At 57.5% G+C, this 56,549-nt stretch carries 54 protein-coding genes and 7 pseudogenes (1 of these 61 running past the window's edge); 31 read left to right on the forward strand and 30 right to left on the reverse strand.

All coding sequences use genetic code 11. The features are described from left to right. Window positions 1-499 (forward strand): permease (locus tag ACFQEU_RS00005; RefSeq protein ID WP_379778041.1); only part of this gene is annotated, 499 nt, incomplete at its 5' end. A 16-nt stretch (window positions 500-515) separates the two neighbouring features. Here ACFQEU_RS00005 and ACFQEU_RS00010 read toward each other — a convergent pair. Continuing rightward, window positions 516-908: an ArsR/SmtB family transcription factor gene (locus ACFQEU_RS00010; RefSeq protein ID WP_379778043.1), complete on the reverse strand. Its 393-nt coding sequence runs from the start codon at window positions 906-908 to the stop codon at window positions 516-518. Window positions 909-1,179: 271 nt separating this feature from the next. Here ACFQEU_RS00010 and ACFQEU_RS00015 point away from each other — a divergent pair, with 271 nt between their 5' ends. From ACFQEU_RS00015 to hcsS, 5 genes are all read left to right on the forward strand, one after another. Then, a complete protein-coding gene (locus tag ACFQEU_RS00015; protein ID WP_379778118.1) occupies window positions 1,180-1,518 on the forward strand; it encodes a cupin domain-containing protein in 339 nt (112 codons plus the stop codon). Between the two features lie 201 nt (window positions 1,519-1,719). Further along, window positions 1,720-2,049 carry an arsenite efflux transporter metallochaperone ArsD gene (arsD, locus tag ACFQEU_RS00020; RefSeq protein WP_209486799.1) on the forward strand — a complete coding sequence of 110 codons (330 nt, stop codon included), beginning with the start codon at window positions 1,720-1,722 and terminating at the stop codon, window positions 2,047-2,049. 3 nt (window positions 2,050-2,052) lie between these two features. Further along, complete coding sequence (gene arsA / locus ACFQEU_RS00025) at window positions 2,053-4,005, forward strand: arsenical pump-driving ATPase (protein WP_379778046.1); 1,953 nt, start codon at window positions 2,053-2,055, stop codon at window positions 4,003-4,005. After that, the gene (gene hcsL, locus ACFQEU_RS00030) at window positions 4,002-4,418 is read left to right on the forward strand and encodes a halo-CC-star protein HcsL (RefSeq protein WP_209486795.1); all 417 of its coding nucleotides are present in this window, start codon (window positions 4,002-4,004) and stop codon (window positions 4,416-4,418) included. The genes arsA and hcsL overlap by 4 nt, the downstream gene beginning before the upstream one ends. Next, window positions 4,409-4,630 (forward strand): halo-CC-star protein HcsS, encoded by a 222-nt coding sequence (gene hcsS, locus ACFQEU_RS00035; protein WP_209486793.1) that lies wholly within the window; start codon window positions 4,409-4,411, stop codon window positions 4,628-4,630. Before hcsL ends, hcsS begins: the two co-directional genes overlap by 10 nt. A 46-nt stretch (window positions 4,631-4,676) precedes the next feature. Here hcsS and ACFQEU_RS00040 read toward each other — a convergent pair whose 3' ends face one another. After that, on the reverse strand, window positions 4,677-5,099 hold the full coding sequence (locus ACFQEU_RS00040; protein WP_379778120.1) for an arsenate-mycothiol transferase ArsC: 423 nt from the start codon (window positions 5,097-5,099) through the stop codon (window positions 4,677-4,679). Window positions 5,100-5,288: 189 nt separating this feature from the next. Here ACFQEU_RS00040 and ACFQEU_RS00045 point away from each other — a divergent pair. The 8 genes and pseudogenes from ACFQEU_RS00045 (at window position 5,289) to ACFQEU_RS00080 (ending at window position 11,494) form a co-directional block, all read left to right on the forward strand. Next, a pseudogene (locus tag ACFQEU_RS00045) lies at window positions 5,289-5,724 on the forward strand (low molecular weight phosphatase family protein). A gap of 479 nt (window positions 5,725-6,203) precedes the next feature. Further along, window positions 6,204-6,500 (forward strand): hypothetical protein, encoded by a 297-nt coding sequence (locus ACFQEU_RS00055; protein WP_379778049.1) that lies wholly within the window; start codon window positions 6,204-6,206, stop codon window positions 6,498-6,500. A gap of 174 nt (window positions 6,501-6,674) precedes the next feature. Beyond that, entirely contained in the window at window positions 6,675-8,105 is a 1,431-nt protein-coding gene (sufB, locus tag ACFQEU_RS00060; RefSeq protein WP_379778051.1) for a Fe-S cluster assembly protein SufB, read from the forward strand. Window positions 8,106-8,145: 40 nt separating this feature from the next. Beyond that, on the forward strand, window positions 8,146-8,475 hold the full coding sequence (locus tag ACFQEU_RS00065; RefSeq protein WP_008847006.1) for a 4Fe-4S dicluster domain-containing protein: 330 nt from the start codon (window positions 8,146-8,148) through the stop codon (window positions 8,473-8,475). A gap of 204 nt (window positions 8,476-8,679) precedes the next feature. After that, a complete protein-coding gene (locus tag ACFQEU_RS00070; protein ID WP_239638879.1) occupies window positions 8,680-8,886 on the forward strand; it encodes a hypothetical protein in 207 nt (68 codons plus the stop codon). Window positions 8,887-8,976: 90 nt separating this feature from the next. Continuing rightward, window positions 8,977-9,840: a 2-oxoacid:ferredoxin oxidoreductase subunit beta gene (locus tag ACFQEU_RS00075; protein ID WP_008847004.1), complete on the forward strand. Its 864-nt coding sequence runs from the start codon at window positions 8,977-8,979 to the stop codon at window positions 9,838-9,840. A 5-nt stretch (window positions 9,841-9,845) separates the two neighbouring features. Next, window positions 9,846-9,995 (forward strand): DUF7563 family protein, encoded by a 150-nt coding sequence (locus ACFQEU_RS18205; protein ID WP_464383909.1) that lies wholly within the window; start codon window positions 9,846-9,848, stop codon window positions 9,993-9,995. Window positions 9,996-10,099: 104 nt separating this feature from the next. Continuing rightward, window positions 10,100-11,494: a protein adenylyltransferase SelO gene (locus ACFQEU_RS00080; RefSeq protein ID WP_379778054.1), complete on the forward strand. Its 1,395-nt coding sequence runs from the start codon at window positions 10,100-10,102 to the stop codon at window positions 11,492-11,494. A gap of 783 nt (window positions 11,495-12,277) precedes the next feature. Here ACFQEU_RS00080 and ACFQEU_RS00085 read toward each other — a convergent pair. Then, on the reverse strand, window positions 12,278-13,543 hold the full coding sequence (locus ACFQEU_RS00085) for an orc1/cdc6 family replication initiation protein (RefSeq protein ID WP_379778056.1): 1,266 nt from the start codon (window positions 13,541-13,543) through the stop codon (window positions 12,278-12,280). A 669-nt stretch (window positions 13,544-14,212) separates the two neighbouring features. Here ACFQEU_RS00085 and ACFQEU_RS00090 point away from each other — a divergent pair. The 6 genes from ACFQEU_RS00090 to ACFQEU_RS00115 all read left to right on the forward strand — a co-directional run bounded on the left by ACFQEU_RS00090 (window position 14,213) and on the right by ACFQEU_RS00115 (window position 18,679). Continuing rightward, a complete protein-coding gene (locus tag ACFQEU_RS00090) occupies window positions 14,213-14,506 on the forward strand; it encodes a hypothetical protein (RefSeq protein WP_379778058.1) in 294 nt (97 codons plus the stop codon). Between the two features lie 278 nt (window positions 14,507-14,784). Then, complete coding sequence (locus tag ACFQEU_RS00095; RefSeq protein WP_379778060.1) at window positions 14,785-15,813, forward strand: Cdc6/Cdc18 family protein; 1,029 nt, start codon at window positions 14,785-14,787, stop codon at window positions 15,811-15,813. An 84-nt stretch (window positions 15,814-15,897) separates the two neighbouring features. Then, the gene (locus tag ACFQEU_RS00100) at window positions 15,898-16,518 is read left to right on the forward strand and encodes a class I SAM-dependent methyltransferase (protein WP_379778062.1); all 621 of its coding nucleotides are present in this window, start codon (window positions 15,898-15,900) and stop codon (window positions 16,516-16,518) included. Window positions 16,519-16,770: 252 nt separating this feature from the next. After that, window positions 16,771-17,712 carry a hypothetical protein gene (locus ACFQEU_RS00105; RefSeq protein ID WP_379778064.1) on the forward strand — a complete coding sequence of 314 codons (942 nt, stop codon included), beginning with the start codon at window positions 16,771-16,773 and terminating at the stop codon, window positions 17,710-17,712. 2 nt (window positions 17,713-17,714) lie between these two features. Continuing rightward, window positions 17,715-18,035, forward strand: coding sequence for a DUF8156 family protein (locus tag ACFQEU_RS00110; protein WP_379778066.1), 321 nt, complete (start codon window positions 17,715-17,717; stop codon window positions 18,033-18,035). Further along, window positions 18,032-18,679, forward strand: coding sequence for a ribonuclease H-like domain-containing protein (locus tag ACFQEU_RS00115; protein WP_379778068.1), 648 nt, complete (start codon window positions 18,032-18,034; stop codon window positions 18,677-18,679). Before ACFQEU_RS00110 ends, ACFQEU_RS00115 begins: the two co-directional genes overlap by 4 nt. 51 nt (window positions 18,680-18,730) lie before the next feature. Here the strand turns inward: ACFQEU_RS00115 and ACFQEU_RS00120 are convergent, their stop codons facing one another. After that, complete coding sequence (locus tag ACFQEU_RS00120; protein ID WP_379778069.1) at window positions 18,731-19,213, reverse strand: toxin-antitoxin system TumE family protein; 483 nt, start codon at window positions 19,211-19,213, stop codon at window positions 18,731-18,733. A 3-nt stretch (window positions 19,214-19,216) separates the two neighbouring features. Beyond that, complete coding sequence (locus tag ACFQEU_RS00125; protein ID WP_379778071.1) at window positions 19,217-19,807, reverse strand: DUF7342 family protein; 591 nt, start codon at window positions 19,805-19,807, stop codon at window positions 19,217-19,219. Window positions 19,808-20,039: 232 nt separating this feature from the next. Here ACFQEU_RS00125 and ACFQEU_RS00130 point away from each other — a divergent pair, with 232 nt between their 5' ends. Next, window positions 20,040-22,205, forward strand: a complete 2,166-nt coding sequence (locus ACFQEU_RS00130; RefSeq protein ID WP_379778073.1) for a type B DNA-directed DNA polymerase — start codon at window positions 20,040-20,042, stop codon at window positions 22,203-22,205. Between the two features lie 767 nt (window positions 22,206-22,972). Next, window positions 22,973-24,319, forward strand: coding sequence for an orc1/cdc6 family replication initiation protein (locus tag ACFQEU_RS00135; RefSeq protein WP_379778075.1), 1,347 nt, complete (start codon window positions 22,973-22,975; stop codon window positions 24,317-24,319). A 286-nt stretch (window positions 24,320-24,605) separates the two neighbouring features. On the opposite strand, the gene ACFQEU_RS00140 is transcribed toward ACFQEU_RS00135, so the two are convergent. Both ACFQEU_RS00140 and ACFQEU_RS00145 read right to left on the reverse strand, forming a co-directional pair. Next, entirely contained in the window at window positions 24,606-24,929 is a 324-nt protein-coding gene (locus tag ACFQEU_RS00140) for a DUF6788 family protein (protein WP_379778077.1), read from the reverse strand. Between the two features lie 121 nt (window positions 24,930-25,050). Continuing rightward, window positions 25,051-25,464 (reverse strand): transcriptional repressor, encoded by a 414-nt coding sequence (locus ACFQEU_RS00145; RefSeq protein ID WP_379778079.1) that lies wholly within the window; start codon window positions 25,462-25,464, stop codon window positions 25,051-25,053. A 128-nt stretch (window positions 25,465-25,592) separates the two neighbouring features. Here ACFQEU_RS00145 and ACFQEU_RS00150 point away from each other — a divergent pair, with 128 nt between their 5' ends. Continuing rightward, window positions 25,593-26,141, forward strand: coding sequence for a DUF8170 family protein (locus tag ACFQEU_RS00150; RefSeq protein WP_209486842.1), 549 nt, complete (start codon window positions 25,593-25,595; stop codon window positions 26,139-26,141). Between the two features lie 262 nt (window positions 26,142-26,403). Further along, a complete protein-coding gene (locus ACFQEU_RS00155) occupies window positions 26,404-27,240 on the forward strand; it encodes an alpha/beta fold hydrolase (RefSeq protein ID WP_209486843.1) in 837 nt (278 codons plus the stop codon). A gap of 290 nt (window positions 27,241-27,530) precedes the next feature. Here the strand turns inward: ACFQEU_RS00155 and ACFQEU_RS00160 are convergent. The 14 genes and pseudogenes from ACFQEU_RS00160 to ACFQEU_RS00220 all read right to left on the reverse strand — a co-directional run. Beyond that, window positions 27,531-28,131: pseudogene (locus ACFQEU_RS00160) on the reverse strand (TenA family protein); the annotation flags it as partial. 25 nt (window positions 28,132-28,156) lie between these two features. After that, on the reverse strand, window positions 28,157-28,816 hold the full coding sequence (gene tenA / locus ACFQEU_RS00165) for a thiaminase II (protein ID WP_209486844.1): 660 nt from the start codon (window positions 28,814-28,816) through the stop codon (window positions 28,157-28,159). A 144-nt stretch (window positions 28,817-28,960) separates the two neighbouring features. Beyond that, window positions 28,961-29,512, reverse strand: coding sequence for a hypothetical protein (locus tag ACFQEU_RS00170; RefSeq protein WP_379778082.1), 552 nt, complete (start codon window positions 29,510-29,512; stop codon window positions 28,961-28,963). Continuing rightward, entirely contained in the window at window positions 29,509-30,822 is a 1,314-nt protein-coding gene (locus ACFQEU_RS00175) for a divalent metal cation transporter (protein WP_379778084.1), read from the reverse strand. Before ACFQEU_RS00175 ends, ACFQEU_RS00170 begins: the two co-directional genes overlap by 4 nt. Window positions 30,823-31,000: 178 nt before the next feature. Next, window positions 31,001-31,312, reverse strand: a complete 312-nt coding sequence (locus ACFQEU_RS18210; protein WP_465261108.1) for a Rieske 2Fe-2S domain-containing protein — start codon at window positions 31,310-31,312, stop codon at window positions 31,001-31,003. 108 nt (window positions 31,313-31,420) lie between these two features. After that, window positions 31,421-31,549 (reverse strand): annotated as a pseudogene (locus ACFQEU_RS18215) (hypothetical protein); the annotation flags it as partial. A 315-nt stretch (window positions 31,550-31,864) separates the two neighbouring features. Then, window positions 31,865-33,093 (reverse strand): annotated as a pseudogene (locus tag ACFQEU_RS00185) (phage integrase SAM-like domain-containing protein). Beyond that, the gene (locus ACFQEU_RS00190) at window positions 33,090-33,548 is read right to left on the reverse strand and encodes a hypothetical protein (protein ID WP_209486854.1); all 459 of its coding nucleotides are present in this window, start codon (window positions 33,546-33,548) and stop codon (window positions 33,090-33,092) included. Before ACFQEU_RS00190 ends, ACFQEU_RS00185 begins: the two are co-directional and overlap by 4 nt. Window positions 33,549-33,551: 3 nt before the next feature. Continuing rightward, on the reverse strand, window positions 33,552-34,091 hold the full coding sequence (locus ACFQEU_RS00195) for a DUF7342 family protein (protein ID WP_209486856.1): 540 nt from the start codon (window positions 34,089-34,091) through the stop codon (window positions 33,552-33,554). A gap of 70 nt (window positions 34,092-34,161) precedes the next feature. Then, window positions 34,162-34,689, reverse strand: coding sequence for a hypothetical protein (locus tag ACFQEU_RS00200; protein WP_209486858.1), 528 nt, complete (start codon window positions 34,687-34,689; stop codon window positions 34,162-34,164). Further along, window positions 34,686-35,222: a DUF7437 domain-containing protein gene (locus ACFQEU_RS00205; RefSeq protein ID WP_379778087.1), complete on the reverse strand. Its 537-nt coding sequence runs from the start codon at window positions 35,220-35,222 to the stop codon at window positions 34,686-34,688. The genes ACFQEU_RS00200 and ACFQEU_RS00205 overlap by 4 nt, the downstream gene beginning before the upstream one ends. A 511-nt stretch (window positions 35,223-35,733) precedes the next feature. After that, entirely contained in the window at window positions 35,734-37,410 is a 1,677-nt protein-coding gene (locus tag ACFQEU_RS00210; RefSeq protein ID WP_379778089.1) for a transposase, read from the reverse strand. Between the two features lie 65 nt (window positions 37,411-37,475). Then, window positions 37,476-38,360 (reverse strand): DUF7964 domain-containing protein, encoded by an 885-nt coding sequence (locus ACFQEU_RS00215; RefSeq protein WP_209486864.1) that lies wholly within the window; start codon window positions 38,358-38,360, stop codon window positions 37,476-37,478. Then, window positions 38,357-39,328, reverse strand: coding sequence for a DUF7983 family protein (locus tag ACFQEU_RS00220; RefSeq protein ID WP_379778091.1), 972 nt, complete (start codon window positions 39,326-39,328; stop codon window positions 38,357-38,359). Before ACFQEU_RS00220 ends, ACFQEU_RS00215 begins: the two co-directional genes overlap by 4 nt. A 107-nt stretch (window positions 39,329-39,435) precedes the next feature. On the opposite strand from ACFQEU_RS00220, the gene ACFQEU_RS00225 reads away from it, so the two are divergent. Continuing rightward, window positions 39,436-39,795, forward strand: coding sequence for a hypothetical protein (locus tag ACFQEU_RS00225; RefSeq protein WP_209486868.1), 360 nt, complete (start codon window positions 39,436-39,438; stop codon window positions 39,793-39,795). 15 nt (window positions 39,796-39,810) lie between these two features. Here ACFQEU_RS00225 and ACFQEU_RS00230 read toward each other — a convergent pair whose 3' ends face one another. The 4 genes and pseudogenes from ACFQEU_RS00230 to ACFQEU_RS00245 form a co-directional block, all read right to left on the reverse strand. After that, a complete protein-coding gene (locus ACFQEU_RS00230; RefSeq protein ID WP_209486870.1) occupies window positions 39,811-40,719 on the reverse strand; it encodes a hypothetical protein in 909 nt (302 codons plus the stop codon). 59 nt (window positions 40,720-40,778) lie between these two features. Continuing rightward, window positions 40,779-41,285 carry a PIN domain-containing protein gene (locus ACFQEU_RS00235; RefSeq protein ID WP_379778094.1) on the reverse strand — a complete coding sequence of 169 codons (507 nt, stop codon included), beginning with the start codon at window positions 41,283-41,285 and terminating at the stop codon, window positions 40,779-40,781. After that, complete coding sequence (locus ACFQEU_RS00240; RefSeq protein WP_007992717.1) at window positions 41,282-41,650, reverse strand: UPF0175 family protein; 369 nt, start codon at window positions 41,648-41,650, stop codon at window positions 41,282-41,284. Before ACFQEU_RS00240 ends, ACFQEU_RS00235 begins: the two co-directional genes overlap by 4 nt. A 284-nt stretch (window positions 41,651-41,934) precedes the next feature. Then, a pseudogene (locus ACFQEU_RS00245) lies at window positions 41,935-43,611 on the reverse strand (transposase). A 412-nt stretch (window positions 43,612-44,023) separates the two neighbouring features. On the opposite strand from ACFQEU_RS00245, the gene ACFQEU_RS00250 reads away from it, so the two are divergent. Both ACFQEU_RS00250 and ACFQEU_RS00255 read left to right on the forward strand, forming a co-directional pair. Next, on the forward strand, window positions 44,024-44,173 hold the full coding sequence (locus tag ACFQEU_RS00250) for a DUF2080 family transposase-associated protein (RefSeq protein ID WP_209486872.1): 150 nt from the start codon (window positions 44,024-44,026) through the stop codon (window positions 44,171-44,173). Window positions 44,174-44,176: 3 nt separating this feature from the next. Beyond that, a pseudogene (locus ACFQEU_RS00255) lies at window positions 44,177-45,405 on the forward strand (RNA-guided endonuclease InsQ/TnpB family protein). A 50-nt stretch (window positions 45,406-45,455) separates the two neighbouring features. On the opposite strand, the gene ACFQEU_RS00260 reads toward ACFQEU_RS00255, so the two are convergent. From ACFQEU_RS00260 to nrdR, 3 genes are all read right to left on the reverse strand, one after another. Further along, window positions 45,456-47,150 (reverse strand): ribonucleoside-diphosphate reductase subunit alpha, encoded by a 1,695-nt coding sequence (locus ACFQEU_RS00260; protein ID WP_128904688.1) that lies wholly within the window; start codon window positions 47,148-47,150, stop codon window positions 45,456-45,458. A 2-nt stretch (window positions 47,151-47,152) separates the two neighbouring features. Beyond that, complete coding sequence (locus tag ACFQEU_RS00265; RefSeq protein ID WP_379778096.1) at window positions 47,153-48,163, reverse strand: ribonucleotide-diphosphate reductase subunit beta; 1,011 nt, start codon at window positions 48,161-48,163, stop codon at window positions 47,153-47,155. Window positions 48,164-48,296: 133 nt separating this feature from the next. Further along, the gene (gene nrdR / locus ACFQEU_RS00270; protein WP_128904686.1) at window positions 48,297-48,785 is read right to left on the reverse strand and encodes a transcriptional regulator NrdR; all 489 of its coding nucleotides are present in this window, start codon (window positions 48,783-48,785) and stop codon (window positions 48,297-48,299) included. A gap of 989 nt (window positions 48,786-49,774) precedes the next feature. Here nrdR and ACFQEU_RS00275 point away from each other — a divergent pair. Both ACFQEU_RS00275 and ACFQEU_RS00280 read left to right on the forward strand, forming a co-directional pair. Next, entirely contained in the window at window positions 49,775-50,767 is a 993-nt protein-coding gene (locus ACFQEU_RS00275) for a ParA family protein (protein ID WP_379778098.1), read from the forward strand. Then, complete coding sequence (locus tag ACFQEU_RS00280; RefSeq protein ID WP_379778100.1) at window positions 50,767-51,273, forward strand: DUF7970 domain-containing protein; 507 nt, start codon at window positions 50,767-50,769, stop codon at window positions 51,271-51,273. Before ACFQEU_RS00275 ends, ACFQEU_RS00280 begins: the two co-directional genes overlap by 1 nt. 21 nt (window positions 51,274-51,294) lie before the next feature. On the opposite strand, the pseudogene ACFQEU_RS00285 reads toward ACFQEU_RS00280, so the two are convergent. After that, a pseudogene (locus ACFQEU_RS00285) lies at window positions 51,295-52,567 on the reverse strand (IS4 family transposase). Window positions 52,568-52,787: 220 nt separating this feature from the next. Next, the gene (locus ACFQEU_RS00290) at window positions 52,788-53,363 is read right to left on the reverse strand and encodes a DUF8170 family protein (protein ID WP_379778102.1); all 576 of its coding nucleotides are present in this window, start codon (window positions 53,361-53,363) and stop codon (window positions 52,788-52,790) included. Window positions 53,364-53,495: 132 nt separating this feature from the next. Between ACFQEU_RS00290 and ACFQEU_RS00295 the strand changes: the two genes are divergently transcribed. Both ACFQEU_RS00295 and ACFQEU_RS00300 read left to right on the forward strand, forming a co-directional pair. Next, window positions 53,496-53,927: a helix-turn-helix domain-containing protein gene (locus ACFQEU_RS00295; protein ID WP_050022831.1), complete on the forward strand. Its 432-nt coding sequence runs from the start codon at window positions 53,496-53,498 to the stop codon at window positions 53,925-53,927. 608 nt (window positions 53,928-54,535) lie between these two features. Next, window positions 54,536-56,549, forward strand: the 5' portion of a protein-coding gene (locus ACFQEU_RS00300) for an ATP-binding protein (protein WP_379778104.1). Its footprint extends 1,559 nt past the window's final position; the window shows 2,014 of its 3,573 coding nt (coding positions 1-2,014); its start codon is at window positions 54,536-54,538; its stop codon lies beyond the right edge, outside the window.

The raw sequence follows: 56,549 nt of genomic DNA on the forward strand, positions 1-56,549 counted from the left end.
GACGGACGCCGCCGGCGCGGACGACGCCGCGTCCGGCTGTAGCGAGTGCGGGACGACGGCGACACGTCGGAGTCACAAAGAGCGCGTGACCGCCGCGGGAGAGGGCGCGCTCTCTTTCTTCCGCGACACGCTCCCGGACCTCGCCGTCGGGATCGCGATCGGCGCGCTGATCCACGGGGCGGTGCCCGCGGAGTTCCTCCAGCGGATCGCGGGACCGGAGAATCCGCTCGCGACGCCGCTCGCGGCCCTCGCCGGCGCACCGGTGTACGTGAGCATCAGCGGTATGTTACCGATCGCGCACTCGCTCACCGAGGCGGGGATCCCGATCGGCACGGTGATCGCGTTCGTCATCGGCGGTGCCGGAATCAGCATTCCGAACCTCATCCTGTTGAACAAGCTGTTCGAGCGGCGGCTGCTCGCGATCTACGCGACGACGGTCGTGACGATCGGAATCACGGTCGGCGTACTGTTTAACACCGTTTTCGCCGGACTGATCTGAGCCGCCGCGCCGCTTTTTATAGCGAGCGAGAGCCGTCGAGCGCGACGAGGACGGCGTTCGCGCGCGGCGTGGCGCGGTACATTCGCCACTTCCCGTCTTTCCGGCGGGTGACGAGACCGGCGTCGGTGAGCTTCGAGAGGGCGTGGCTGATCGCGCTGTCGCTCACGTCTAACAGCGGCGAGAGCTCACACACACACAGTTCACCCTCGGCCGCGTGTAGCATACGGACGATTTTGTATCGCGTCTCGTTGCCAAGCGCCGACAGCAGTTCGACGTCGCTCTCTACGTCCGATCCGCCGGCGGCCTCGTTTAACGCTTCCAGCTCCGCCATCCGCTCGGACAGGTCTTCGTCGGTACAGGACCCGCACTCGTCGGTGACGTACCGTCGCAGTCGATCGGTCGATGACATACGGAACGGTTGAACTGATGTGAGATTAAGCGTTATGGACTGCCGTCTCGACGTGGGCGGCGACCAGCGAAAACGATATAGTAATCATTCATCTATACACTCGCATGCGAGACAAAGACATTTCGGCGAACACCCGTCGATCGCTGGCGACTCCAACGGTAACCGAGAGCGCCGTCGTACCCGAGTCTGCCTCCCGGCGGTCGGGGTGTTCGGCGTGACAGAGTCCTACAAGCGAGTCAACTACACCGATATCGAGCCCGTTTCGGGCGCGATGCGACCGCTCACCGACTCACTCGATAGCCAGCAGGTCGGCGTGTCGATCGCCCGCTGTGAGCCCGGGTGGCGGAGCAAACCGCACGACCACGCCGCGGACGACCACGAGGAGATATACGTGCTCTTGGAGGGGGAAGCCACGGTCGTTATCGACGACGAGTCCGTCGAACTCGAGACCGGTGACGCCGTCTGGATCTCGCCGACGGCGACGCGTCAGATACGAAACGGCGATGCGGAGAGTGCGTTCGTCCTCGTCAGCGCACCGGCGTCACAGTGTCGAACGGCGACGTGTGCCGACGAACCGGGATCGTGGGCGACGAACGGCTTTATTGGGTGACGCCGGCTGTCGAGTCCGCCGGGCTCCCGATCGCGCGGGCGACGCGGAGACAGCCGATCGACGTGGAGGGGCTTCACCCGATCGAAGGGCTTATAATCGTATGAGAATTTGTTCAATTGAATCGATCGCAAGGGGACACGTCGGCGTCACGTCCCGCTGCGAACGATAGTTCAGACGACCATAGCCGACCAACTCCACACGATGACCGAACTCACCCTGTACGAAGAAGCGATGTGTTGCTCCACCGGCGTCTGCGGTCCCGATCCCGACGACGAACTCGTCGAGGTCAGCGCGGCGCTCGACCAGCTCGAAGACGCGTTCGACGACCTCGAGGTCAGCCGGGCGAACATGCAGCACAACATCGACCAGTTCCTCGAAACGCAGCGGATCTACGACCGCGTTCAGGAGAACGGCCCCTCGATCCTCCCGATCACGGTCGTCGACGACGAGATCGTCGCCGAGGGGGAGTACCTCTCGTACGACGAACTGACCGCCGCTATCGACGGAAACCCCACCCCACAGGAGGCCTAATAGATGTCACAAATAGAGCAGTCAGCGGATCCGACAACAACGAGCGCGCGTGAGGTAGTCGAACCGAGCGGCGGCGACACCGAGTTCGTCTTCTTCAGCGGAAAGGGCGGCGTCGGCAAGAGCACCGTGAGCTGTGCGACCGCGACGTGGCTCGCCGACAACGACTACAACACGCTTCTCGTGACGACCGACCCCGCGCCGAACCTCTCCGACATCTTCGGACAGAAAATCGGCCACGAGGTCACCGCGATCGACGGTGTCGACAACCTCTCGGCGATCGAGATCGACCCCGATACGGCCGCCGAGGAGTACCGACAGGAGACGATCGAACCGATGCGGGAGCTGCTCGACGATGAGGCGATCGAGACCGTCGAAGAGCAGCTCAACAGCCCCTGCGTCGAGGAGATCGCCGCCTTCGACAACTTCGTCGACTTCATGGACAGCCCCGAGTACGACGTCGTCGTCTTCGACACGGCACCGACGGGCCACACCATCCGGCTGATGGAGCTCCCCTCCGACTGGAACGCCGAACTCGAGAAGGGCGGCTCGACGTGTATCGGCCCCGCAGCTTCCATGGAGGATAAGAAGGTCCAGTACGAGCGTGCCATCGAAACGCTTCAAGACGACGACCGCACCTCGTTCGCGTTCGTCGGCAAACCCGAGGACTCCTCGATCGACGAAATCGAACGCAGCGCGAGCGACCTCGCCGAGCTCGGGATCGAATCGCAGCTCTTGATTCTCAACGGCTACTTACCCGAGTCGGTGTGTGAAGACCCCTTCTTCGAGGGGAAACGTGCGGACGAGCAGGCAGTCATCGAGCGCGCCCGCGAGGAGTTCGACGCGGACGCGATGGCGACATACCCGCTCCAGCCCGGCGAGATCGCCGGCCTCGACCTGCTTGCCGGCGTGGGTGGCGTCCTCTACGACGGCAGGGAAGCAACCGTCGACGTCGGGACCGCGACTGATGTCGATGCTGACGGCGCAGCCGACTTCGATTCGATGGCGGACGCCGACGCGGTCGTCGACCAGCTCACGCCCGGTGAGGAGACGCGGTACCTCTTTTTCACCGGCAAGGGCGGCGTCGGCAAGAGTACGGTCGCCTCGACGGCGGCGACGAAGCTCGCTGAAGCCGGTCACGAGACGCTTGTCGTCACGACCGACCCGGCCGCGCACTTGGAGGACATCTTCGGCGAGCCCGTGGACCACGAGCCCACCTCGGTCGGTCAGGAGAACCTCGACGCGGCGCGGATCGACCAGGAAAAAGCGCTCGCGGAGTACCGCGAGCAGGTCCTCGACCACGTCACCGAGATGTACGAGGACAAAGACGACACGCAGATCGACGTCGACGCTGCGATCGCGAACGTCGAAGAGGAGTTGGAGTCGCCGTGTGCCGAAGAGATGGCCGCCTTAGAGAAGTTCGTGAGCTACTTCGACGAGGACGGCTACGACGTCGTCGTCTTTGACACGGCCCCCACGGGTCATACTCTCCGTCTGCTCGAACTCCCCTCCGACTGGAAGGGTTTCATGGATCTTGGTTCGCTGACGAAGGGCGCCGCGCCCGCCAAGGGTGACCAGTACGACGAAGTCATCGAGACGATGAAAGATCCCGGACTGAGCACATTCGCGTTCGTGATGTACCCCGAGTACACCCCGATGATGGAGGCGTACCGGGCTGCCGCCGACCTCAAAGATCAGGTCGGCATCGAGACCTCGCTGGTCGTCGCCAACTACCTCCTCCCCGAGGAGTACGGCGACAACGCCTTCTTCGCGAACCGGCGCGCCCAGCAGGCCCAGTATCTCGAAGAGATTCGAGACCGGTTCGACGCGCCGTTGATGTTGGCGCCGCTCCGGCAGGATGAACCAATCGGGCTCGAAGAACTCAGCGCCTTCGGTGAGGAGATTACTGGACTCGCAGACGTGGTCGAAGCGGACGCACCGGAGGTGACGCCCTCGTGAGCGACGCACAGGACGTGGAAGGTGCGGGCGAGGACAGCGTGGGCGTGTCCGATGAGGAAGACGTAGAAGCCGACGTCGAGGAGGTGCTCCACGAGTTCCTCGACACACTCGGCGAGTCTGAGACGTATCAGCAGTTCGTCGCGGCCGACGAGGCGTTACAGAACGATGACGACGCGATGGCGCTGCTTCGCGAGTACCAGCGAAAGCAACAACAGATGCAGCGTGGTGGCTTCGACGAGTCGGTGATGGCCGAGCTGAAGCAACTCCAGACCGAGATGTCGAACAACGAGACGATCCAGCGTCAGCAGGCCGCACAGGCCGATCTGATAGAACTGCTTCAGCGGACGAACGACACCATCAGCGACGAGATCGGCGAGGAGTTCGCGCGATCCACCGGAGGTGGATGCTGTTGAGCGCTTCCGGTCAGGACGCCAGCGAGTCCGAAGTGACGGACGAAGAGGTCGTCACGGCCGCCGAGGCGATCGGCGAGGAGCTCGCGGCGGCGAAAGAGTCCTCCTCGGAGTTCGCGTTCACCACCATGGTGATGCAGTGTAACGAGGCGATCGGCGACGAGATCGGTGTCGACTACGGGAGCGTCTGCGGTGTCGACGACGGCTGCTGTTAGCGGGGGTCGATAGGGGTCGCCTCGGCTGACGACTCTGCCAATCGCGTCACTCCGCGGACGGCGTCTCCGACAGGAGTTCGTCGAACAGCGCGATGACGCGTTCTTCGATCTCGTCACGGATCTCACGAACCTGCTCGATCGGACGCTCGTGGGGATCGTCGAGCCCCCAATCGCGATTCTCGCCGTTCCACGTCGCCGGGCACACGTCCGATGCCGAACACCCCATCGTGACGACGAGATCGACCGCCTGTAGCTCGTCTGGTGTTACCTCTCGCGGCGTTCGGTCGCTGAGATCGATGTCTCGTTCTCTCATTGCTTCGACGACAATCTCGTGAACGTGGTCCGCGGGCTGTGTGCCACCGGTAACGATCGTAATCTGATCGCCCACACCGCGACGGTCGCGCTCGCACTCAGCGAACGCCGCCGCCATTTGGCTCCGTCCTGCGTTTTGGACACACACGAACGCGATCTGGTGGTCCGCCCGCTCATCGGATTCAGTCACACCTCCACAAGCGAGTGGGACCGGTATAGCTGTTACTTCAGGTACAACGGCTCTTGATCGACTGTCTGAGAAGTACTCTCAGACCCGTGTCGACCTATTGAGACGTATATACATCACATATAGGGTCTCAAGTCGACAGCATCGATTCTGCTGTTTATGAGCGATAATTTGCCGGTTACTCTAGGATTCGTTTGTGTACAGAATGCTGGTCGCAGTCAGATGGCGACAGCGTTTGCCGAACGCGAGCGTGACCGTCGTGGACTCGAAGACAGTGTTGAGATCATTACCGGTGGTACTCACCCCGCCGACAGCGTCCACGACGAAGTCGTGACGGTCATGCAAGACCACGAGATCGATCTCTCGGATCGAGTCCCCCCGAGAAGTCTCAACGACTGAGCTCGAATCATGTGACGTCGTCGCCACAATGGGCTGTTCGACACTCGAACTCGATGCTGAAGAGATAGATGTTCGCGACTGGGCGCTAACAGATCCTGATGGCCAAGATCTCGATCAGGTCCGTGTGATTCGAAACAATATCGAACAACGGGTTACAGACTTGTTCGACGAAGTTCACGCCAACAGTTCACGGTGAAACAAGCCTGCTGGAGCGGTACTCGAATGACGGACCGTTGTTGATTTAGCGAGGTTTTAATCAAATTTTTTGTGGGAAAACAAAGGCACGCATGAGATCCATCCTCCGAAGTTATGTAGTTGCACAGTTTCGGAGGATAAGCCAGTCTTGGGTTGAATAACTATCTATTCGTGGTCATCATCACCACTTAAGCACCGATTTTGAATCCTACTGGTCGAACTACCGAGAAATCGTAAGAAATTGTATGGATTTTAGCGCTCCTGAATAGGGTTGCCACTCCCGAACGGCAGACTCAGCGAGGGCTCAGCCGGTTAGTCGTGTGGAATCAACGCCGAAGCAACGAGCTCAACACACTCGCCCGCAGTCAACACTGGTGTGTAGTCCATCTCATCGTCGACGCCAGCTTTCAGCAAGAAGTCAGTGAGTCGGCAGATGTTGTAGAGCAACAATTCTTCACAGTAAGCGCCAATACACAGACGATGACGGACAAAATTGACATCCCAACCGAGCCGCGGGCTGCGGTCGACGCACTGGCGGCCTATCTAACTGCGACCGCAGATCGCCCAGTTCCGCCAGCGACCAACCGATGGCTCGGAGAGGCTGAAGCCGTCGCCCGCGATGCTACTAGTGACAATCTTGACACGCAAACCAGACAAAAACGGGTTCAGCAAGTTGCTACACTGCTTGAGTCGGCTGACGAAACGGACGACGTGGTCGCCGACCGCCACATCGAAGCAGCGATCGAGTGCTGTCGAGTCGTTCTCGCTAACGAGTGACGGCGGTCCTGTTTGTACGGAATAGCCCTCTCGTCACATATTAAATTCTACTAACTAGAGAAACCAAATTAAACCACACAAAGTTATTCATTTTCGTTAAAGAAACCATTATGAGTTACTAAAGAGTGTTCTAGCACACCACACTTATATTTGTAGTCTCTGAAGAATACTTTGATGAGTTCAAAACAAGACGATCTCAAAGAGACGAACACCGAGGCTCGTTTCGAGTTCAAGAAGGAGGAGAAATCCGCCTTCAAAAGCGAAAAGGGCCTCACCGAGGAGACGGTCCGCGTCATCTCGGAGGACAAAGACGAACCGGAGTGGATGTTAGAGCGGCGCCTGCGCGCGCTCAAGCAGTTCCAAGAGATGCCGATGCCAACTGACTGGCCCGGCCAGCCGGATTTGAGCGAGGTCGATGTCGACGAGATCGTTCCCTACATCCGCCCAGACGTCGACGTTCGTGCCGGCGTCGACGACTGGACAGAGCTCCCGGACGACATCAAGGACACGTTCGACAAGCTGGGCATCCCGGAGGCCGAGAAGAACGCGCTCTCGGGCGTCGGCGCGCAGTACGAATCAGAGGTCGTCTACCAGAATATGCAGGAGCGGTGGGAGGAGAAGGGCGTCATCTTCTGTAACATGGACGAGGCCGTCCAAGAGCACGAGGAGCTCGTCCGCAAGCACTTCATGACGGAGTGCGTCCCCCCGAGCGACAACAAGTTCGCGGCGCTCCACGGCGCCATCTGGTCGGGCGGCTCGTTCGTCTACGTCCCCGAAAACACCACTGTCGACATGCCCATACAGGCGTACTTCCGGATGAACTCCGAGGGGATGGGCCAGTTCGAGCACACGCTTATCATCGCCGAGGAGGGCTCGGAGGTTCACTACATCGAGGGCTGCTCGGCGCCGAAGTACTCGAAGTTCAATCTTCACTGTGGCGGCGTCGAGGTGTTCGTCGACGAGGACGCCCACGTCCAGTACTCGACCGTCCAGAACTGGTCGAAGAACACCTACAACCTGAACACGAAGCGCGCCATCGCCGAGAAGGGTGGGCGCATGGAGTGGATCTCCGGCTCGATGGGCTCGAAGGCGACGATGCTGTACCCCTCGACGATCCTGAAGGGCCGCGGCGCCTCCGACAACCACATCACCATCGCATTCGCGGGCGAGGGGCAGAACATCGACACCGGCGCAAAGGTGTACCACAACGCGCCGGACACCAAGTCGACCGTCGAGTCGAAGTCGATCGCGAAGGACGGCGGTCGCACGAACTACCGCGGCCTCGTCCACATCGCGGACGGCGCCGAGAACTCCTCGACGGCCGTTGAGTGTGACGCGCTGATGTTCGACAACGAGTCGACCTCCGACACCATGCCGTACATGGAGATCAACGAGTCGAAGGTCGACGTCGCCCACGAGGCGACCGTTGGGAAGATCGGCGACGAGGACATCTTCTACCTGCAGTCGCGCGGCCTCGACGACGACGACGCCAAGCAGATGATCGTCTCGGGGTTCATCGAGCCGATCACCGAAGAGCTGCCCATCGAGTACGCCGTCGAGCTCAACCGGCTCGTCGAGCTCGAGATGGAGGGCTCGCTCGGATAGTAGTTCGTCTGGACTACGCCACCCTTATCAAGAAATTCTCATGGCTATCGATCCACACTTCGAAGCGAACCGCGATGTCGCTGAGCAACACGAGGGGCACCGAGTCTGGGGGCCGGTCGACGAACCGGAACAGCAGGGAATCCACGGCACACACGTGGCTGTCGACTTCGATATCTGTATGGCCGACGGTGCCTGCCTCGAGGACTGTCCCGTCGACGTGTTCGAGTGGACGGATACACCGGGCCACCCCGAGAGCGACATCAAAGCCGATCCGATTAACGAGACACAGTGTATCGACTGCATGCTTTGTGTCGACGTGTGTCCCGTCGACGCCATCGATGTCGATCCCGGACGAGCGGGGCGCCTGTGAGGGGTGATTGAGGAACCACTTATGACCCTCCCACTCCAGTGCTACCGGTGCGGGGCAGAGTATACCTATATCGGTAAAAGTCCACATTCCGCACAGTGCCCAGCATGCGGCTCCTCTTGCGTTCCGCCGGCTGGCAGTCTCACCGTCGTCAACAGCGTTCACTGGGAGAGTGCAAACGGGCTCGCGAAAGTCTGGGTCCACAGTATGGATGAACGTGACCGACCGTTCGAATTCGAAGTCGCTGCACACGGTCGCCGTGGCAAGCTGGTTGCGATCAAAGTTGACGGCGTACCGATTAACCCACAAGTTGACGAGACACTGGAAACGCTCCCACCGGCAGTGAAGGCCAAAATCGAAGCACAGGGAATAACAGACGTCGATATCGCGACAGTCACGAACTCAAAAGCATGATACCAAGCCAGATTACGCAACGACCGACACCCGCGAGCATCGGCTCGAAAGATGTCCTCTTACATACGGTCGAAGGGGGACGGTAAGGTGATGAGTACCGACATCAGATTCACTGACTTCAAATCCGACAAGCAGCCAACGTGGTGTCCCGGTTGTGGGGATTTCGGCACCATGAACGGGATGATGAAAGCGCTCGCGAACACCGGGAACGACCCGGACAACACGTTCGTCGTCGCAGGGATCGGCTGTTCCGGGAAGATCGGGACCTATATGCACAGCTACGCACTCCACGGCGTTCACGGTCGCGCCCTTCCCGTGGGAATCGGGGCGAAGCTAGCGAATCCGAACCTCGAAGTGATGGTCGCCGGCGGCGACGGAGATGGCTACTCGATTGGCGCTGGCCATTTCATCCACGCGGTCCGCCGCAACGTTGATATGACATATGTCGTCATGGACAACCGCATCTACGGCCTCACGAAGGGGCAAGCCTCGCCAACATCGCGTGAGGACTTCGAAACCTCGACGACGCCCGAGGGGCCGAAACAGCCGCCGGTCAACCCGCTTGCGCTCGCGCTGGCTGCCGGCGGGACGTTCATTGCCCAGTCGTTCAGTTCGGACAGCCAGCGCCACACCGAGATCGTTCAGAAAGCCGTCGAACACGACGGGTTCGGCTTCGTCAACGTCTACAGCCCTTGTGTGACGTTTAACGACGTCGATACCTACGACTACTTCCGAGACACGATTGTCGATCTCGCCGAGACAGACCACGATCCAACGGCTTACGATGACGCTACAGACATGATTATGGATGGAAATAAAGAGTACCAGGGTGTACTCTATCAGGACGAGCACTCGGTTGCCTACGAAGAGCGTGAAGGGCTCTCAGACAATATGGCGGTCATACCCGACGGAGCTCCGGACAATGCAACGAATCTCGTTCGGGAGTTCTACTGATACACATGCCTGATTGTGCTACCTGTGGCGAGCATATTTCTGCTCAGTTTGCACATGTGTTCGGCGACAAGGACGGCGTCGTTCTTGCATGCCCGTCCTGCTCGGCCAATGCTGGTATTGGAAAGGAAATACGACAGCGAACGGACGATATATGAAGATTCTCTCTCTATCGGGCCCTATTCGCTCGTATTGTCACGCCCATGGGCGGGATGAGCCGTACAAATTATCAAAGCAAGCGAAAGAACACTATATGACCTGAATGACCTTTTCATTTGACACGACTTACAAAGAGTTAGACTCGGTGCTGTATTCGAGAGTGACACCGAAGAGTATCGCTCATCCCGAAATTGTGGTTCGTAACGACGAGCTATGCGCTGACCTTGGGTTGGATACAGCGAAGCTTGATGCGAAGCTGCTGGCAGGTCAGGATCGCTTGGAAGAACCGATCGCCCAAGCATATGCGGGTCACCAGTATGGGAGTTTTACCGTCTTGGGCGACGGGAGGGCGATGATACTCGGCGAGCACGTGCACGATGGGAGTAGATACGATATTCAACTGAAAGGGTCTGGTCGAACGCCCTACTCCGGAAGAGGCGATGGAAACGCAACTGTCAGCTCGATGCTCAGAGAGTATCTGTACTCGTATGCGATGCGGAATCTACACGTCAAAACATCGAGGAGTCTTGCGGTTGTCGAGACTGACGACGTGGTCAACCGACGCCGGACAGAACCCGGAGCCGTCCTAGTCCGAGTAATGAACAGCCACATTCGGTACGGAACCTTCCAGTACGTCGCAGCCCGAGCATCTGACGAACTACAGCAGTTCACTGACTATGTAATTGACAGGCACTACCCGCAGCTACACAAAAAAGATCGTACATATGTGGAGTTCTTCGATGCAGTCATGCAGTCAGCGATCGAAATGGTTGTTGACTGGTTGCGTGTCGGATTCGTCCATGGTGTGATGAATACGGACAACATGAGTATCGATGGAGAAACGTTCGATTACGGGCCCTGTGCGTTCATGAATTACTACGATGAGGAGGCGGTCTTCAGCTCAATCGACAAGCACGGGCGATATGCGTTCGGCAACCAGCGACCCATTTTGCGGTGGAATCTCGAACGCCTCGTAGAGGCGCTCCAACCGCTGTGTGCACGGACGGCGCTCACGTATGATGAACTTGAACGTAAACTGGACGAATTTGACGATCGATTCGATGCTCAATACTACACGATGATGCGAAAGAAGCTGGGGATCACCTCGGATGACGAGGACGCACTCGTCGATGAATTTCTGGAGTGGCTCCGCAAGTCGAACGCGGACTATACCAATACGTTCCTCGAATTAGAAGTCCCCGGTACGTTTGATTATCCAGCGTTTGCGACTACAGAATTCGAACAGCTCAGGGATGATCTGGCTGCTGTCGGCCTAAATGAAGCGTTGATGCAGCAAGCCAATCCGCGGTACATTCCCCGCAACTATCTGGTTGAAGAGGCACTGGACGAGTATCTCGAAACTGGGGCTCTATCCAAATTCGAACGGTTGTTGACCGTGCTGGAAAACCCTTATACACCGAAGGATATCGACTCACAATTCCAGCAACCACCGCCACGAGAATTCGATACGGAGTATACAACGTACTGTAATACGTGAGCCAGTAGTACCAAAGTAGGTATACCCACCAACTCGGCATCATTGGGAAACGGTGGTTACTGTTGATGAACTGCTGGGAATCGCCGATCGAGAGAGCAGTATTCACAAATGCAAGATACGCGCCCTGTATGCAGCACGGCATCAATAACCAACTCGACAGCTGTCAGTAACGGGCCGACCGATACAGAGGATGAGTACAGCACAGAAGGTTCGTTGCTCCCGACCGATCTGTACAGAATCAGCCCTCGCTGAAGGGTGGATTCCGATTGATTTGGAGGTGCTCTCCCTAAGACAGTGGGAAACAAACATTGACGACGATGAATTAGCCGGTACACCTTTTCACTGGTCGTTCATATATTGGTCGCGTCGCAAAGTCGTTTAGAATTCAAAGAGGCGTAGACTAGCCTTCACTCTCTCGCACTTTCTAATTAGCGTGCACCGGGTGCACGGCCCTCTCACAGCAGAACAAGGACTCAGTGAGTCGAGTTTCCGACGGTGGTGAGCAAAGTCTAAACGGTTTTGCGACGCGACCAAAATCTTCGGAAACGGTGGAGGGGCAGACCCGATCTATACCAATTATTGAACTCACACACCACTGTTTCAAGTGAAACAACAGACTCCCATTGGCGATGGGACTTTTCGGCATTTCTACATAAGGGCGAGCGATCTTAACCAACATACTGGACGTTTCTGCCATCTATATTGGTTAAGGATCGAGAGTCTTACCTCACAGGAATTGTACTGGGGAAGTTCTCGCTCTACCCCACCTGATTTCCCGATATGCTACATCTCGCGCTTCACTGACTCCTTAACGACGGTTGGATCTTTCAGGAGTCGGTGTTGCTTGTACGTTCCGCCAGCCCGTCCGCCGCTTTCCAGTGTGGATTCAAGGGTGTCATTGAACGCGTGTTCACGAAGCAAGTCGCGAACACGGTCGATCTTGAGGTGGTCGGCAGCCTCCTGCTCGCACACCTCAACGTAGGCATCGTAGACACGGGTGGTTCGGAACTCCGTCTCGTCGGTATTCTGTGTCAGCTCCGCGAGTGCTAAGAGTACGTACCGAGCGTGGGGTGTGTCGGTCGCAAGGAGTTCACGAAGTCGGTCAACCTCAGCTTTCTGTTGCGCTTCGTTGACGTGGTGTTCCTGTACCTGTTCGGTTCCTTCCTGTTCGGCAAGCTTCCCGGCGTTCTTCAAGATGCGGACGGCTTTGCGGGCGTCACCGTGTTCACGCGCGGCGAGGGCTGCTGTCCGAGGGATGATCTCCGGAGAGAGGACACCGTCGTGAAACGCGTCTTTCCGGGCAGAGAGAATATTCTGAAGTTGGTTTGCGTCGTATGGTGGGAAAACCGTTTCCTCGTTGCCAAGCGACGAGAGGACGCGGGAATTTAATTCGTCACCCCACTCGACCTTGTTCGAGATGCCGATGACACCAATGTATGACTCCGTCTTTTCGCTTTCTCCAGCCCGAGATAACTGCATCAGGAGCGTGTTGGCGTCCTCGGTTGGTTGGAGTTGGTCGATCTCGTCAAGAATGACGATCCCGCCGTCGTAGTGGTCTTCCAATAACGACCAGATGTATGAGTAGTAGTGGGACGGCCCGAGCCCGGTGATCGGGATGGACTCGGGTTCGCCAGCAAGTTCGTTCAACTCGCGGGCGATCTTAGAACTCGCCTGTGCTTCCGTGTTGTGCTGTGCGCAGTCGACATACACCATTTCGACATCCGTACCACGAGATTCTGCCTCACGGACGACGCGGCGGGAGGTGTGTTTGCTCACGAGGGATTTTCCCGTGCCGGTCTTCCCGTAGATCATCACCGAAGTGGGCTCCGAGTTTGTTACCAGCGGCCCGATATTGCTGGCGACATACTGGATCTGCTCGGTACGACCAGCAATCCGATCACTCCCCGGAACGGTGGAGATTTCGAGAAGTTCGGGCCGGCGGATCAGCTCGGTCCGGTTCAGCACGCCCGCTTCGGCGAACAGCGGGTCGCCGCCACCCGACGAATCCCGCTCGCTGTCCGCGGGATCGTCACGCTCATCATCAACCATAGGCGTGCGTTCCAAGGCCATCCACATATATCTACCCCTGTTCCGACTGTAACCTATCGAAATACGCGTTTTCGATGGTCGTATAGCAGGGGAACATACAGTCGGAACGTGGTTGTATCCCCCCTCGTTCCGACTGTATCGAGTGAAGCAGTCGGTGCCCCCACACCCCTCAGTCCGAGTGTATCTCGGTGGATTCGACGCCGGTTGTTGCTCCACACCCACCCCTCGTTCCGACTGTATCTCGATCGTGGTGGTATCTTTTCGATCTCGAATCCCCGATCAATCCACAATGTTTATATTGATCCATGTTGTTTGCTATCGTACCGCACTTTCCATTTAGTGGTAAGCCGAATCGTCTTTCGGCGACTGATTCGCCAATAAACGCCGATTTCTCGACCGCTAACAGCAGAAAGCGACAGCAACCATTGTCTATGCCGGATCTGCGACAACCCTATGAGGCGAACAGTTTACAGTCGGAACGAGGGGTGGGTGAGGCCGAGAAGACCGGGACGCCCATCGATGAGTGATATCTCGGCTAGAAGTGAGAGATCGCTATCCCACACCAGTACTCGTCGGGACCCAATAAACCGACAACGACTGGTGGCCAAATACTGTATACAGTGGGTTCCCGAGACGGGTCTTTATCCGTGCGATAGACCAAACCCAGGTATGAGCGACTCGGCGTCTCCAAGCGCCTCTGTCTCGCTATCTGCGCCCACAGACATTCCAGCAGTCCTGGATCGGGCTGGTATCGATTATGTCGATGTTCATGACCAGCGACTACTTGCTATCTATCACACCGGTATCTTCAATGTAGTAACCGATCCGGAGCCGGTATCGAATGCGCACACACTCCAAATCGAATGCTGGGAAGTACCACTTCCATCTCGCGATGATGAGAGGTCACCACAGGAGCTTCTCGAGGACTTTGCCGCCGTATTTGACGCAGGCAACCAGAGCTAGAGTTGTCTGTCTGTATCTACGACCTAGCGATCTCGATGAGCACGTCAGACAGTACTCTTCATGGGGTCCATCCGGCTCGGGCTATCGTGATTAGTATAGAGCGAGCACCACACCGTTGACTGGGTTTCTGAATGTTTCCGGAAACAGTGTGTTTCCACAATCAGAATCGGAAGACAGCGACACTATACAAGAAGAGATTCACTGGCGATGAGGAGCTTTCCGGAATCTACCCAGTCACACTTTTACCACTTACCCAGAGAATAGCTACCTACTCACAGATGATCCGTGATGCTCGCGTCCTCCGTGCCGGGTTCGTCCCTCGAGAAGTCGAGCATCGCGACGCCGAAGTCAACCACCTCTCGAGCGTTCTCGAACCGATCACGAACGGCGAGCCAGCTGACACGGCCATCGTCACCGGCCCGAGCGGTGTCGGTAAAACCTGTGTCTCGAAATTCGTTACCGAACGGCTCCGCGAGGAAGTGCTCGATGTCGAGGCTACCTACGTCAACTGCTGGCGAAACTACAGCCGCTTCCGGACACTGTACCAAATTCTCGACGACATCGGCGCGACGATCGACATCCACCGGCAATCGACCCCTCACGACGAACTCATCGACCGTCTCCAGCAGCACGACGGCCCGCGAACCGTCATCATCCTCGACGAGGTCGACCAACTGGAAGATCCGAGGCTCATTTACGACCTCCACAGTATGGAGCAGTTCTCGGTGATCTGTATCGCAAACAAAGAAGAAGAGCTGTTCAGCCGCGTCGACGACCGGCTGGTGAGTCGGCTTCGCTCCAGCGAACACGTCCGGATGGACAAGTACCACAACAAGCAACTCTACGACATTCTGAGTGCTCGAACGAAGTGGGGGCTTGAGAGCAGCGTGATCACCGACGAGCAGCTCTATCAGATCGCTGATGCCGCCGCTGGCGATGCCTGTCTGGCCATCGGGATGCTTCGCAGCGCAGCCAGCACGGCTGACCGCGAGAATCGGGAGGCAATCACTAACGACATCCTCCTCGATGCAGCCGAAGACGCGCGGGCACAGATTAAGCAGAAAAGCCTCGATTCACTCACCCCACACCAGCGGGTCGTCTACGATATCGTTCGCGACCACGGCCCGCTCGGACCGAGCGAGATCCACGACCACTATACGCAGGCGGTCGACGATCCGCGGACGAAGCGCACCGTTCGGACCTACCTTTCAAAGATGGCCCAGTACAACCTCCTTGAAGCAAAAGGCACGAGTCGCGACCGCGAGTACTCACTCGTCGATTCGACAGCTGCGTCGCCGATCTCATAAATCAATAGTGAGGCTCGGAAGACGTCCATTCTGCGGTCAGGCGTTGTTCGACGGCGTTTTACACCATTGCCCGTGTTGGTACACGTGGATCTCCATTCCGTCCGAAACACGTGGACAGACCGGGCGGGCGAATACTCACCAGCGTACTACGCACATTACGGTCCCGACGACACGAGTGCCGTGATTCGCGATATTCTCAGCGGACATCTCCCTCGTAACGCAACTGTTCTCGAACTTGGGTGTGGGTCTGGCCGTCATCTCAAACACCTCGCCAACGGCGGCTTCGAAAATCTCTCGGGCGTCGACATCAACCCCGAGGCATTCGACACGATGCGGGAGACCTATCCCACACTCGCAGCCGACGGAACGTTTCACTGCGGGGCGATAGAGGATATCATCGGAGACTTCGACGATGAACAGTTTGATGCAGTGTATTCGGTCGAAACGCTCCAACACCTCCATCCTGATGTCGAGTGGGTCTTCGAGGAGGTAGCTCGAGTCACGAACAACATCTTGGTCACAGCGGAGATAGAGGGTCCAATACGCGATTCATCGTCGTCTGATCCAGACGTGAACTATGTCGACAAGGACACACCTCTGTACTACCGAGATTGGAGCCGTATCTTCACCGCGTTAGATCTCGTGGAGGTCGATGTCGTCCATGGCGACAGGGACACCACGCGAACCTTTCGCACGTTGAACTGACTACTGCTCTCCGTAAGACGGAGTACTGTACCGTGGTGGTGACCGATCTTAACCAACAAGTTATCAGAATACGCCGAATTGTTGGTTAATCAGACGACGAAAGGTGACGGCCACCTCGGAAAGAATCTTGGAAACAGCCACCCACTACTGAAGATCCGGTGACGGAGTTCGAATTAACGGTCGGTACACTTCTTTCTGGAAACACGGAAGCGCCGCGCCATCGCTTATTGAAAAGGTAATTCGTTATCGAGTATGGAAAAACACGCAACGTCGAACCGATTGGCGGTGGACCAGCCGACCCGGGGCGCTGACCGCAATCGGACCCTCGCTGACCAAGGCGATCCGGCTACGGACGAGATGTTGTTGCCGCAGCTCGACGACGGCATCACGCTACTCGACGTCGAGGGAGGCCGCGGCGTCCCGATCCTGCAGTCGCTCGTGCTCGACCATCTCCTCCTGCACGACGGGCCCGCCTTCTGGGTCGACGCAAACGGACACGCGACGACGACGACACTCGCTCAAATCGCGCCCAGTCAACGGTTGCTCAACCGAATCCACGTGGCACGCGGATTCACCGCCTACCAGCACTACGGCGCCGTCTGTGATCTCCCGACGGCAGTGAACAAGTCGATCCAGACGTCCACCGCCGACGCCCGGGCGGCCGGTGGAGAGGCGCCAGGTCGTGACGAGGACACGTCGCCCCACACGCCCGCCCTCATCGTCGCGCCGGCCGTCGACGCCCAGTACCGCGCCGACGATACCCTCGGCGAAACCCACGCGAAAACCCTCCAAGCCCGCACTCTCGCCCGGTTGTCCACCTACGCCGAGGGGTACGACATCCCGGTACTCGTTACGCGAAACGAACGAAACGAATTCACCGAGTCAGTCGCGACGGTCGCCGACCACCACCTGGAGTGCGAGCAGACCCGAATGGGGCCACGGGTCGTCGGCGAGGACTTCGAGACGCTCGTCTATCCCGTCGACGACGGCGCGTACTACCAGACGACGTTCGCGTACTGGCGGCAGCTGCTCGCGGCACGCGCCACGCAGGTCGGAATGGAACCGACGACGCCGGCGCCGTCGACACCGACCCCGGAGGGTGTCGGGACGGGGATCACAGTTGACGGTGAGACGGTGTCGGCCACTGCGGACCCCCTGCTCGATGCGTGGACGGCAACCGGCGGAGGGCGATAGCGATGGGGCGCACGAATCCGACGTACCGGGATGCGTTGCGGGCCATCGAGGAGCGCTGGGCGGAGTTCCGCCGAGCATTGCGGCGTCGCGACCAGCCGCGATTCGACCGGCTGTTCGAGTACGCCCGCGAGCACGCCGACGCGAGCGGGCTGTTGAACCACCAGAACCCGCTGCTGCCGGCGCTGTTCAGCATCGATCTCGAACAGGAGAACCGCCTTGATGACCACGAAGAACGCCTATCAGAGCTTGAGCGACGGCTTTCGGAAACTGGGGACGAACAGCAGCAATCGTCTGCCGAAGGTACCACTGGAGGGTCAGAATGACTCAGTTGACGACAATCGCCTTCGACATCGAAACAACGGGATTTCAGGCCGGTGATAAACTCACAGTAGTTGGATTCGATTCGGCGGTCTCGTCGCAAGTATTTCTCAATACAGACGGAACGACATCACAAGCAGGCCTCGCAGATCAGCTGAACAACACTCTCGAGACACCGGTTCAGCTCTCACTTCACGACAGCGAACAGGAACTCCTGAACGAACTGGCGACGTTTGTCACGTCGACACTCACCCAACGTGATGCAAAGCTCGTTGCGTACAACGGTGAGTGGTGGAACGGAGGATTCGACCTCCCGTTCCTTCGCACACGGCTCTGTACACACGGAATTGAGTGGCCCTTTGGAACGCTGCCATACGTCGACGTGATGGATGTCTTCGAGACACGCTTCAATACGAGTGAGGATACACTGAGCGGCGTCTACGAGGAACTGATCGACGCCGGAATGAACGAGCTTGACCCATTCATCGACAGTAGTGAGGCAGTCACCGCATGGAAGGAGGGTGCCTACGAGCCACTCATCATCCACAACATCGCTGATATCCGACGGACTCGAGCGTTGATGGAACTTGCAGAACAGTACTGCTCGAAGTCGGATTTCTCAATGAAATCGCTTGACCCAATCGCCTGAAGCGCTCGCTTCTCAGAGAGGGGTCGTGGAGGAAAGCATTCGGGTTGGTTCCTACGGCGGGTTGCGACCTGCATTAAGTGGCTCATACGAGTCCGTGTGGTAAGCGACCCGCCAGAGTTTGAGGACGGCGCGAGTGACTAACTCTTCGGGAGACTGTGTGATACAAGACTCTTCGACCTCGTCTGGGTCAGAACTCGCATTCGGCGATGGGTGATAGTGTTCTAATCCGGAGACGTGGATGTAGTCTCCTGCGTGTGGGTGCTTCCCCCAGCGTAGATTCACTCCCTCAGTGTCCGTGTAGTGGAATTTGTAATCATCTCGTGTCGTCCACTGGATGTCGATTCGGGCCTCGTCGGCCCCACACAGCCCGTCGTCAAGCATAACTTCGAGGACTGATGGGTGGAGGTAGTCGTCGAGTTTAGCTGTCGCAAGTGGTTCCATTTGCTCGACGACGTCACGAATCGTCAGCAGTGCTGGACGATCCGTAGCCCCCCGAAGAGTATGGGTTTCTGCTTGGTCAGGAGAATCCCGCATTACTCAGGCAGGGACGGTGTCGTCAGTCGAGCGACGGTCACTGTCGACGAATTGCTCGGCATTGCCGATCGAGAGGGCAGCGTTCGCGAACGCGAGATTCCGTCGGAGCGTCTTCCACTCACGAATCGCCTCTGGGTCGATCTCGTCCTGTGGGGACCCGGTCTCGCTGAGGGCCTGGTTCGTCTGGTTGACCGCCAATTCTTCGGGGGAATCAACACCGAATTCGGACCGATACTCGGTGAGCTGCTTGCGCATCTCCTGAATTCGCGCCACGAGTTCGTCGGTCGAGACATGCTCAAGGATATCGGCTGCCTGTTCGACGACGAGTGATTCAGGTGAGCGCCGATAGAGCGTGCCACCCTGTTCGCCGGGTGTCGTCTCGACAAACCCCTCGTCTGCGAGTGTGTTCAGGTGCTTTCGAGCGGTCTTTGGAGCAGTCCGTGCATCGTCAGCTACCGAATCAGCTGAGACGGGGCTGTACGTATGCGCAACGACGTGTCGAATGCGCTCATAGGGTGTTGTTTCTGCTTCCCACTCCTCGCCAACCGTTTCGTTGACGTCTGCAAACTCATCTGGTGGGTTTCGGTCGTTCATATAGAAACTCACGGTTCAGAGGAACATAGTTCTTTGGCAAATCCCTATATTACCCAGAGGGTAAGCACACCGGCTGAATCCACCCAGGTGAATTCCGGAAATTGTTCCAGAAGTAGCGGAACACAGACAAACGGTCAGAAAACACCAGTAGAGGCGTTCTCGGGGCCATACGTTGAAACCCGGAAACGACACGCCACACCTTATCGGCGACTCGAACATCAGAGAGACCTAGATGGCGTTTAGCATCGACTTTCTGGACGACGGCCGCGTCCTGGAGTGGGAGACAACCGTCGACGGCGCCGTCGCAACCGAGCACGAAGACTACTCGCCGCGCTTCTACGTCGCCGCTCGCGACCCAGCGTCCGACCTCGACCTCACGATGCTCCAGTCAGTGTACGACCAGCACCCGGATGTCGTCGCGACCGAGCTGGTTGCGCGACGCCCGGGCTTTCGACGAGACGAGGAGGCTGTTCTCGCGGTTGACGTCGCCCACATCGACCGCGTCACCCCACTCGCCCGGCAGGCACGCCAGTTGTCGGACTATCCAGTCGGGGATCTCGCCTGTTTCAATGTCGACTTCTCGCGAGAGTTCCGATACTGTCTGGAGACCGGCGCCGATCCGACGCCGGCGAGCGAGCTGTCGACGCTCCGGCTCAGCGTCCCGGTGACCGAAACGAGCAACGACGTCTATGGGGAACTGTCTGTCGCCGGCGACACCGTCACCGGCTCGCCGACGGATATCCTGACCGTCGTCCAGGGGGCGCTCGAAGCGCACGATCCGGACGTTCTAGTCTGCTCGACGAGCGAGATCGTCCCGACGCTGTACGAGATGGCGATGGATGCCGGCGTCGACGACTTCTCGCTGAGTCGGTGGCCGGACGTCGACTACCTGCAGCTCGCGACCCAGTCGACGTACTCGAGCTACGGTCGCGTCGGTCACTCCCCGGCGCGGTACAACGTGCCCGGCCGGGCGATCATCGACGAGTCGAACACGTTCTTCTACGGGGAGACGAACCTCAACGGCGTCCTCGATCTCGTCTCTCGCTCGAAAAAGCCTATCCAGGAGCTTGCGTGGGCGTCAATTGGGAATGTGCTTACCGCGATTCAGATCTGTGAGGCCCACGATCGTGGCGTCCTCGTCCCGTGGAACTCCTGGCGCCATGAGTTCTTCAAGCCGATGGGGACGCTTCATGACGCCGACCGTGGCGGGTTCATCTTCGCACCCGAGGTCGGCCTCCACGAGAACGTCCACGAACTCGACTTCTCCTCGTTGTACCCGAACATCATCTGTACTCGGAACGTCTCGCCGGACGTTATCCGGTGTAACTGCCACAGCGACCGCGACGACGTCCCCGGCCTCGGGTACTCGATCTGCGACGACCGGGGCTACCTCGTCGACGTGCTACAGCCGATCATCGACGCACGCGACGAGATCAAGGCGGCCATCCGTCGCGAAAACGATCGAGACGACCCCGACGAGGATCGACTGGCGGAACTCGAGGGACGGTCGGGAGCACTGAAGTGGATCCTCGTCGCCTGCTTCGGCTATCAGGGGTTCAGCAACGCGAAGTTCGGCCGCATCGAGTGTCACGAGGCAATCAACGCGTTCGCTCGCGAGATCCTACTGACGGCGAAGCAGCGACTGGAAGCCGGCGGCTGGCGGGTCGTCCACGGCATCGTCGACTCCATCTGGGTGACCCCGGACCCTGACGTCGACGACGAGGGCCGCGAGGACCTCAAAGCACTCGCGACGGCAATCACGGAAGAGGTCGAAATCCGGCTCGAACACGAAGCCCACTACGACTGGGTGGCGTTCGTGCCGCAGCGCGAGAGCGACGCCGGCGCGTTGACGAAATACTTCGGGAAGGTCGCTGGTGACGACGATTTCAAGATCAGGGGCATCGAAGCCCGGCAGCGCTCGACCCCGCCGTTCATCGAGGATGTCCAGCGAGACTGTCTCGACCGGCTCGATGCCACGCGGTCACCGGACGCCGTACTCGACTGTCTTCGGGACGCGATCAAGCGCCTCCACGCTGGAACGGTGCCGGTCGAGAAGCTCGTCGAACGGAATCGTGTCTCCAAGCCGCTGGAGGGATATACGCAGAACACACAGAACGTGGCGGCGCTGAAGCGGGCTCGAGAGCAGGACCTCGCTGTCCACCCAGGACAGGACATCGAGTACGTAGTCGTCGACGACGAGAATATCTCGCGAGAGCGGGTCGCGTTAGCCCACGAAGAGATAGAGTCGTACGATGCGTCGTACTACGAGACGCAACTCGTCAGAGCTGTCGAGAGTGTTCTGTCACCGCTTGGCTGGGATCGGACGGAGATTCGTCGAGAACTCACGGAGACGCGGGTACCGAAGTTGACGGCGTACGCGAACACAGAGAATAGTTAACCAACATAGGGGTTATCCGGAGTGGTTTGTTGGTTAATCACGGTCCCTACGAGGTCGAACCCCCACACCCCGTGTGCGATATGAAATCGAGAAGATGGCGAGAGGGGGTAGTCGAAGAAAGACTATGAAACATCGGAAATTCACGATTTTACGGAGAAGAGGTCTCAAAGACAGAGATACCAAGATAGGCTATATTTTGAAAACTTTTATATAGCTACTCTGTCAACCATAGCCGCAATGGGGCTAAGGTCGGTTGAAACGAAACATACTGTTTCGTGACATAACCGAACTTGTCCGTGGCTTTATTTCTTCGTGAGCTGGACGTCTCTGTTGGTTTAACGTCTTCTCGTGGGCTCTCTCACTGAATCCCGACATCTTCGGATGGTTCGTCCGTGCCCACCTTCTCGTCAAATTCATATCGCACACGGGGTGTGGGGGTGGCTCATCGACGAGATCAGCCTCCACTCGGGATATTCAAGAAGTATTTTCGGTACATCTGGTCGAGAATACGTCCAGTGTTTCATCTTCCACACGGGGAGTACCTCCGCAAGCCCTTCTGTCTCGCCTCGACATCGACAGTTGTTCGATGGCCTGATCGACATTTCATATCGCACACGGGGGGTCACTACGATTAATTAATTTCGCCCGTGGTTACGGCCTTACTTCATCTACCCCTCTCAAAACCGTCTGTATCGGTAGAATTCAGCAAATTTAATCTCGCACACGGTACCCATATTTATTTATGGTTTCGACCTAACTGCGCAAATATGGCTGACGGCGACGATCAACAGTCCCTCTCACAATCTATCAAAGGTCGTCTCCAGGAGGGCGTTCAGAACTCGGTTTTTCGAGATAAGGGTCTTCTTGACCCGGATGCCGTCATCGACGAGGACCGAATCGTCGGTCGTGATGACCAGCTGGACGACATCATCACCTATCTCCGACCGGCATTACAAGGGAACCGCCCGCCCAATATGCTTCTCTACGGGCCATCGGGGACGGGGAAGTCACTCATCATCAATGCGGTCTGTCAGCAGGTTCTTGAACTCGCGAACGCCCAAGACGACCGTTTTGGCGTGATTAAGATCAACTGTCAGACAATCAAATCACACGATAGGGCCGTCTATCGTCTTGTAGAAAACGCCGCTGATGAAGCCGACGTCGAAGTCGGTGTTCCGCAGAGTGGCGTCTCGACAGACCAGAAACTCAGCCGGTTCTATGAGATCCTGAGTAACAACTTCGACTCGGTCATTATCATCTTGGATGAGGTCGACCTTCTGGTGGGACGACAGCGGGACCCGAACGATGAACCAGCATACTCAAAGCTGCTTTATCAGCTCTCTCGGGCATCACAACTCGGTCAAATCGAGGGACACGTGTCTGTTGCTGCGCTCACAAACGATCCCCGGTTCATGGAGAACCTTGACGGCCGGGCTGAGAGCTCGTTCAATCCGCAAGACGTCGTCTTCTCGGATTACGATGCGGATCAACTACAGTCCATTCTAAGACGACGTCGTGATGCGTATCGGGACGATGTCCTTGAAGACGGTATCATTCCACTTAGCTCAGCGTTTGCGGCACAGGACCATGGTGACGCGCGGAAAGCGATCGATCTATTCCGGAAAGCAGGCGAGATTGCGGACCGGGAGGGCGAAGATACGGTTCATGAAGGACACGTTCGCGATGCCCAGAAAGAAGCGGAACGGGATCGGACGTTAACTCAGATGCAGGGACTGTCGACCCAAAAGAAGCTCTCGCTTTACGCTACTGCGATTGTCCCCGTCTACTCACAACGCAACCTGAACGCTGTTCCCAGCACAGTTGCATACCGTGTGTATCAGTATCTCACTGACTTACTTGACGCCGATACAAAATCGCGCGACTCCTATCTCCGGTACATGAGTGAAGCAGAGACATACAACTTTGTCACCTCAGAAAAGCGGGGACGCGGCTACGGGAGCGGCGTTCACAAGGAGTACACGTTCGTTGACGATCCGGGAGTGGTTGCTGAAACCCTTCGAGCTGATATACGGATCGAAGAGGCAGACAATGAAGGTGATCTTATCAAGTCTGTTGTCAACGCACAGATAGATGATTTCTTTGAAGGAAAGTAACACAGGGCGACACCGTTGCCGCTATTAGATTCATCTCGCACACGGGGTGTGATTCCGCCGGAAGAAATGTTATATGTACCAAGTATGTCTGACAACAGTATTCACGATTTCATTTCGCACACGGGGTGTCTCCGCTCGACTCATCAACTGATTCATCTCTCACACGGGGTCCGCCTTGATCGAGAGTGGAATCATTTCGCACACGGGGGGTTCTAACCAGATTTCTCTGAGGATTTCATTTCGCACACGGGGTGTGTTGACCTCAATATCGGGCTAGCTATCCGTTCTACTCGTCAGGATTGACTGGAGACTTATACTTGGATTTGACTTGGTCTCCATCCCGCCACTGCCAGTAGTAGTAGCGATTGTCGTTGATCTCCTTGATCGTGACTGTCGCTTTGGCAGGGACGTCGTCTGGGAGATCGTCTGGTCGCTCTTCGACCTCCTCTTGATTTGCCGACTTCTTGAGACGAGCCTCTCGTTCCTTGTGCTTGGCTAGCGCTTCAGCGTACGTGGCAACGTCTCGAAGATGCTCTGGGGTCGACTCATTAAGCGCGTTGACGACCTCCGTTGCGAGGTCTGCCGGTGGGGTCGGAGGTTCGTAGGACATTGGCTACTTTCGTATTAACCAACACAGACTGCCAATGTATAATCCTGTTGGTTAATTGTGTTCGGCTCTGTCAGCTCCTAAAGCGCGTGAATAGCAAACTATTCACAAATAGAGTGGGCAGTTACGCGTCGTCGGGCCGAGGTGCGTTCTCGTACTTGACCATCTTCTCGGACTTGTTGGAGATCGTCTTGTAGATCTCTTGCAGCGTCTCTTCGGCTGCGAGGAGGTTGCGATCGTCGAGGAATTCACGACCCTCATCGGTGAGGCCATAGAACTTCCACGGGTACCCCTGGCGGCGTTCGTCGTCATCGAGAGCGACCTCTTTGACAATCCCAGTGTCGATCAGCTTCTGAATGTGTTTGTAGACGGTGGCTTCGCTCACGCTGGGGTTGAGTTCCTCGAGTTCGTGCATCGACGGAAGCTGGTCGGGATGCTGGAGGATGTTGTTGATAAGGGCGAATCGCGTCTGCTGGGTGGCGAAGTGGACGACCTCGCGAGGTTCCATCTCTCCAGCGGTCCCTAGTTCGGTGCTCATACCGTACGGTACGGGGTGTGGCGACAAGTAATTTACCCTTGAGTAAATCACTCTCTGGTAAACATTCTTTACTTGACCGAGTAACTTACTCCATAAATCATATCTCTCCACCATGAGAGGCTTGCATAATGATAGACGAGAAGTCGCCTGTGCCTGCTGACGTTCTTAAGAGTGCCAAAGACCAACTTGACGAGGAGGAGATAACGCTGGCCGACAATGAGGAAATCCTTCACGCCTTAAGCGAGTTGACGCCGGTCTACGAGCACGACCGGTCGTACTTCGTGCTCGGAAACTACGATCGTGAGCCGATCCGACGGCTGAATTTGGTAGTTGACCAGCTTAACCGTCGCACCGACGCGTACGCGTTTCGGATGGTCGACATCCGCGGCGAGTGGGATAACAGCATCCAGAAATTCTGTCTGATCGCCGATATCGTGACGTACCTCGTCGGCGTCGCCGAGAAAGAGCCAAGTGACTTCCTCGTTGAACAAGGGCTGCTCGTTGGTACGACGGATTACTTCGCGAAAAGCCACGTCCTCAAGCGGAAGTATGCGGATGAGGATCATCCGTTTGGCTGGATGCAAGACGGCGTCTTCGAACTGTTCGAGCAGGAAGGCCGGCTGTATCGCTGGCGAACCGAGGAGGATCTCGTCGACGTGACTGGCGAGCTGCCGTGAGGCAGATCCCGCACGCGGCAGCACTGCCAGTTCAAACCCGCCAGGCGTCGAGCGCGGCCGTTACGTCGACGATCGCCCCTGGAACCGTCTGGTGGTTATCCGGGAAGAACGTCCGGAAACGGGTACTCGTCTCGCGTCGCTGCTCGCGAAACTGTTGCCGTTCGTAGCCCGACGGACTCGACTGATCCGGTGTGGATCTATCACCATAGGCATCACAGCTTTGCGAGTTCCCGTCGAGGATCCAGTAGGGTTTAGAGAAACGATGACAACGACGTACGACGAATGGAAATCGGAGCAGGACAGCGTAACAGTCACCGTCGACGGCCACGACGTCGAGATGGCGTACCGGGACGAGGGTGACGGCGACCCGGTCGTCTTCCTCCACGGAATCCCGACGAACTCGTATCTCTTCCGTGAGCAGTTCGAGGCCGTCGCGAAGAACCGGCGCGCGATCGCGGCGGACATGATCGGTTACGGCAACTCGTCGATGTACGACGGGTTCGATCGGTCGATCCGCGCCCAGGAGCTCGCTGTCCGAGAGCTCGTCGACGAGTTCGGGTTCGACACAATCGATTTCGTCGGGCACGACTTGGGTGGCGGTGTCGGGCTGCGCTACGCGGCCCGGACGCCCGATGCGGTCGACCGGCTGGTGCTGTCGAACTCCGTCGCCTACGACTCGTGGCCGATCCAGACGATCACCAACCTCGGACTCCCCGAGACGGCGCGCGAGACGAGTGTCGAGGAGCTTCAGGAGATGCTCGACGGGCTGTTCCGCGACACGCTCTACGGCGACGACCACGACGAGGCGTTCCTCGAGGGAATGAAAGCGCCGTGGGGCAGCGAGGAGGGGGTTACCTCCGTCGTCCGCAACGCGAGCGCGACGAACACGTGCCACACGACGGAAGTCGACCCGGCTACCGTGACGGCTGACACGCTCCTTCTATGGGGAACCGAAGACGAGTTCCAGCCGATCGAGTGGGCCGAACGGCTCGAATCCGACATCGACTCGTGTGAGCTCGTCGGCCTCGAAGCCAACCACTGGGTTCCGGAAGACCGGACGGCCGAGTTCACCGAATACCTGACCGAATTCCTGTCGTAGAGGACCGGTTCCGGGAGTCGACGGAGAAGGGAAGTCTTGTAATGACGTTGGACTTCTCGGCGTTTCACAGGTAAGCAAGGCGGAGTTCCACGACTTCGGTCGTGGGTCACCGACGGCCTGATGACTGCCCGGCGGGCGTGTTTGGATGCAGTGAGACGAATCGGGATGGATGAGAGGGTGTTAGTCGGCGTTGCTTGCTACTTCTGTGCTGTTCTCTAACCGTGAGACAACGTCGTCGGTTTCGGCGGTTTCGTGCGCGATGAAGCCGAAGTTGGTCAGTGCCGCCTTGAGCGCCTCCCGACCGTCGGGCCGTGGGCGTCCAACTGACCACGGAGCCACGTCACGAATTCCTTGAAAGAGGGGTTCGCGTGCAACGCTACCCAGTCGGTGAAGTAGAACGGAAGCCCGGCAGTCGAGTCGTGCGCTGAAGCTTCGCGCGTCGCCCACTCGGCGTAGATCCACTCCGCTGGAACGATGGCTGCGAGTGTTTCGGCGTAGCCACCCTCGCGGGCAGTGCGACCGAGCAAGTCGGCGAAGGCGGCCGTGGTCGTGGACAGTTCTGGCTCCTTCCAACGAGCGTCGTCGACGCCAAGCGCGCTGAAGGAACGCTCGAAGTAGTCGTTTTCCTCGTCAGTCAGGGTGCCGAGAAATTCGACGTGCGCGCGCTTCGTTGATACGTCGGGTGCCTTGGGCCACTGCGAAGCCGAACGTGCTCACGAGATCGTCCACGAACGCGTAGTCCTGGGCGAGGTATTCGGCGAAGACCGCCTCGGATAGCGCGCCACTACCGAGCTCGCGGGTGAACCGATGATCGACGGCGTTCGTCCAGTTGGGTTCGGCACGCTCCCGCAGCCAGTCGGTGAAACGAGGGTCGCTGACGGTGGCCCGGTAGTCGTCTACTTATCGGGGACACCCGTCACAGGTCCCACCCTTCCTGCGTGTAGGCCATCTCCCAGAACCGATACTCGAGCTTCGCGCTGGTTAGGAACGCCGCTCTCATCGCGTCGTGTTCGCCGGGGAACCGTTCGCCACACCGGTCGACGAAGTCGCGACACCAGTCCGTCGCCTCACGGAACTCGTCGCTGGTGTACATCTCGATGAAGGGCGTGTACCGGTGTTCGTCGGTGGCAAGCGACGCCATGTGCTCTCCGACGTCGAGGTAGCCCTGCATGCACGGGTACATCGCGGCCGCGATCTCCGCGATCGACCCCTCGTAAGCCGTCCGGATCAGAAAATTCGTGTAGGCCACGCATGTGGGCGCCTTCTCGACTGCTTCGAGCTCGGCGTCGGAAATCCCGTAGCCGGCCGCAAAGTCGCGGTGGAGACCCATTTCGTGGTCGAGCACCTGGTGGGCCACGCCGAGTAAGTGCGTCATCGTCTCCTCGTCAGTGGCCTTGGCACCCGCGAGTGCGAACAGCCGAGCGTAGTCCAAGAGGTACCGGTAGTCCTGTTTCACCCAGTACTCAAACGCCGTCTCGTCGAGAGTCCCGCTCGCGAGTTCGCGGACGAAGGGGTGATCCTTCTGGGCCGCCCATACATCCTGTCCCGCCTCAAGGAGGGTATCGCTGAATGGCACTACCGAGCCGTACCGTCCGAGTGAAAATATAACTTACTTATATCATTGGATTATATTTTGGGCGTCGTCGACGTCTTCGAACCTGTGGCTGACTGCGTTTTCACTGTCGGATCGATGCGACAATTCCTCGTTCTCTCCCGACAGTCAGTCCAGTTCGACCGTCCGATCCGCCCAGGAACGGAGTTCCGTCAGTGCTGCCCGTTCCCGACGTGACACCGGGTCGTCCGTTCCGAGCTCATCGGAATCGAACGCGTTGAGAACAGCGCGTGTCGCACGGTCGCAGTATCCTGTGAGCTTGTCCGCCTCGACGGCGGCGTGCTGGAGCGGGATGGTCGCATCGTTGACGAAGACAGCGTTTGGATCCGGGGCGGCGTCCAGAATCTCTATACCGCGTTCGGCGTTGTCCTTCGCAAGCGCAATCGCCTCCGACTCGTCGGCCCCTTCCGCCCGGGGGGCATGCGCGTCGAGGACGCCGTGCCAGACACCGTCGGGAATGGTAGTGAAACGGTCCAATCGACCGCCCAGGATCCGGCCGTCGCGTTCTAGTTCGGGCGCGAACTCCAGAACCACGAGATCATCAGTGCCGTGCCGGTCGACCCACGCCTCGAGGGCGCGGGCCGTGAGACGGGTTTTTCCGGCCTGGGACGGCCCGACGATCAGCGTCGAGCCGGTCAGCGGGAACAGAAACCCAGTCACGCCAGAGTCACCTCCTCGCGAACGTACTGTCCGAGGAGGACGAGCGTCGCGGCGGCGAGGACGAGCGCGAATGCAAACACGAGTCCGGAAAGCAGATCGAAGCCGGTCGCGATCTGCTCCCTGACGAAGTTGGCCGCGAGACCGCCCGAAACGGCGAGCAAGGCGAGCCCGCCCAAGTTCGCGAGCGTCGAGTTCGAGGCTCCGACGCTCTCGGCGTTCAATAGGTAGAGGACGATGGCGATGGCGAAGGGCGTTCCGACCGTACCAAGCGCGAGAACGAGGACGAGCTGTCCGATGACCTCGCCGCCGATGAACGCACCGGGCACCGACAGTACGGCAAAGGCTGCGAGGAGCATGCGATACCGCGTATCCTCGACGGTCGTGCCCCAGCCGAGTTTGTCGGCAACGAGGAACGGCGGGACGATGGTGTTGCCGCCGAGCGTCGAGACGGCTGCACCGCCAAGGCCGAGCAGGAACAGCCACTTGGCGGCCGGACCGACTAGGGGCCCGAGGGCCTGGGCCGCACCGACGGTCGTCAGATCCGGATCGGTCAGAGTACTCGCTGAGACGAGGAAGATGGCGACGCTGTAAATGCCGAACGCGATCAGCATTGACGCCAGAACGTCCGCCGTCGCGAGGTCGTAGTCACGTTCCGTCCAGCCCCGGGCTCGCATCGTGTAGGAGTGCATCGTGATCAGTGTGATGTGGACGGCGCCCCCCAGGATGCCCGCAGCGACCAGTGCGCCACCGCCGGGCAGCGTCGGCGTCAGCCCCTGGCCGGCCTGGCCAAGGTCGATCGAGACGACGAACAGCGAGGCGACGAAGGCCAAGACGACCGCGGTCACCAGCAGCTTCGCGAAGAGTTCGACGAATCGGTACCCCCGACCGGCCAGTCCCAAAACGAGGATGGCGCCCCAGGCGACGCCCCAGAGGCGTGCGTCGATCCCCGTGATCGTCGCCGAAACGGAAGCGACGGTGTTCATGATGACGAGCTGGGCGACACCGGCCGCGATGACGACGTCCGCGACCAGGATCCACGCCCAGGTCTCCCCGAGGTGTTCCTCGACGACGCCGACAATCCCCCGCTCGGTGAGCAGACCCAGCCGCATCGCGAGGTACTGTGCCAGGGCACCGGCGAACGCGGAAAGCACGACAACCCAGAGGAGTTGATAGTCGAAGATCGCCCCCGCAGTGATCAGACTCGCCATCGTCGCCGGACCGGCGGCGATCGCCCCCGCGATCCAGGAGGGCCCCATGGCGCCGAGGTACTTGCGGACTGTCCCGGCGGCGCGCGAATATTCTATAGTCATACAACCCGAGAATACTATGTCTAATAAAAAAGTATCCGTATGTAGCCACCGTGGAGTCGACCTGCCCCGGTGAGTCCTGTGCACGCTATGCGTACAGATCCGATGAGATACGGACTTCGTCAATGAGATACGGACTCTGTGCACCAGTGGCCCCACCGCTTTAGCAGATGGATTTCATTCAGTTCTCCAGTGTCGGTACGGTCCTCTTGGAGAGGTCTTTCTGGGCAGGACCATCGATGACCGTTCCTTCCGGGGTGTACCGGGATCCGTCACAAGGACAGTCCCAGCTTTCCCCGGCGCCGTTCCACCGGAGCACGCAGCCGCTGTACGTACAGGTTCCGGAAACGGCGTGCCACTCATCGTTGTTGTCTCGGTAGACGCCAAGCGGCTCGTCGTCTCCGGCCATGACCGTCCCCTCGCCACGGTCGAGAGCCGGCAGATCTTCCGCCTTACGAGGATTGCGGCGACCGTTGATGAACTGCTTCATCATTTTGCCACCCGCCTTGGGCAACCGTTTCAGGGATTTCAACGGCGGGATCCGGTTGGGATCGTACAGCTCCGCCCACTCGTTGTCCCGCCCGGCGATCAGGTCGCTCAGCAGCAGTCCAGCTACCGTTCCGTGCGTCATTCCCCATCCGTTGAAGCCGGCTGCGACGTAGACGTTGTCGGAGAACGGCGAGATGGGCCCGATGTAGGGCACCTGATCCATCGTCATGTAGTCCTGTGCGGACCATCGATAGGACTCGTAATGAGCGTACTAACCGATTGACCGACGTTGATGTAGTGGACCTCAACACTCCCGTTGTTGTGACGGTACATCGTTTCATTGCTTCGGCGTTACAACTAGAATGGGAAAATAGACGGGAAAGCTAATATCGGCATCATACCTTTCGAAAATCATTCGAGATATGCGTATAGCATCTACTACCCAGTGTCTGTTCAGTTAGTACTCTTCAGCGACCGGCTGTTTTAAACGATAATATGTCTGAAGAAGATGATTTCAACAGAGCCAACAAGGACAATTCGTCCCGGAGTAATCCCCTCATCGGTCAATTTCTTCCAGAGCTTCCGTAGCGACATCGCCCAATTCCCCGGCCTCGATATGTGAGTAGCGCTCTCGGACCATTTCTTCGGAGTTGTCGAGATAGCGAGCCGCGACCGTATACCCGAACGCGCGGACTAGCACCTCGCCCATCCCACGACGGCCACCGTGCGGAGCGAGATAGTCGTGTTTCGGATGGTCAATATCGATCTCCGCGGCCTCCGAGAGTCGCTGCAGAATCGACCGTGCGCCGTCTGTCGTGATCGATGGCGGTCGGATATCTTCATTGAGCGCCAGTAAAAAGTCGCGAACGTACTTGCCACGTTGCTCCTCGATCGCATCCGGATGTTCCCCTCGGTCGGCTAGCTCCTCTTGTACGAGTGTCGCGAGCGTCCGTTGGTCGAACGTCGGAAAGACGGGCCACCGCTCCGTCGGTGGATCCATCAGCTTGCGGTAGCTTCGCAGCGGTGAGATCACCGGACGGGAAGACTGGCGGCGTCCCACTGCTGTTTCTTCCGGTAGACATCCATACTCCCGTCCTCAAGCGAGATGTCCTCCCAGCGGACGCCACGCCGTCGCGGGTCGTTCGGATCCCGGAGCAGTTCCCCGACACGAACGGCCGTGTACGCGAGGACGAACACCAGGGCTCGGTCACGAGCCGCCTTCAGCGCTGCGTAGCGCGCTCGCTGCTTGTCGAGGGGATCAGTATCTTCCGGGAGTGTCGTGTACGCTTCGACGGCATCACGAACCCGTTCGTCGACGTACTGGGTAAGGGTGTGGCGCTGTTCGGATGTCCAGGCCTGCTGATCACCGGGCTTGCGGCCGTCGTCCTCCGGCAGCGGCGCCATCGCACTCGCCCGTTGCGCGTAATGCGCTTCGAGATAGCCCTCGTTGACGCACCAGCCACACCACGCAGAGATATAGCGGTAATAGGTTTGTACCGTGTTCTGCTTGAGTCCTCGATCCCCACCGAGATGTCGGGCGTACTCCCGAAACACGCGTTCATCGAGATCGTCGAAGGTCGGCTCGCGGTCGACGTCGTCGGGGACGATCCCGGTCCAGTCGTCGTCGCCGCGGTCGCCGGCAACCCATTCGGCGAACCGCTCGAGCTCGCGGGCAGCGTTGCGTCGGTAGTTCCCACCATCGCCACCGCGGCCTTTCCCCTTATCCTGGAGGTAGCGCTCGAAGGAATTCGTGAGTGACTGATCGGCGCGTTCTCGGGGTGTCATGGTTCCTCGTTCGCGTACTGGTAGGTCGGACGGACGTCCTCGAGGAGCTCTTCGACGATTTCCCAGAGAACCAGGGAAGGGGTCTCGTGTTCGAATGTAATCCCCCAGCGGTCCTCCGTATCGGCGACTGAGTACTGGAAATGCGCCCGTCCGAGATCGGGATGGTCCTCATCCTGGTGCCAACCGGCGTGAAAGCCCGTGTTCGGGTCGGTGTAGTTGATACGGAACCAATCGCGAGGGTCCTGCCGATACCACTTGACGGTCAATTCCGGCGAATCAGGGCCTGTCGGGGGATCCAGACGGGCCGGATCGAAAATCGCCCGCAGCTGCTTGGCCTCGATATCGTCAGGAACGTACTCGACGGCCGTGATCTGGGGAACACGGTCGAGGACGTCTCGCTTCAGCTGGGCGTAGAGGTTCGCGTTCGGATCACCACCTGGATGCGGGACCGACATTCGTTAGCTACTGGCCTCAGCGGGCTCTGTCGTCGGAGCGAGGAAGTCCCATTCGCGGATGGCGAAGCCAACGATCTGGATACGCCGCTGAAGGTGCTCCCACTCGCCGGCAATCTTACGGCGATGGTCTTCCTCCTCAGCGTCAAGAGACTCGTCAGCGAGCGTCCCGCGAAGCTGGTTCGGTGACTCGACCTCGAATTCATTCTCCCAGTCGCGAATCTGCGTCTTCATATCGGCGAGACGGTCCGTGAGCTCCTCGACAGTATGCCCGCTGTCTCGAAGCCGCATCGCCTCCTGCATCGCTTGGCGGCGGTAATCAGGGTAATACGTCGTGTGAGTACCGCTTTCGTCACGGTGGAGGATGCCGTCGTCGACGAGTCGATCGAGGACGCGCTTAGTAGGTTTGTGTGACCAGCCCGCTTCAGAAGCGATCCAGTTGGCCGTCTGTGGCTCCGACAGCTGTCGAGCAACCATCCGTACGCGGTCTTCACCCGTGGTCTGGCGTTCCATCAGGCTCTCGGAGTTCGATTCGTCTTCGGACATACAACACCGTTCGCGCTTTGTCTTAATATAGGTTGAGGTAGGTAATCACATATCGAACATAGAGAATAGTTCACTGAAATTCGCCGGCTGTGATCGTTTCGAGATATTCGACGCTGACGTAGCGAAACTCGATACGGTCGCTGAAGCCATGTTGCGGAAGAAGCGTCTCGGCGGCTCCTCCTGCGGGTTTGTCGGTCGTTAAGAGCACAACGTGATCGGCCCGTCCAGTGTCGAGTAGTTGGGCAGCAAGCCCGACGAGTGCCGTATCCGCTTTCTCGATGCTGTCCTCGTCGCGGTCGGTCTCGCTGGCGATGAACCGACGCGTTTTGTCCATTACCGTCGAGACGAGTGGATTGGCGTAGTTGAGCTCGTCGGCAACAACGATCCAACCTTCTTCGAATCCATCGGGATAGGGTATGTTTCCGGAGGGATATTCGTCCGCAACAGGATCGCCCCCAAGCTCCTCGTAAACGCGCTGTGGGATCCGCAGCGAGACATCGGCCTGTCGGAGAGCTCGACGAAGCCGTTGAAATTTGTTGTTGTCCGGTTCACCACACCGAACGAAGACACCAGTATCGGCGATATAGACCGTTGTCATGCAGCCGCGTCGGCGTACTCGGTGGCAACTGGCTCCAGCGCTTGGAGGATAATCTCGGCTTCAAGCGGAGAGAGGTCAAGTTCTCGGGCTGTAATTCGATGGTTGACCGTCCCGTCGACGTACTCGTAGGCATATTCGAGTGCGACAGCAAGGCCGTCGAGGCCATGGCGCTCAATGTAGACGTCGATGTCTGTGTCCTTCTCGCGGCGGGCAACAGCGGCGATAAGTGCTGGCGTGATCGTTTGGGTCTCGCCGTCGGCCGAAAGCATGAGAGCGATTGACTCAGCATCGTATCCGTACGGGCGCTGCTCGCGAGTTTTCTGTACTAATCCCGCTGTTTCGAGGTTCTGGACGTAGTCGTAGGTCGTTCCCTGCGGGATATCGAGCTCGTCGACAATCTCGGAAACTGTGGTGGGGCCCTGCTGCAAGATGTAGGCGTATATTCGGGCGAGTCCGGGATTTTCGAGAAGATTGGCCACCGTCTGGAGCTGCTGAATTGGTGGCTGGCCCGATTGGGGTGGTGATTGCGCCATCTCAATTATGAGTTATGGATAATTCATAATAAGGCTTCCGGCGACAGATTGGAGTTCGCAACAGATCCGAGACAGGCTGGGGAACAGCCGCTAGTAGCGTCTCTACCCCGAGGGAAGCGTCTTTCTGAGCCGATTGTACCATTCGTGCTTCACCGACGGCGGCTGGGTACTCCAAAGTGGTCGTGATTACGGGGATAATCAGGACCACTTACTGTATTCGGCCATCGGGAGAATTCGAGGATCTGGAGTCTCTTAGCGCCGGAATTCCGCACTAAAGGAGAATGTATATCGCATATCGCTATACAAACTTCCGAGCCTTTGGAAGTTGAGACTATGGCGGGTTTAGCGGGCCTGTGATGCGTGGTTTCGGCCGGTTCAATTAGTGGAGACTGACTCAGATTGCTCACCAAACGGCCTGTCTTGTTGAACTTACAACCATATACGCGAATTTCGGAGACGTCCGACAGCATTGCCACTCAGATGCTACGCTACCACGGGGAGAGCCCCATTACTATCCGATTCCGGTTTCCTTCTTCACCAGCGTCAGCGTGTTATCAGCCGTTACGATCGGCGAGTGTTCATACTCACCGTTCAACTCGACCTGCACGAGTAGATCGACCGCTCGCCAGATCGAGTACAGCAAACAGGCGAACGCGAAGTAGAAGAATCGCAGTCCAAAATTCTTCGAGGTCGTCGCCGCCATGAATCGTTTAATCGACTTGTAGCCGCTCTCGATCTCCCACCGATAGCCATACTCAGTGAGAAGGCCACTTCCTCGGTTCGTCATGAACACCGAATATTGCCGATGGTCGTCGTGTTCGGAGTTCTCTTTCCGACGGTAGATCAGCGTCGTCGAGTGCCACTCGTTGTCGCCCAAGTGCAGTTTTCGATCAGTCTCGTAGCGATCTTTCCCTCGCTTGAGAAGGCGCTTGGCTTGGGCTTTCTCGCTGGTCTGCATCCGCTTTGGGACGACGTAGGAGAGCCCGCGCTGGCTGATCATCTCCAGGACGTGCTGACTGTCGAACTCCCTGTCCATCAGGACGTTATCGACGTGAACGAGTTCCTCTGCAGAGTCAAGCAGATCTTCAACAATTTCCTTACGTGACTCGCCTCGTCGAACTGGTCGCGCATCGAGCACGAGTGGGACAGCGTTGCCGACCAGCTGGACTGTCGCCCACTGGTAGGCGTACTCGTCGTTCTTCTCCTTCGTTCCGATAATCTCGTCCTCGTGGTCCGTCCTATCGCCCGTGAAGGGATCGTCCTCGGTGATGTCGATGGCAACGATACCTGCGCGGAAGAACTCCTCCGTCTCCGCGAGTTCGTTAATGAGTTGCCGGATTGCCTGTCGGTACATCTCGCGAATCTGCTCGATAGGGAGATCGCGAATCTGGTCGCGATGACCATGCCCGAGTGGTGTTCGCTCACGCGTCGACTCGTGGATGAAGCTTCGAGCGCCCTCGTTGGCGGCCAAGTTCTCACGGAGTCCTAAGTAGGTCTGTAAGCCCCAGTAGGCGTTTTCGGGAATCTCACAGCCCTCGCCGCGGTTGAGCGAGAACGCAGGGAACACAACGCGACTGACGTGCTTGGTAATCGTCCCTGCCTTGTCGAGAATGGCCTGGTCGTCAGGGTTCGATTCAGCGGCATCGTGGCCTCGATGCGGGAGGTTTCGTTCTGGTTCGCGTGGTACGGCGACATCCGCGTTTTGCGCTTTGATGAGGATCGTTCGAGCCGCTTTCTGGACCGTCTCGCGGAGATCTCGCGTGAAGCGCTCGTTCCAGCTGCGCCACAGTGTCGATTGATCAGGCACCGTCCCCAACTCTAGGCGTCCGCAGAGTGCGGGGTGGCTATCGAGGTACTCGACGAGAGATGTTTCGTGCTTCCATCCGTGGAGTTCTTTCAGCACGAAGACGCGAAAGAGGGTATCCATCTCGTAGTGTGTCGAACTTCCGTAGCAGTCGTGGGCCTCGAAGCGGAAGTAGGCCAGAGGAATCGAGCAGACAAACTGTTCGAGTGAGTCATGGTCAGGGTGCGTAAACCAGACACTTGAGACGACTCGAACGTCCGATTCTACCCCGGCGAGCGAGGTTCGATCGTACAGCGGTGTCGAGTCATATGTGGGCCACTCGACGTGCTGCTGGTGTGCGATCCGACGAAAGACGCTGCGCCGAGACTCACAGGTTGGTGCCACTACGGGACGCTGGACATTTCACAGCCAAGAACTCGTTCTCTTCGACGGACAGTCAAGAGAGCAGACTACAGGTGGCCGTATCCCTTCCGTTCGAGTTCTGCTTCCAATTCGACGTGCATCGCTTCAACCGTCTCTTCACCGAAATGCTGTCCCGTCATGGCACCTGATATCTCTGCGATTTCAGCGTGCCACTCACGTACTGCGTCCGCAAGGGCCGCGAGGAGTTCTTCCTCCGTCTTGTCTACCCCATCGACTTCCTCAACGACCTGCCACCCCAGCTGGAAGTTTTCGAGGACGTACCCCGTATCCTCGAACTGAATCGCAAACCGCTCGCAAACCGCCCCGAACCCGGTTTCGAGACTGAGTAGTGGAATGACGTGGACGATATCATCGCGCTTCTCCAACTCACGAAGATCCGCAACGGGGACCGCAGTTTCAGGGAGCACTGAATAGAGTGGATCAGGGAGCGGCGGATCGCTTTCAGTGGTTCCCGGAGAGGCGTACTGGTCGTCGATAGGATCGCCTTTCTCTTTCACGATCTCCGGTTCTTTGTCGCTCGACTCATCACTGAGAACCTCCTTCAAGATGGCGTAGAACCGCCATTCATCACCGTAGTCGTAGAGATAGCAGATGCGATCGTACTGTTCGAGACCGAGCTGGCGGGTCATCTCGCCGATCGTCACCTCACCGGCATTCTCAATCCGTTCCGTACGCAATACCGGATCGCCACCAAGCGACTCCTCGTACTCTTGCGGGCACTGGTATTTGACGGCGCTGTCCCAGTAGTCTTCACCCTCTCCGACGAACCAGAGGTGGCCCTGGTCAAGCCCGACTGCAGGGTTGATCGCCGACTGAAACTCGGTGATAGTTCTATCCGCGCCGACAACGAGATCCCGCCACAGTGACGTCGGATCGGGGTCGAACTTGACGCGAAAGCGGTAGGCAGTCATCCTTGCATCTCCGTACCTGTGCGGAAACTGGTGAGATCGTCGATACGCTGTTCGAGCTCTTCGATCTCCGCTCGGAGCTGGTTCGCCTCATCGTCCTCGCTAGCAGCGAGTCGGTCCTTCAGCCCCTGGAGCCGGGATTCTTTCACATCTTCATCGACCTCCGCTTTGCGAACGTATTCGCTTTCTCCGACCTCGTACACATCGGAGTCGGAGAGCGTAGTGACTTCAAGTGCTTCATCGACTTTCGAGCGGTCGACGCTCAGTACACGCTCACGGTCGATGCCAGCGTTCTCGAGCCGTTCCAGCACCTGCTCGTCGTCTTTGAGCGAGCGGTTGCGGCGACTCGTCCGTTGGACAGAGCCGTACTGCCCGGACACTGGACGGTCGTGATGGAGTCGAGCGAGGAGGACATCCGCGACCTCTTGGCGGAAATCATTGGCATCTCGCTGCACATCCGAAAGCAGTGTGTAAAGATTCACCAACGCGTTCGTCTCTAGTTCAGGGAGATCTGTCACATCGTGACGTTCGAGTGCGTCGATGAGGAGGAGCGCGTCCGAGTAGACATCCAGTCCGTCGGGTTCTGTTCGTTCTTGGTCTGTGGGTTCCTGTTCCGCGCCCACCACCTGCGTCGCCGTCGCGACCTCTGATTGTGTGATGATGCCAGCGTCCTCATCAACCTCGAATCGTGGATGGACACTCAACACCGCAGGGTATGGATCGGCATCCGCCGGGAGACGGTCAAGATCAAACCCGTCCGGAGCGTCCTCGATTCGGCGATAGAGCGTTTCGAACTGGTCGCGCTGGAGCGGCCGCGTCTCGTCTCTGTCTTCGAACTGAATGATGACGCGAGCGTCCTGTACGTCAGTAATACGAAATCGCCGATGGGAGAGTGGCGTAATGAGCGTCGCACTCTCGGGGAGGTCGTCAACCTCCTCGAGAAGCGTGTGCCAGCTGGCGGTGAAAGACATATACAGTGGTTGCGAGCCATTCCGACTAAATCTTGTTCACGACGCGGCCACTGGCAGGCAGTCTCTGTAACAGACAGTCTGATACGTGGCTCTTCGGAATTACCGATATGGCTGAGACGTACGCACTCCGTGTTCAGATCGAGTCACACGAGTACGATGGCGAGTTCTATCTCGTCGGCGACGGATACGGAACCCCAGCAGACGTGTTGGATAACGTCGCTGCCGACCATCTCCTGCAAATCGCGAATGCGCCACGTATCGAAGAATACCTGCTCGATGTGCTGAAGCACGGAGAGAATACAGATGAAGCCGAGTATGAGGCGACAGACAGCAATGTCGAATGCTGGATTCACGTCGATGTCTCCTACCAGAGGTACGCCTTCGGTGTCGGGGACAGCGTGTTTGAGTTCTCAAGCGAACCGACCAAGAGTGAAATCGCGTCGACTGTCACGCAACTCCAGTCGTAGGCTGTGGACTCTCGTTTAGGGATCGAAGTGGTAGATGTAGGGGTGGTCAGCCTTCCCAGCGGGCATAATCTCTTCGAGTAGCTTGCGAACCTCGGATTCGGAGGGGGCACTAGTGATAATCCGATCATCGTAAATGGCTACATAGGCTTCATTGAGTCCCAACTCGCGCAGTTCGCGACCCAAGCTTCGGGCTCGTGCCTTCCCCATCTCCTGGTGGTAAATCCGCTCCAATTCGTCGGATTTCTCTCGTAAATGCTCGATCTCCGACGCGTATCGCTCTCGGTTACGCTTGTTCTTCATGTAGAAGCGCAACTCCTCGGCGTCCGTCTTTTCGTCTTCCTCGGGTGCTGGAAGCGAGTCGATTATGCCGAAGCGATGTTTGGCCTCTTCGTACTCGTCGTCAATGTCAGTACTGAGCGAGCCCCCGAAAATGATATTCTTAATTCCGATCCACCCGTCGTAGACGATCTGATCCTCGAATGGTAACAGAGCGACACTCGAAACCGGGACTGGAAGTGCGGATTCATCCCACAGGTCGGCGAACGGTAGCCGAGCTGGGCGGACTGCGTATGTTTTCGGCGGTTCTGTCCAATCCAGGAAGATCGCGTCGTCTTCACGATAGCGGACGACGACGAACTCCCCAGTGATGAAGTCCGTCCATGCTGCGACCTGCTCGAGATCAGCTTCCGACAGGTCAGCAGGGTTCTGTTCAACGAAGTCCCCTATCAGGTCCGTCGTTGACTCGTTGTACAGCGTGTTTCGGAGCGGCAGAAGCTCGTCAGTATAGTGCTGTTCGAGGTCAGCGACTGTTTCGATCTCTTCGATAACATCGAATCGATCGTTGACATACACCAATAGGTGGGCGTACAGGTCAAGAAACCGTTGTTCACTCTCTTCGGACAGCCGTCTGTCGGCTTCACTCATTGGTAATAGACGTGTTCACGGTCACACTAATCAGGCGTTTCGAACTTCGATCAAGCCCGTCATCGATACTCCGAGATCGTACGATACGGGATGTAGTACCCAATTTCATCGATCCAGGTCGACAGCCACACGTCAGCAGTCGCTTCATCAATCTTTCCAGCATCGATTGCAGCCAACAGAACTCCGACCGACCCGACAACGGTCACGCCCTGGTCTTTCGCAAACAACCGGGCATCTCCGTCGTCTGTGAGCAGTCGACCGTCGTGTGCGTCGGCGAGGGTGAACGCCTGTGCTTCCCCGGGATCAAGATGCCCACCAACAACGGCTTCTCTGTTTGCGACAGTATCCGAAATCGTCGCGACTGGGATTTCGTTATCAAGCGTATCGAGTGCTTCCTGGAGATATGGGTGGTTATCAACGCCGTGTTCGAGCTCCTCACGAACGACTGGTACCGTACAGATTCCAGAGAGGTCAGCAACTACCCACAGCTGATCGATGTACGCAAAATTCGAGAGGACAGTCGTGTTCAGGACGCTCGGGTTCGCTGGAATATCATCACCGGTCATTTCGCACGTGACTCCTCGTCGTCCGAATCCTCATCACCGAATTCGAGTTCGCTTGCTGCCTCTACCTCATAGGCTGCGTCGTCTTCGTCAACGAGTCCGAGACGGAGTTCGACGCCGTGCTCACGGAGGATATCACGCATTGTCCAGCGGTCGACATCAGCGAGTCTCGCAGCATCACCGAGCGTGATCCGCTCTCGTTCGTAGAGAGCCACCGCAGCTGCAATACGTTCGTTCTCGTGGTCCTCGAAGTATTCACGCACGAACTCTCGCAATGCATCGCTCTTGCCACCAAACACACCAGCCTCAACAGCACCCTCGATGAGGAGGTCGAGGTCGTCTGGATATGACCCGGTGATTCGTGCCATCGTTCTATCCCAGAGTACGTCTTCATACTATTTATGAACTACGCCAGAATACCATATGCATTGAGAAGGCCGGTCTCAACTACTGACCCCATTGGGAAGTTGAGACTACAGCGGGTATAGCGGGGCTGTAATGCGTAGATTTGACCGATTCGGTAAACGGGAACTACCTCAGATCGTTCTCCAAGCGGCCATTCTTGTTGAACTGATAACACCATAGCCGAATTTCGGCGACTTCCGACAGTGTTGCCACTCAGATGCTGCGCTAACCTAGGCTGAGGGCTTTATTACCCGATTCCTGTTTCCTTCTTCAGCAGCGTCAGCGTATTATCGGCCGTCACGATCGGTGCATGCTCGTACTCTCCAGTCAATTCGACCTGCACAAGCAGGTCCACCGCTCGCTAGATCGAGTACAACAAACAGGCGAACGCGAAGTAGAAGAACCGCAACCCGAAGTGCTTCAACGTCGTGGCGGCCATGAACCGCTTGATCGACTTGTACCCACTCTCGATCTCCCACCGGTAGCCGTACTCTGTGAGGTGCCCGCTCCCTCGATTCGTCATAAACACCGAGTACTGCCGGTGATCGTCGTGCTCGGAGTCCTCTTTCCGCCGGTAGATCAGCGTCGTCTCGTGCCATTCGTTCTTGCCGAGATGGAGCTTGCGATCGGTTTCGTATCGGTCCTGGTCACGCTGGAGCAATCGCTTCGCCTGAGCCTTCTCGCTGGTCTGCATCCGCTTCGGAACGACGTACGAGAGTCCACGCTGACTGATCATCTCCAGAACGTGCTGACTATCGAACTCCCGATCCATCAAGACGTTATCGACGTGAACGAGCTCTTCGGCGGAGTCAAGCAGATCCTCAACGATTTCCAGTCGTGTCTCCCCCTTTCGGACGGGGCGCGCGTCCAGCACGATTGGGACGGCATTGCCAACCAACTGGACCGTCGCCCATTGGTAGGCGTACTCCTCGGTGTTCTCTTTTGTCCCGATGATCTCGTCCTCGTGCCCGGTCCTGTCGCCGGCGAAAGGATCGGCTTCGGTGATATTGATTGCGACGATGCCTGCGCGGAAGAACTCCTCTGTCTCTGCAATCTCGTCGATGAGGTGCCGGATCGCCTGTCGGTACATCTCGCGAGTCTGCTCGATAGAGAGATCGCGAATGTGGCTGCGGTGGGCGTGTCCGAGTGGTGTTCGATCCCGCGTTGACTCATGAATGTAACTGCGGGCTCCTTCGTTCGCAGCCAGCCGCTCGCGAAGTCCGAGATACGTTTGTAAGTTCCAGTATGCGTTCTCGTGAATCTCACAGCCGTCTCCACGATCCAGCGAGAATGCTGGGAAGATGATGCGACTGACGTAGTCGGTGATTTTCTTTGCCCGCTCCAGAACGGTCCGACCGTCCGGTACTGAGTCGTCTTCATTATCGTTCCGATAGCTGAGCTTCCGCTCTAGTTCTCGTGGAATCTCGATACCCGCCTTCTGGGCCTTGATCAAGATCGTTCGAGCTGCCGTTTGGACGGCCTCGCGTAGGTCGACAGAGAACCGCTCGTGCCAACTGCGCCATACTGTCGATTGATTCGGCATACGCTCAAAACCGAGGTGTCGTCGAAGTGCCGGTCGCTGTTGGAGGAACGTCAAAAGTGCCGTTTCGTGGTCCCAGCCGTGAATCTCTTTGAGCAAGAACAACCGCACCAACTGTGGCATCTGATACCGCGTAGAGCCAAAATATTCGTCATGCGGTTCGAAATCGACGTATTTCAGCGGATACTGACATATGAACTCCGCAATCGACTCGTGGGCGTCGTGATCGAACCAGACTCTAGCGACGGTTCGAATGTCCGATTGGAGAGCGGATACTGAACTCCGGTCGTATAGTGGTGTCGACCCGTATGCAGGCCACTCGACGTGCTGTAACTGTGCGATAGTCCGAAAGACATCCTGTCGCGATTGCTCTGTTGATGACATTAGTCGAGAATAATCCGTCCGAGAGACGCTGTAAGGTCTCCTCGGTCAGGAGGTACAGCCATGCTTCGAAGACAGCTAGGGGACCACGTTGCTATGCGGAACGCGGTCGGATGTTACCAATTGAGGCTACCCCCGCTCTGGTATTCGGTCACCTGCGTCTCGAAGGAATTCTCTTCCTTGTTCAGGTTGACTTACCTGAAGATAGGCGCTAAGGCCCTTTCCTCAACGAGCGACCGGAGGGAGCGAGTAGGGAGGGGATACAGCGTCCCCAGAAATCAAAGATTTCTGGTGTGCGAACGAATCGCGGAGCGATTCGTCAACGCCGTCATCGCCTGTTCATACACCCGGTACACTCGGCCCGCAGGCCAACGGTCCGGAATCTTCATGTCCCTACAAAGTCTATACATCGTCTATGGAACGGTTCGAACTCAACGGCCACGAAGTCGTAGACGGCGACGTTCGCGCCACCGGCAACGGCGCACACGTCTACGTCCCGCGACGGTGGCTCGGCGCTGATGTGAAAATCATTCGCGTTTCCGAACCCGACCAAGACGACGAATAGGCCATGAACTACAACTACAGGTATCGACTCCGACCGTCCGACGCGCTCGAAGAACGGTTAGCGTGGATCGTCGATACCTGCCGGCAGGTCTACAACCACTTTCTCCACCGACTCAACGAGTAGACGACACGTCGTCCTACTCGGAACAGAAGCGCCTGCCGGACCTCAAGGACTGGTGGACCGACCTCAAGCAAGTCCACTCGAAAGTCCTACAGAAAGTCGTGCAACGACTGTACGACAACCTCTCGACGCTTCGCGGCCGCAAAGAGAAGGGCTACCGCGTCGGGACGCTCAACTGGAAGGGATCGGGAGAGTACCACTCGTTCACCTACAGTCAATCCGGCTTCGAACTCAAGAACACGAGTGGTCGGACGCGGCTGTGGCTCTCGAAGGTTGGCGAGATACCCCTCACCTTCCACCGCGACCTCCCCGACGACGCCGAGATAAAGACCGTCACGGTGAAACAAGAGCCGACGGGCGAGTGGTTCGCCACCCTCGGCGTCGAAACGCCGAACGACCCACCTGCGAAACCCGATGAGTTGGCCGACGTAGTGGGTATCGACGTGGGTATCCTGAAGTACGCCCACGACACCGACGGAACGGTGGTCGAGTCGTCGGACCTACGCGACGAGCGAGAGCGGCTGGAACGCGCCCAACGCAACCTCTCGCGGAAAGAACACGGCTCGAACAACTGGGAGGAACAGCGCAAGACCGCCGCGCGGCGGCACGCCGACCTCCGCCGGAAGCGCCGCGATTTCCTCCACAAGCTCTCGAACTACTACGCCCGGGAGTACGACCTCGTGGCGGTCGAAGACTTGGACGCGAAAGGCTTGGTCGAACTCCCCGGCAACTCCCGAAACCGCGCGGGGGCGGCGTGGGGAACGTTCCTGCGGATGCTCGAATACAAGTGCGAGCGGGAAGGCACGCACTTCGTGGCGGTCGAACCAGCGGGAACGACCAAGGAGTGCGCGGCGTGCGGTATCTCGACGGACAAGCCGCTCTGGGTCCGCGAACACTCGTGCCCGTCGTGCGGGTTCACCGCCGACCGGGACTGGAACGCGGCGTACAACATCTTGGTACGCGGTCTAAAGCAAGTAGGGACGGGCTGTCCCGAATCAACGCCTGCGGAGACTGCGCTCCCTACGGGGACCCATTCGGTTCCTGCAAAGCGCGTCGTGGAAACAGGAAGCCCCACCCTCAAGGAGCGAGCCGCGAGCGCGGCGAGCGAGTAGGGTGGGGAGGAAGTCACATGGACCACTCTATCATACCGGCCGATGGGGGATCAGCTCTCACAGGCCTTACATTCGAGGATGTCTCGGCTGAACTTCTGTGCGGCGTTCACGCTGTGTTGGTAGTAGAGACTCTTCACCCCTTTCTTCCAAGCCTCGATGTAGAGCTGGTTTATCTCCTTGACGCTCACTTCGCTCGGATCGATCGAGACGTTCAGGCTCTGTGCCTGATCGATGTGTTTCTGCCGCTGCGCTGCCTGGTTGATGATCGCCATCTGTGGGATCTCGGCGAAGGTCTTGAACACCTCCTTCTCCTCGTCGGTCAGGCAGTCGAGGTGTTGCACGCTCCCGTCGTTCTGTGCGATGCTGTCCCAGACCTCGCGTTCGTCTCTGCCTCGCTGTTTCAGTATCGCCTCGAGGAACCGGTTCTTCTGCGTCGATTTTAGCTTCGCACCGTCGCGGACGAAGTAATTCGATTTCAGCGGTTCGATGCTCGGACTGACCTGCCCCAGGATGACACTGCTGGATTTCGTCGGGGCCACGCTCATCGTCGTCGCGTTCCGGCGACCGTAGCCCTCGAGCACCTCCGGCTCGCCGAACTCGTCGGCGAGCCGACGACTCTCCTCGTAACTTCGCTCCTTGATGGTGCGGAAGATTGCCTCGTTTTTCTCCATCGCCTCCATGCTGTCGAACGGAATCATCTCGCTCTGGAGGTAGCTGTGCCAGCCGAGGACGCCGATGCCGATCGCCCTGTGCCGTTTCGCAAACCGCACCGGGCGATCCATGAACTGCGTCCCCTCCGCCTCTTGAATAAACTCCTCCATGACGGTATCAAGGAACCGCGTCAGCGTTTCCACTGCGTCGGTATCCTTCCACTCGTCATAGTGGAGCGCATTCATCGATGAGAGACAACAGACGAAACTCTCATCTGGCGTGGCTGGCAGTGCAATCTCGGTACACAGGTTGGAGGCATTGATTTCGTAGCCCTTGTCCTTGTAGACCTGTGGCTTACCTTCGTTCATGTTGTCCCGGAAAATGATGTACGGGACACCGATGTTGATCCGCGCCTCAATGATTTCTGCCCACGTCTCTCGCTTCTCCTCGTCGCCGTCGACCATCGCCCGGAACCAGTCGTCACCGATGATGACGCCGTAGTAGATGTCCTGTACGGGGTCGCCCTCGGTCTTGATGTTGAGCCACTCGTCCAGATCGTCGTGTTCAACGTCTATGTACCCCGCGAACTGGCCGCGCCGCGTCTCGCCCTGGCTGACGACGTTGATGATCGTGTCGAACAGCTCGGTGAAGCTGTAGCTTCCGTTGCTCTTGCCGTTGTTCGTGATCGGGCTGCCTCGGGGCCGGATCTCGCCGAAGTACCCGCTGGTCCCGCCGCCCAGCTTGGTCATTTCGCCTACTTCGGCCTGCGTGTAGAGGATGCTCTCCATGTTGTCCTCCATGTAGCTACCGAAGCAGCTGATGGGCAGGCCTCGGTCCAGACCGAAGTTCGACCACACCGGACTCGCGAGGCTGTAGAAGCCCCGACTCATGTAGTCGTAGAACTTGTCCGCGAAGCCGTCGTCGTCCAGGATCTCCTCGGCCCGCTCCGCGATCTCCCTGACACGCTCCTCGGCCGTGACACCCTCGATCAGGTACCCCTCGTCGAGGAACGCTCGGCTGTCCTCGTTCAGCCAGTAGAACGGTTCCTCGTGCTGCTGGTTGACCTCGTCGAGTGCTGGTTCTGTTTGTGCCATCGTTAGAACATGTCCTCCGCGGTGATGCTCTGTGCGTGTTTGTTGTACGTGGTCGACCGCTTGCTGAAGAAGTCGTTGTCCTTCGTCATCATGATGTCCTCGTCGAACCACCGTGTCTCCTCGAGCAGGTCATCGTCCGGGTCGAATATCGGCTCGACACCGACGTTCTCGAGGCTCTGGTTGAACCGGTCCCGCAGGAACGCGTCGACGTGCACCCGGGGAAGAAACTCTAGTTCGCCCTCACCGAAGATCCAGTCCAGTATCTTCATCTCTGCCTCAAACGCCTGCTGACAGGCCGCTTGGACCTCTTCTTCGAAGTCCTCGTCGAAGAGATCCGGATTCTCCTCGCGAATCATCTCTACGAGTTCGACACCGAACAGTCCGTGAATCTGCTCCTCCTTGCTGGTCGCTTCGACGGCGTTCGCGATCCCCTTGAACTTCTTTTCGTGTTTGTCGAAGCTCGTCATGATGAGGAACTGCGAGAACAGCGAGACGTGCTCGACGAACGTGGAGAACAGCAGGAGACTCATCACGTACTCCTGTGTGTCGTCGCTCTCGCTCCTCTCGAGGTACTCGTCGAGGTAGTCGATCCGCTCCTCGATTGCGGGGACGTCGGTCACCTCCTCGAAGTCCTCCGTGATCCCCAGGATGTCGAGGAGGTGGCTGTACGCGTCCATGTGTCTGACCTCGCTCTCGGCGAAGGTCATGCCGACGTTCCCAACCTCCGCTTTGGGCATCTCGTCGTAGATTTCTGCCCAGAAGGTCTTGACCTGGACCTCGATCTGCGCGATAGCCAGCATCGTCCGCTTGATGACGGTCTTTTCGGCCGGAGTCGTGTTGACCTTGAAGTCCTGCACGTCTCCCGAGAAGTTGAACTCCGTGTGAACCCAGTAGCTGTTCCGTATCGCGTCTTTGTACTCGATGACGTCGGGGTACTCGTACGGTTTGAGCTGCGTTCGTTCGGAGAAGATGTCGGTCTCCGGATCTCCGCCTGTGGTTTTGTTTTCAGTCATTGGCACGTACTCCGGAGGAATCGTCCTCTGTTGGTTGGTTTCTGTTTCCGTCGTTCTCTGTACGTCTGGACGTGGGCCATGCTCGCCCGGTCAAGAATTGACCGAACATTCGTTTGATCTGCGTATGTTTGTGTCATAGTGAGCTGTTCGAGGCTTCGAAGTCATCAAGTTCTGCATCCAAGACTGCATCAAGTTCTCTCAGGAATTCCTGCGGCTCAGAGAATGCTTTGTAAACGGAGACAAATCGAATGTAGGCTACCTTATCGAGCGTGCGGAGGTTCTCAGAAACGAGTTCGCCGATGAGACTCGAAGAGACGATACGTGCCTCTCGACCTTGCAGTTCGCTCTCGATATCGTCGACGAGAGCAGTCACTGTTGTCTCGGTTACATCCCGCTTCTCAACGGCTCGCTCGATCCCTGCGCGGAGTTTCTGTCGGTCGAACGATTCGATGGTTCCGTCGCGTTTTTTCACTTGGAGGGACTCCCACTCCGGACGTTCGTAGGTCGTAAAGCGGAACGAACAGCGTTGACACTCGCGGCGCCGTCGGACGGAGGTTCCGTCGGCACTGGTCCCTGTATCGATGACGCGTGTTCGCTCGTTCCCGCAGTCCGGGCAGTTCATAGTTGTCACTGCTTAATCCTCTAAGATCTTAACCCTATATGTGGTGTCTCTCGATTTTGACCGCAATATCTGGTGGTGAAGGCTGTCACATAAAACTTCCTCAATAGAATTGATGTAGTACAATTAAAATTGATTGGTGGGGTGGATGATTGGGATCATATGCATTGAGAACACCAATCTCAACTACTGTGTGCCGATCGCCACCGGTGGCGTATTTCCCTCAGTCTGCTTAGCAATTCCCTAGATGCAAAGGTATAGCTACCACAGATGTGCTTTAGCGATTACGTCGATGAACGCGAGATCATAGTCCATACTTCAAACTCCACAAAACGTCGACCACTTCAAGATGATCACGCTTGACGCAGTTCTGTCTCGAGATCAGGTAGAACCAGATGTGGTTCCTGCGATCCAAGAGAACGTGTGGCCAAATTTGTGGTTCTCCTTCAGAGTCACCAATATCTGTACGAGACATCTGTAACGGGTATCTGTATCCGCGAACTAGATGGCCTCCTGAAGTTAAGATCACCTCCTCTACGTATCGATGTCCACACACCCATTCCAGATTAGCGTCTGTGGTATACATCTGTAACGTATATCTGTTACAGAGATTAACTGGGATCACTTCCTACTGCACTTCGTGTGAAGACCTACTCCAGATTTCTGTTATAAATATCTGCAACGGGTACCTGTAGCAGATATCTGTAACAGATTATTGCCACAGACATATTCCTAGGTCGAGTACTCGCAATGTAGTTTTCTATTCCAGACGGACTATACAGACAGAAATTACAGATAGCTACTACAGACAATTTGTTGAACACTCTTACACCTCTATAATTGCGACATAGGAGCAGTATCCTACGGTATCAGCACTACTAGCCATGAACTACAGAGGAAATCACAGATATAAATTACAGACATCTGTTACAGATTGCTGCCCCGATCGTCTGACACAGATATATGTAACAGGCATGCAAATGAGCAGGTGTATGATAACGACCGCCATCTACGCTGAGTCCGGGGGGACGTACAAAACGACCATGACGGCGAATCTCGCAGTCGCGCTCAAGCGGATGGGCCTTGATGTCCTCGTGATCGACTTAGACCCTCAGACAGGCAACCTCACCTCACTCTTCGATATTGGAGAGAATCGTGGAGACCCGGATGCAGACAATCTCGTAAAGCACATTTTGGAAATGCCTGATGGCGACTTTGACGATCTCATCGAGACCTCCGAGGAGGGCGTCGACGTCATTCCGAGCCACGACATGCTAGGAGACTTCACCTCCAATCTTGAGCAGAAGATCTCCTACGAAACGGGGGTGAAGGGGATCTCCCGTGAAGAGTACCCACGCTTCGAACTCCTATACAATCTCCTCTGGGAGCGAGAGCAGTTGAACGAAAAGTACGACGCGGTCCTCATCGATCCTAACGCACGGGCTGAAGACCTCCTCTACAATGCCATCTACGCGCTTCGGACACTGGTGGCGCCCGTTAAGCCAGCTGGAAAGGGAAGTCTCAGCCTCGACGGTCTCGAAGAGATGGTCGGAAACATGGAAACTGCGCTGGACATCGAAATCGGGCTTTCGTGTGTGGTCCCATCCGGAGTCGGGCAGACGAACGCCCACAAGCAGTATCGCGATCAGTTCGAAAATACGGACGCCTTCGCAACGCCAGTTTCGATCGGATCGCGAGAGAGTCTGATGGACGCCATGTGGGAAGCCCGTGGCTCTGCGTTCAAAGTCGTTGAAGAGCGGTGGAAGACCTACGAAGAGAATGGCGAGATGGTCACAGAGAAGGGAGAACGTAGAGTGCCTGACCGTGAACTCGAGACGTTGGAGAAGCTTTGGCAGCTGGCAGGGTTCATAGCGACAGAGACGTTCGATGTCGACGTCAACGACGAGCTCGTCCTAGACATCGATGACTACGGGACTGAGACGATACGGGCTGACCTCACGACTGAACCGGAGGTGGCTAACTAATGGGGGGCGATTCATTCAAATCCGGGTCAGGAAACCTCAACTTCGGAGACAGCGAGGAGGAAGAAACAGATGACGAACCAGAAGAAGCCGGTAATGTTGCGAACGAGGAGGCAGATGATCAGGAACCCGAGGTAGCCACCTCAGCCGAAGAAGACGAAGGCCAGACTTCCCCAAGAGCGAATGATGCGAACAGTACCAGCGAAGAGAGCACAACGACCACCTCGACAGCCGGTGATACCGAAGCACACCAGACAGGTAGCCATCGGTATCCGTACTTCGTTCGTCGAAATAACGTCGGGGACGAACGAGACAACCGGCTTGAGCTCTTCGCTCGTGATGAGGTCGTTGCCCGAGAAGCGGAGTTTCGAAGCCAGCTTGCTTCGGAGCTCGGGACGGATGATATCGCGAAGACGGACGCCCGTGAGTATGCGCTTCTCGCGGCGTTTGACAACGTGGAAGCCGTTGCAGAACTGATGAGAGAAGACGGGTACGGCGAACTCGATTAGCGGCTGTTCATCCGTCTTTATTTAAGCCTCACACCTCGGTTGTGTAGCGGTAGCGAGTGTCTCTTGTAAGATTGGTCGTTGCTTGTGGATCTTTTGAGCGTCTTCGATCAGCCGGTCGAGGAGCGGCGGTGGTGAGTAGCCGAGGAACTCACCGAGTTCGTGGAGAATGAGCTGGGCGTGCGACCGGAAGGTCGCCGCCCAGCGCTCTGTCGGAAACACAAGCCCATCATCCGCCTGCTCAGTGACTAGATCCAACAGATCGCAGCTTACAAGCAGCGACAGCAGCGCCGCGTACAATAAGATCCTCACCACGTGTTCCTCACTCGTGTCGAACTCGTCCAGTTCGTACTGCGTCTTCAGCTCCCGGAACAGCAACTCAACTTCCCACCGACAGCGGTAGATCTCCGCTAAATCCGCCGGAAAGAACTCTTTCCTCGCTAAATTCGTCATGTACAGGTGGTAGTCGTCGGCGTCCGCGACGAGGACGCCGACGACGCGAAATCGCTTCGTATCTAGCGACTGTGTCCCATTGTACGGCCCCCGTTTGAATTCGACTCTGACCTCCACATCGATGTATTTCCGGTCAAGATCATCGAGAACAGCTCGGAGCTGCTTGCCCTCTAAGGGAATGGCGCAGCCGCGCCATTCCCGTAACTCCCCCGTAATCAGCGGATTCGCGCTCTGCTTCAGCCGACTCACAAAGTAGCCGTCGTTCTCGTCGATCAGCGCAAATCGGCGGTACTTGAAGTAGGCGAGATCGAACAGCACGAGGCGATTCTCAAGCCACAGCCCTGTTTTGAACAAGGTGCTGTCGTGCGTTTTCTAGTTAGCACTATCAAGCCGTTCAATCGTCTGCTCTGTGGCATTGTGGAGCAGGTGGAGCTTCGCTCTAGCCTGCTCCTCGCGGCGGGCTTCGAACTGATCTGAGAGAAATTCGTGTAACCGCAACACCGTTCCATCAGAGATCATCACGTCTCTAAACCGGTCGAGATCAGCGTCAACAGCGGTAGGAACAGCGACCTCGTCGAGCGCGGTCTCGACGAGGTCGCGGAGGTACTCCGGAAGCGTCGGTGTCAACCGCTGATAGAACCCGCCCGGAGAGACCGTCTCATCGGCAGTAGAGTTGTAACAGCGTCTAAACCCAGCGAGTGTTCGGCTTTCGCCTGCGGCGAAGCCGAACACGAACGCCCAAACGAGGGCAGGGATCTGGAGCTTGCGGTCACGTTCGACCACGCCGAGTTCCTCGGCGTGCTCTTCGAGGAACTCAGAGGAACAGTGTAGTGAGCCGACGCATAATCCGAGATGAGGAGTCCTTGTCGTGCACAGGCTGGACTTCCTCATTCGTTTCGAAAGATGCCTCGATAAGCCGCCGCTATCACGCGGTTTCTCGCTTAACTAAAGACGGATGGACAATATGGATAATGTCGAATGAAAGGAACGCATCAATATCTATCCATCAAGATTGTGGGAATTCACGGTCTTCGAGGATGAGTCAGTTTTGGATTGAATCGGCATCAATCGGGTGCGTAGGCGTCCGCCACACAATCACGAAGTTCCTTTGGCGTCGTCCACGTGTACGCACGGTCCACGCGCTCCATCGAGAGGAGATAGTGTGCGAACATCCCGTCGTAGGCCGCGTACTGTTCCTCCTCAGTCTCGTAAGTTCGATAGAAGGCCCACGTCCGTTTTCGATAGGTCGGCTGATCGATGTAACCCGCTTCCCACGCGTGCCCGCCTTGGGAATGTTCGTACACCCCCACGATATGGTCCGCATAGCTGACCAGTAGCTTGAATTTCGACGTGAAGAACTCCGAGATGTCCAGAATATCGTCCATCAGGAACGCGTCGACCCCATCATCGGAGTTCGAAGCTGCGGCATCGATCGCGAGTTGGTCGCGAACAGCCTCCAATCGTGGCCGCTCCTCCTCATCGTAGGAACCGAGAACAAAGTAGGACGTGTTGTTAATGAATCGTCCGAGGTCCTCGTGCATCGCGGTCTGGATCGCCTCGACCCGTTCGGGTGTGAGCGTCTCGCCCGGCTGTTCACCCAATTTATCGATGACTGCACGGGTAGCGTCGTCGTTGTTCATACTGGGCCTCATTCACCACCGCCACCTAACGGCACGGAAATACGACTGGAAGTGGAATACGCAATCACTTTGGGCATCAATTCGAGTTTCACCGAAATGGTTATCCGATCGGGAGAGAAACACAGAGACACAATGTCCCGGCCCGACGCCACCCCGCTCACGCCAGCCGAGAGTTCGGCCGGACTCGATCCGATCGCAGCGTTTAGTGTCCTCGACGACACGACCCGTGCGAATATCATCGGGACAATCGTCGGTCATCCGAAAGGCGCGCCCTCGAAGAAGGAACTCGAATACTACAATCCGAGTATCGCAGCGTCGACGCTCACCGACCACCTCATCCGGCTGGAAGAAGTGGGACTGATCGAGGCCATCGAACAGGATCGTGAGGGGCTCGAACGGGGTCAGCCGTACCGGTTCTTTCAGTTGACCGACGCCGCCCGCGAGCTGTTCGACCGAAACAACCTCTTTGAGCCCGATGCGTACCGAGAACTGTTCGCCGAAGTCGAGAAAACAGACGAAATCACGGCCGCCGAGGGTGTCGAGCGACCGAACGGACGAAACTGAAACCCACCTAAGGCGTACGTTCTGCCGGTCAGAGAACTCGACGTCTGGGATATTCCAGAAGCGGAACCAGCGCAGAGCCGACGCGAGAGATCAGCTCGATTTTGATTCAGAACAGACGAATCGAACAGAAGGCACGCATCAATTCCATCCTCCGAGGCTGTGACCCTCTCAACGTTGAAGCGGTCTTAACCAATACCTACCGGTTCCCATCACTAGATGTTGGTTAACGAGAGCGGATCGCCTATCACCGAGCGGTCGGAATCGGTAGGTATGGTCGGAACCTTTCGCTGGTGCTGACGAAGACACAACTGAGATCCAAGCTGAAATCGAAGAACTGGAGCAGCGTATCACCGAGCTCACCAGTTGTGACCTCGGTCCGCTCGGCACTAACCCCCAGTCGCTACGACGCAGTTGCGGTGTGAGTCGTCATTGGTCTCGTCGTCGCTATCAGTCACTTCCTTCGTGTCGGCAAACCTGACTGGGCCGTGTTCAAATGAGTATACGTGCTACCGTAGTTCCATCTGGATAATCCTGGAATAGTATATAGATTGAACAGTTTGTAGACCCCCAAAAAAGAGCTATTTAGGAGGGTTGTGTCGAAAATCACTGTGTGTAAAAAAGAAAACAAACATGATGAGGTACCTCCGGAATCCGGTGAACCAACAAATCCGGATGCACCACCTGATGCGGAAGAAGCGGACTCCACACCAAAATCTGATGCTGACGAGACCTCCGCTAGTGCTTCACTCAGCGGGGAGATCGATGCTGACGAAGCGGAAGACTTCATCGAACAGATCGAATCCGAACAAGAATATATTCAGATCACCCCCGTGCGTGAGGAGGTGAACTCAGAGACGGTCAAGCGAGAACTCTACGGACTCCACCGATACGGAAACGGGCGCAAGCTCCCACTCGATATGGAACTCCATATCGCCGGCATTGAACCCGTCTCAAACTTCGAGTTCATCATCTACAAACCGGAGGATGAAGCTCAATTCAAGTTCTTCATCGGACCCGGCGACCGCGGTGAAGTCACCTGCGACCGACTCGAAAGCACCACACGATCGCAGTATCCAGAGAACTTCGAGTTCGGACGGGAAAGCTTCGACATCACGAACGTCTTCGATGAGGTCCCCGAGATGGTGCGGTGGGAGGGCGTCGAGGAGAAACGACGAGACTGGATGACGACGCTCTCGTCATTCGACAACGAAGCGATCGAACGCTCGCCACTCTCCAATCTCCTCGAAACCATCATCCAATCAGACGGCGCGGTCCTCTTTCAAGCGGTTTTCGAGCCACGCGCAGACTGGTCTCCGAAGGCCGAACGCCAGAAAGGAAACCTCAAACAGGGCGTCCACACGACCGGCGGACTTGTCCTTCGGACAGTTCTCGACGGCGTCCTCGGCGTCTCTGATGAAGAGCGACAGGAGCGCCACCGGAGTGATACACCGAACGAGATTGGCGGCTCAATCCACGACTCACAGACTGCGGGCTACCGCTCAGGCACGGGACGGATGGGTCAGATCGACCTGAAAGATCCATCTCACACATACAACGTCACGCTCCGAGCGGCCACATCAGACACCGAGTGTGCCCGAAATCTTCAGGATTCACTCAACCATCTCAGTGGGAAGTTCTACTCAATCGAAGGGAACTACCTCGGTACGAACGAACCTGAGTACAAGCGGATGCTCAGCCACGGGATCACCTACCCGAACGGGCTGGAGTCCTGGTCGCGACAAAAACCGATCCTCGTCTGTAACATTGACGAGCTCTCAAACTTCATCACGGTCCCGTCAATCGACACGCTGCCGAAAGCGAGTCGAGGTGGGACCGGGGGGAGACCGACAGCGCAGTCCCCGCTCACCTCGCCAAACGAGGAAGTATTCAAGGAGTTCTCGACCGGCATGACGATCGGTCATGCCGTCACCGCACTCCGAGATAACTCCGACGAGCCGGACAAGATCAGTACCATCCAGAGCAAAAATGAGTGGTGGGACCACCTCGCGAAGCGGGATGCGCTCTCACTGTCAGCAGATCATCTCACCCAGCACTACATCCGCGCAGCAACGACTGGGAGCGGGAAAACGGTCGCGACAATCAACGACATGCTCACCACACACCACAATCTCGAGGGGCCGACAATCCTCATCGATCCCAAGGACGGCGAGATGTGTGAGAACTATCTGCGGTGTCACCGGACATTGTTCGGCAACCTCGCAGACGTCGAATACATCCAGATTCCAGAAGCGGAGGGCAAGGTTCCAGGGATGCCATTCTTCGACCTACGGCCGCTCACAGAGGGTGCGGGACGGACCCGAGAGACAGCCAAACAGGACATCATCGACCATTATTTTCAGTTACTCAGATTCGTCCTCGGGAAGAAGACAGTCGAACAAGCGTTCGTCGCGAACGAAATCCTCACCAACCTAATCAAGGCGCTGTTCGACCGCGAACACGGGAAAGATTACTTCTCGATCGGTGAGCTCATGGAGGCCGCACAGGTCTTCCAGAAGTACGGCAAGCAAGTCGAAGATCTCGACGAGGACTACGAAACCGTCCTCAAAGCCATCCCGCAAACGGTCGACACGCAGGTGAAGTCCATCCTCGAGTCGCACCTTG

The organism is Halorubrum tibetense (assembly GCF_042661865.1).
GTDB lineage: Archaea > Halobacteriota > Halobacteria > Halobacteriales > Haloferacaceae > Halorubrum > Halorubrum tibetense.

What these genes read in the sequence shown, in the direction of transcription:
- ACFQEU_RS00120 (WP_379778069.1), bottom strand. Translation starts at nt 19,213, where the DNA reads ATGCGGGATTCTCCTGACCAAGCAGAAACCCATACTCTTCGGGGGGCT.
- ACFQEU_RS00055 (WP_379778049.1), top strand. Translation starts at nt 6,204, where the DNA reads ATGACGGACAAAATTGACATCCCAACCGAGCCGCGGGCTGCGGTCGAC.
- ACFQEU_RS00070 (WP_239638879.1), top strand. Translation starts at nt 8,680, where the DNA reads ATGGATGAACGTGACCGACCGTTCGAATTCGAAGTCGCTGCACACGGT.
- ACFQEU_RS00130 (WP_379778073.1), top strand. Translation starts at nt 20,040, where the DNA reads ATGGCGTTTAGCATCGACTTTCTGGACGACGGCCGCGTCCTGGAGTGG.
- ACFQEU_RS00280 (WP_379778100.1), top strand. Translation starts at nt 50,767, where the DNA reads ATGGGGGGCGATTCATTCAAATCCGGGTCAGGAAACCTCAACTTCGGA.
- ACFQEU_RS00205 (WP_379778087.1), bottom strand. Translation starts at nt 35,222, where the DNA reads ATGGCGCAATCACCACCCCAATCGGGCCAGCCACCAATTCAGCAGCTC.
- ACFQEU_RS00110 (WP_379778066.1), top strand. Translation starts at nt 17,715, where the DNA reads ATGGGGCGCACGAATCCGACGTACCGGGATGCGTTGCGGGCCATCGAG.
- ACFQEU_RS00095 (WP_379778060.1), top strand. Translation starts at nt 14,785, where the DNA reads ATGATCCGTGATGCTCGCGTCCTCCGTGCCGGGTTCGTCCCTCGAGAA.
- ACFQEU_RS00190 (WP_209486854.1), bottom strand. Translation starts at nt 33,548, where the DNA reads ATGTCGGTCCCGCATCCAGGTGGTGATCCGAACGCGAACCTCTACGCC.
- ACFQEU_RS00175 (WP_379778084.1), bottom strand. Translation starts at nt 30,822, where the DNA reads ATGACTATAGAATATTCGCGCGCCGCCGGGACAGTCCGCAAGTACCTC.
- ACFQEU_RS00010 (WP_379778043.1), bottom strand. Translation starts at nt 908, where the DNA reads ATGTCATCGACCGATCGACTGCGACGGTACGTCACCGACGAGTGCGGG.
- ACFQEU_RS00250 (WP_209486872.1), top strand. Translation starts at nt 44,024, where the DNA reads ATGGAACGGTTCGAACTCAACGGCCACGAAGTCGTAGACGGCGACGTT.
- ACFQEU_RS00080 (WP_379778054.1), top strand. Translation starts at nt 10,100, where the DNA reads ATGACCTTTTCATTTGACACGACTTACAAAGAGTTAGACTCGGTGCTG.
- nrdR (WP_128904686.1), bottom strand. Translation starts at nt 48,785, where the DNA reads ATGAACTGCCCGGACTGCGGGAACGAGCGAACACGCGTCATCGATACA.
- ACFQEU_RS00230 (WP_209486870.1), bottom strand. Translation starts at nt 40,719, where the DNA reads ATGAGTGAAGCCGACAGACGGCTGTCCGAAGAGAGTGAACAACGGTTT.
- ACFQEU_RS00105 (WP_379778064.1), top strand. Translation starts at nt 16,771, where the DNA reads ATGGAAAAACACGCAACGTCGAACCGATTGGCGGTGGACCAGCCGACC.
- ACFQEU_RS00200 (WP_209486858.1), bottom strand. Translation starts at nt 34,689, where the DNA reads ATGACAACGGTCTATATCGCCGATACTGGTGTCTTCGTTCGGTGTGGT.
- ACFQEU_RS00220 (WP_379778091.1), bottom strand. Translation starts at nt 39,328, where the DNA reads ATGTCTTTCACCGCCAGCTGGCACACGCTTCTCGAGGAGGTTGACGAC.
- ACFQEU_RS00155 (WP_209486843.1), top strand. Translation starts at nt 26,404, where the DNA reads ATGACAACGACGTACGACGAATGGAAATCGGAGCAGGACAGCGTAACA.
- ACFQEU_RS00075 (WP_008847004.1), top strand. Translation starts at nt 8,977, where the DNA reads ATGAGTACCGACATCAGATTCACTGACTTCAAATCCGACAAGCAGCCA.
- ACFQEU_RS00145 (WP_379778079.1), bottom strand. Translation starts at nt 25,464, where the DNA reads ATGAGCACCGAACTAGGGACCGCTGGAGAGATGGAACCTCGCGAGGTC.
- ACFQEU_RS18210 (WP_465261108.1), bottom strand. Translation starts at nt 31,312, where the DNA reads ATGATGAAGCAGTTCATCAACGGTCGCCGCAATCCTCGTAAGGCGGAA.
- ACFQEU_RS00065 (WP_008847006.1), top strand. Translation starts at nt 8,146, where the DNA reads ATGGCTATCGATCCACACTTCGAAGCGAACCGCGATGTCGCTGAGCAA.
- ACFQEU_RS00295 (WP_050022831.1), top strand. Translation starts at nt 53,496, where the DNA reads ATGTCCCGGCCCGACGCCACCCCGCTCACGCCAGCCGAGAGTTCGGCC.
- ACFQEU_RS00225 (WP_209486868.1), top strand. Translation starts at nt 39,436, where the DNA reads ATGGCTGAGACGTACGCACTCCGTGTTCAGATCGAGTCACACGAGTAC.
- ACFQEU_RS00090 (WP_379778058.1), top strand. Translation starts at nt 14,213, where the DNA reads ATGAGCGACTCGGCGTCTCCAAGCGCCTCTGTCTCGCTATCTGCGCCC.
- ACFQEU_RS00135 (WP_379778075.1), top strand. Translation starts at nt 22,973, where the DNA reads ATGGCTGACGGCGACGATCAACAGTCCCTCTCACAATCTATCAAAGGT.
- ACFQEU_RS00265 (WP_379778096.1), bottom strand. Translation starts at nt 48,163, where the DNA reads ATGACTGAAAACAAAACCACAGGCGGAGATCCGGAGACCGACATCTTC.
- ACFQEU_RS00240 (WP_007992717.1), bottom strand. Translation starts at nt 41,650, where the DNA reads ATGGCACGAATCACCGGGTCATATCCAGACGACCTCGACCTCCTCATC.
- ACFQEU_RS00290 (WP_379778102.1), bottom strand. Translation starts at nt 53,363, where the DNA reads ATGAACAACGACGACGCTACCCGTGCAGTCATCGATAAATTGGGTGAA.
- hcsS (WP_209486793.1), top strand. Translation starts at nt 4,409, where the DNA reads ATGCTGTTGAGCGCTTCCGGTCAGGACGCCAGCGAGTCCGAAGTGACG.
- ACFQEU_RS18205 (WP_464383909.1), top strand. Translation starts at nt 9,846, where the DNA reads ATGCCTGATTGTGCTACCTGTGGCGAGCATATTTCTGCTCAGTTTGCA.
- arsD (WP_209486799.1), top strand. Translation starts at nt 1,720, where the DNA reads ATGACCGAACTCACCCTGTACGAAGAAGCGATGTGTTGCTCCACCGGC.
- ACFQEU_RS00140 (WP_379778077.1), bottom strand. Translation starts at nt 24,929, where the DNA reads ATGTCCTACGAACCTCCGACCCCACCGGCAGACCTCGCAACGGAGGTC.
- ACFQEU_RS00195 (WP_209486856.1), bottom strand. Translation starts at nt 34,091, where the DNA reads ATGTCCGAAGACGAATCGAACTCCGAGAGCCTGATGGAACGCCAGACC.
- ACFQEU_RS00085 (WP_379778056.1), bottom strand. Translation starts at nt 13,543, where the DNA reads ATGGTTGATGATGAGCGTGACGATCCCGCGGACAGCGAGCGGGATTCG.
- ACFQEU_RS00115 (WP_379778068.1), top strand. Translation starts at nt 18,032, where the DNA reads ATGACTCAGTTGACGACAATCGCCTTCGACATCGAAACAACGGGATTT.
- ACFQEU_RS00125 (WP_379778071.1), bottom strand. Translation starts at nt 19,807, where the DNA reads ATGAACGACCGAAACCCACCAGATGAGTTTGCAGACGTCAACGAAACG.
- ACFQEU_RS00015 (WP_379778118.1), top strand. Translation starts at nt 1,180, where the DNA reads ATGCGACCGCTCACCGACTCACTCGATAGCCAGCAGGTCGGCGTGTCG.
- ACFQEU_RS00215 (WP_209486864.1), bottom strand. Translation starts at nt 38,360, where the DNA reads ATGACTGCCTACCGCTTTCGCGTCAAGTTCGACCCCGATCCGACGTCA.
- arsA (WP_379778046.1), top strand. Translation starts at nt 2,053, where the DNA reads ATGTCACAAATAGAGCAGTCAGCGGATCCGACAACAACGAGCGCGCGT.
- ACFQEU_RS00235 (WP_379778094.1), bottom strand. Translation starts at nt 41,285, where the DNA reads ATGACCGGTGATGATATTCCAGCGAACCCGAGCGTCCTGAACACGACT.
- sufB (WP_379778051.1), top strand. Translation starts at nt 6,675, where the DNA reads ATGAGTTCAAAACAAGACGATCTCAAAGAGACGAACACCGAGGCTCGT.
- ACFQEU_RS00150 (WP_209486842.1), top strand. Translation starts at nt 25,593, where the DNA reads ATGATAGACGAGAAGTCGCCTGTGCCTGCTGACGTTCTTAAGAGTGCC.
- ACFQEU_RS00260 (WP_128904688.1), bottom strand. Translation starts at nt 47,150, where the DNA reads ATGGCACAAACAGAACCAGCACTCGACGAGGTCAACCAGCAGCACGAG.
- ACFQEU_RS00275 (WP_379778098.1), top strand. Translation starts at nt 49,775, where the DNA reads ATGATAACGACCGCCATCTACGCTGAGTCCGGGGGGACGTACAAAACG.